The following is a 57,671-nucleotide window of genomic DNA, read 5'->3' as shown; positions in this document are numbered from 1 at the left end:
GGTAGAAAGAAACAATAAAACTGCCAACGAGATTTATCGGGTCACGGTAAATTTTGACAATGGCCGCACGCAACAGTTTGATTATCAGAATATTGGCGACTTACGTCTGGGCGACAGAGTGCGAGTTGCCGGTTCGCAAATCTATCAGCTGTAACTTTAGTTAACCTGAACTCGGGATAATGAGTGTCGAACACTCTATATTTAACCAAATAAATCAAATAGATAAGCCAATTTATTGAAGTCGCTTAAGTCTTTGTTAACTGAATGCGCAGATTTTTGCGCATATCAAGGCGCTTTGTCTAACCATAGCGAGCTATGGTTAGACAAAGCAACGCAGAGAGGCCCGAAAAGATGTTCGTTCAGTGGCGCTGCTTATCCCGAGTTCAGGTTACTTACTTGTTGCATTGAGGCAGCATCTGTACAATCCGGCTTTTTTAGCAGGTTGGGATCAGATGTTTAGCCTTGAAACTTTAGCTCAGACCAAAACACCATTAAGCCGGATTAATCTGGCCGCTGGGCTGCAAGAATTTCCTGCCGACTTATATCGTTTTGCCGACACTGTGGAAATTCTGGACCTTTCCGGTAATCAGTTGTCTGATTTACCTGCGGATTTCCACCGTTTTACTAAACTAAAGCGTCTGTTTTTAACCAATAATAACTTCGACCATATTCCTGCTGTATTAAGCCTATGCCCAGCTTTGGTTATGGTCAGTTTTAAAGGTAATCAGTTAACAGACTTTGCTGAAGGTTCTCTGCCAGAGCAGCTTGAATGGTTAATTCTGACAGACAATCAGCTTACACAACTGCCGAGTGACTTCGGTCGTTATACTAAACTACGTAAAGTAGCTATGGCTGGCAATCAACTATCTTCGTTACCGGATTCCATGCAGCAGTGCCGTGATTTGGGTTTATTAAGGCTATCGCTGAATAAGTTTGAATCTTTTCCTGACTGGTTATTTGAGTTACCCAAACTGGCCTGGCTGGCGCTGGGTGCAAACCCTGCTTGTCCTGTGCCTGAAGCCCAAGCCATTACTGCCCATAGCTTGTCAGACTATCAATTGTTAGAAAAACTAGGCGAAGGCGCATCCGGTGTGATTTATCAGGCGCGTTTTGCACAAGATAAAGAGCTGGTGGCGTTAAAGCAGTTTAAAGGCTGGATCACCAGCGATGGTTGCCCCAAAGATGAGATGAATAATTACCTGAATGCAGCTGATCATCCAAATCTGATAGCCGTCAAAGCAAAGCTAAAAGACTGCGATTTACCTGGTTTAGTGATGGAGCTGGTACCAGCATCTTTTTCTGTAATGGGACAACCGCCTTCTTTTGAAACCTGCACCCGCGATACTTTTACCCAAGGCCAGAGCTTAACTCTGGCAGAACTGAAACTTCTGGCGCAGCAGGTTGTGGATGTGATGGCGCATTTGCATCAACAGCAGATAGTGCACGGCGATTTGTATGCCCACAATATGCTGATAAATGCGACTCAGCAGCTTTATTTGGGGGATTTTGGCGCTGCTACAGCGCTGAATGCGTTACCACCAAAGCAGCAACAACATTTCTGCGCACTGGAAGTCCGCGCTTTTGGCTATTGGTTGCTGGATATGCAGACGTTGTTGCCTTTAGCAGACGCAGCTGAGTTTGAGAATAAATGGGCTGCTGTGTTGAACCTTTGTTTACAGCAGGAAGTGAAGAGTCGTCCGGGGTTCAGACAGCTAAAAGCTTTGCTTCAAGCTCTGTAATTGTCTTCATCGGTGACATCATCTTGTTACCGAACTGGAGAATTTAACCAGTTGTAACTAAAGTAAAAGGCATGGAGTATTTCCGGTTTAAGTAACAAGGAAGAGGTTGAAATAGATTTATGCCTTTTAAGTTATTGATAGTAGATGATAGTCAGGTGTGTTTGATGCTGACCAGAGGTTATGTACAGGCAATACAACCAGACTGGTTATGTTCCATCGCAGGAAGTGCTGAAGAAGCCATGACGCTCATTGAGTTACAGCACTTTGATGCCTATTCGCTCGACTATAACCTGCTGGGCCGCAATGGTTTAGAGCTGGCCCGTTGGATCCGAGGCCGTGATCCGCACTGTTTTATTGGTTTGTTAACCTCCAATATGATGAATTACATTGAAGAGCAGGCTGTGACGGATAAAATTAATTATTATCGAAAACCCGCTACACCCGATGTAATACAGCAGTTTGTGCATGATATCGGGCGTTATAAAACTGCTTATTTTAATAACGTGGTGAAATAAGCTTTGACACTGCTCTGAAAACCTATACACTGGCCTTGCTTTGTTAGTCTGTTCATTATTTATGCACCACAACGAATGTTACTGTTGTTTTAGTACGTCCTGTATTCATAAGTTAAAACATCTCTTACAGCACCACCGCCTGAAACCAGGCATATTAATTTCATTAAATACAGGTATATACCATGTCTAATACAACTACCGGCACAGTAAAATGGTTCAACGAAACTAAAGGTTTCGGTTTCATCGAACAGGCTTCAGGTCCAGACGTTTTCGCTCACTTCAGCGAAATTTCTAGCACGGGTTTCAAAACTCTGCAAGAAGGCCAACGTGTACAGTTCACTGTAACACAAGGTCAAAAAGGCCCACAGGCTGAGAAAATCGTTGTTCTGTAATTTTTAATTACAGTTACCCAAGACCGCAGAGTTAATCTGAGTTAAGGGTCACAACACAAAAAAAGGCAACTGCATCGCAGCTGCCTTTTTTTATGTCCATGGAAGGACGGTATGCCGCAACTGCAGGAGCACTGTTACGGCGATGTCCATGGAAGGACGGTATGCCGTAACTGCAGGAGCACTGTTACGGCGATGTCCATGGAAGGACGGTATGCCGTAACTGCAGGAGCACTGTTACGGCGATGTCCATGGAAGGACGGTATGCCGCAACTGCAGGAGCACTGTTACGGCGATGTCCATGGAAGGACGGTATGCCGCAACTGCAGGAGCACTGTTACGGCGATGTCCATGGAAGGACGGTATGCCGTAACTGCAGGAGCACTGTTACGGCGATGACTGAAGAAAACTCTGCTCCCGGTCGGTTTTAAGCGCTACTCCTGCAGCGCATACACCTTAGGTAAATAGATTTCTTCCCCGGCTTTATATTTCATTTCTGCAAAATCGAAAAAATTCTGGATAGTCACGCCAAATACCTTTTGGGTATCAAACTGCGGTACCAAACGTTCAACAAACTCTTCCGCTATATTGTGTGCACAACGAATGAGCTGCAAGTCTGCTTCATCCCCATGTTCAAAATACATTTTGATAAAACTATGCAAACCGGCAATACGAAAGACGGTTTTCATCGAATTGGGGCGCCAGAACTTAAAATCCATCTGTGGATGATTCGCCAGCTCAAAATCAAATTCCCGTGCAGCTTTCCACGGCAAACAATGAATTTCAAAGCCATGTTGAGTAAAAACTTTGTACACAGACAAGCGGGGTTTGTTAGGGCAAATGATTTGTCCGGCCGCATCTTCTGAACCACACAAGTAGTTCAGGTTCCAGTTGCGCTGGTTGGTCAGGATATCTAATGAATTATCAAAACCGTATTTGAGCATGCCTTCGGCCATGCCTAAAGAGGTGGCAACGGCGTGATAAAAAGCCGGCACATTCCCAAAAGTCAGTTTTAATTTCAGGCGGTTAATTTCTCTGAGTCGGTGCTCAATCTTTTCTATTTCTGGTTTGCTATCCATATCTTTGCTTTCTTCCTGATACTGACTTTGCAAAATACAGCCGCTCACTGCGGCCCTGCGGAAGTATGCCGAAAATAGCGCGTACTGCCAATCGGGATAACCAAAGTAATTGAAGTTGCTGGGCTAATTGGTATTTGTGCTCGTATAGAATACATCTGTGCTGCCACTTTGGAATCTTATGAGCGATAAATCAGCTAAATTGCCACGACAGCCACTGGCCCGTTTAGGAGGTCTGGCATCTTTGGCTGGACGTGTTGCTGGCTCTGTACTGTTAAATGGTGCTAAACAGCTGGCGCAAGGGCAAAGTCCAAAAGCCAGAGATTTACTGCTGACCCCAGCCAATCTGAAGCGGGTTAGCGATAAGCTGGCGCAGTTACGTGGGGCGGCGATGAAAGTAGGTCAATTGTTGTCTATGGATGCCGGAGATCTACTACCCGCTGAATTAACTGAAATATTGGCAAGACTTCGTTCTAACGCTAACCCCATGTTGCCCAAAGAGCTTGCTCTGGTGTTACGCACTGAGTTAGGTGAGCAGTGGCAGCAACATTTTTCACAATTTACCTTTGCCCCTTTGGCTGCGGCTTCTATTGGGCAAGTTCACCTTGCGCATCATGACAATGGCAGCAAACTGGCGGTCAAAGTACAGTATCCAGGCATAGGGCAGAGCATTGACAGTGATGTGGACAATGTAGCTATGCTTTTGAAACTCAGTGGTTTGTTGCCTGATGCTATGGATTATCAGTCTGTGCTAAGCGAGGCAAAACTACAGTTGCATCAAGAGGCTGACTATCTGCAAGAAGCTGCCTACTTACAGCGCTACCGTGATTTACTTGCCGACGACAACCAATTTGTATTGCCAGAACTCTACCCACAGCTTTGCACCTCTAAGCTGATGACCATGAGTTTTGTCGAAGGCGTGCCTATTGAGTCCTTAATGCAGCATTCACAGCAAGTACGGGATAAGGCTATGACACAGCTTTTCACTTTGTTGTTCAGGGAGATTTTTGAGTTTCGATTGGTGCAAACCGATCCAAACTTTGCCAATTATCTGTATCAGCCAGAGCATGCACAGCTGGTGCTGCTAGACTTTGGTGCATGCCGGGACTATTCAGAAGCGATAAGCCAAGGTTATCGTCAGTTATTATCTGCAGCTATTACTCATAATTTGGCTGGTATTGAAGCAGCCATGCGCCAAATCGGCTTTTTCAGTCAGGATATTTTACCCGAACAAAAACAAGCCATACTGACCCTGGTGCAGCTGATTTCTGAACCTGTTCAGTCAGATACCGCTTATACTTTTGGACAAACTGATTTGGCCCAACGAGTTCGCAAGGCTGCTACAGCCCTCAGCTTGCAACAAAATTACTGGCATACACCGCCTATAGCTGCAGTGTTTTTGCATCGTAAAATGGCTGGTTTGTATCTGTTAGCTGCCCGGCTTCAAGCGAATGTGAATGTTCGGCAGCTACTGAACCCTTATCTGAGCGAATAGAATGTCGTGCTGATTTTTTTAGCAGAGGTGTGATTTTTAGTGGGTCCTGTGCTTTACCAAACCAGTAACCCTGACCAAACTGACAGCCCGCAGCCAGCAAAAACTCTTGCTGCGCTGCAGTTTCAATCCCTTCAGCAATCACATCTAGTCCCAGAGCATTCGCCATCGCAATAATGGCTGTAGTGATTTGTTTATCGCTGGTATTGTCTGGTAAAGCCTTGATAAAACTGCGATCAATTTTCAGGCTGTTGATAGGCAAATGGCGTAAATAGGATAAAGAGGAATAGCCTGTACCAAAGTCGTCAATAGCCAGTCGTATACCTAACTGCCGCAGTTGCTGCAGTACATGGCGGGTTTGAGTTTCCCGTTCTGGCAGCAGGCAGCTTTCGGTAATTTCCAGTTCCAGTAGTTTTGGGTCTACTGCAGTTTCAGCTAGGATCTGGGTTAAGTGGGTGATAAAAAGTGGGTCATCTAACTCTTTTGCAGAGATATTGACGGCGATAGGAACTGCGAATTCAGCCCATGCTTGCAACTGATAGCAGACCTGCCTGAGCACTTGCTGGCCTAACTGCTGAATAAGGCCAAGGGTTTCTGCAATGCCGATAAAGCGCTCTGGCGGTACCTGACCCAGCTCTTTATCATGCCAGCGTACTAAGGCTTCCAGGCTATGCAACTGTCCTGTACGTAAAGCTATTTTGGGCTGGTAATGCACTTCTAATTGCTGTTGAGCCAGAGCTTTACGTAATGCCTGTTCCAGCTGCAAAGCCTCGTCATTACGCTGACCTACACAGCTAGTGTAAAGGCTGTATTTGTTGCGGCCTGACTCTTTCGCCTGATACATGGCGGCATCGGCAAACTTCAGCAGTTCACTGGCCGTGCTGCCATGCTGAGGATAAATGCTGATCCCTACACTGGTGGTTAAAACCAGCTCGTTGTGCTGAATTTGGAAAGGCAATTCAAACTGCGCCACTATACGTTGGGCCAGCTTTTCGATTTCTTCAATGCCGTTGCATTCAGGCACCAGCACAGTAAATTCGTCTCCACCTAGCCGGGCCACAGATTCACCTGCTCTGCTGGCTTTTTGTAGTCGTCTGGCCACCTGACGTAAGGCTTCATCACCCGCCTGATGGCCCAGTGTGTCGTTAATACGTTTAAACAAATCCAGGTCAAGAAAGAGTACTGCTAACTGGTGATTGTGGCGCTTCGCATTGGCTAAAGCCTGTTCTAGTCTGTCTTGGTATAAACGACGGTTAGCAAGGCCCGTCAGCTCGTCAAAATATGCCAGTTCGTGAATTTTTTTCTCGCGCTTTTTACGCTCTGTAATATCAGAAAAAATGGCGGCATATTGATTGATCTCAGCATTTTCTCCCCGCACTGCGCTGATCGACAGCCATTCAGGGTAAATTTCACCATTTTTACGTTTGTTCCAAATCTCGCCCTGCCAGTAGCCTTGCTGTTGCAGTCGCTGCCACATTTGCTGATAAAAGTTCTGGTCATGCTCTCCAGAGCTGAGCAGATTAGGGGTTTGACCTATGGCCTCTTCGGCGCTGTAGCCTGTCAGCTTACAAAAGCTGGGGTTAACTGACTGAATGATGCCGCGCTCATCGGTAATCATCACCGCATCGTGCGAGGCTTCTATTACTTTGTAGGCTAATCGCAAACTGCTTTCTGAGGATCGCAGTGCCTTGTCTCGGGCGTGCAACGCCGCTTTTAGCTCGTTGATGTATAAATGTTCCATATTCAGCAATATATGATTGTGAGATAACAAACCAGCGGGTTTGCCATAGGAGTCGGTGACACCCAGATGGCGGAAACCATGTTCACGCAGCAAACGTACGGCCTGTAGTAAGCTGCTGTGCAGAGGTAAGGTTAATAAAGGCCTGGTTGCGACTTCAGCTAAAAGGCAAAGAGTGCGTTCTGTAGCGATAAAGTTCACGAGATCACGTTCTGTCACTATGCCGTACTCAGTGCCAGTAAAGGGGGCAGCTTCAAACTGTACTATGGCCGCATCACGTTGAGTTTGCCTCATCAGCAAGGCAGCTTGAGCTACAGTCAGTTCGGCTTGCAACATCAAGGGCAACTCCACCAGAATGGAGCTGATATCCCGCAGCATTAAATAATGCTCCAGCGGCTGCTGATGAATAAGATCGGTTTGTGTCACTATGCCAATAGCCTGGTGTGCTGAGTTTGTCACCAGCAAACGTCTGATGCCCTTTTGTTTCATCAGCGCGGCAGCCTCACTGGTTGTGCACTGCTCTTGCACTGAAAACACAGGACTGGTCATCACCACAGAAACAGCGTGCTGCAATACAGTGTTATCCGACAGATCCAGTTTTTTGCAGTCAGACTCTGTCCAAATCCCGATGATCCCCTGTTCATCTTTAATCAGTATGCAACTGATATTGTGTTGCTGCATCAGCTGCGCAGCTTGTTGCACGCTGTGTTGTGGGGGGCAACAAATCAGTTTTTTTTGCAGCACCATAGCAACGGTCTGGCCTGATGACACAGGTGTTAAAGCAGAGCTCAGCGTAGAATCCATCTTCAAAGCAGTTCCAGGTTCAGCAATACAAACCGCTATGCTAAAGGCTGCGTCTGCTTTCGATCTTGATCTGGAACAACAGCATTAAAGCTTTGTTGTTTTTTTTGCCGGAATGGGCACAACTGTTTTCCTATTTTTAAGAAATCGATTACCTGACTATATTTTTATTAAAATCAATATCTTGATGTTTTGTTTGGTAGCTTGATGTAAAAATGTTTGGTAAACGTTTACCTTGAGTGTTATAACTGCACCGTGCACTGCTGAACCCGTATATAAAATCAGCTTAGCGCATAAAAAAATAACAATTGATACCGACAGGGGTAGGAAATGACAGGCAAATTCAACTTGACCGTTGTAGCTTTAGCTATGACGCAAATTTTTGCTATGCAGCATGCACAGGCGCAAAGCGAAGAAAATACCACTCAACAACAGGCTGCAGAAGCTGAACAGCAGATCGAAACCATAGTCGTTAAAGGTTTTGGTGCCACGCTGAGCAAGTCTTTAATGCAGAAAAAGTTTTCAGAATCAACGGTAGAAATTATCTCTACCGATGACTTAGGCCAATTACCTGACGTAACTATCGCTGACTCTTTAGGCCGCTTACCTGGTGTAACGGCAGAGCGTGACCGTGGTAATGCCAGCAGTATTTCTATCCGTGGTTTAGGTGCACGTTTAAACGCTGCCACCATGAATGGCCGTGAAATTGTCAGTGCTGAACCAAGCCGTGACGTACGTTACGAGCAATTCCCTGCCGAACTGATTAACTCAGTTGAAGTATACAAAAGCCCTATGGCAAACAATATCGAAGGTGGTATTGCCGGTCTGGTCAATATGAACTTCATCAGCCCTCTGGCCCGAGACAAACGCATGATTAATATCAGCGGCCATCTGATGGATTATCAATTAGCAGACGATATTCCGGATGCGGATGGTACAGGTCAAAAAGCCAGCGTCTCTTATGTTGATCAGTGGGCTGATAATTTTGGTGTGGTGTTTGGTTTAACCTATCAGGACCAACCTTCAGTTCAGCGTGAAACCGCATTTTATTCCTACAATAAAAACCCGGATGAACAAGGCGATGTGAATGGCGATGGCATCAAAGAAGCTGCTCCTTGGGGTGGTAAAGCCGGAACTAAATCAGGTAACAACGAGCGTGTAGGCGGCCTGATGATCCTTGAATGGGAACCTGCTGATACGGTAAATCTGAAATACGATCTGTTCTACTCCAAGTTTGATATTGAAGAACGTGAAGACCAGTTTATGTTTGATGGCTGGGGTAACTATCAGGACGCAAGTACCTGGGGTTATAACAACTCTGCTACTACGCCGACCATTGTGACTCGTCCTGATGGCTCGCAGCAATTGACTGGCGGTGGTGTGTTATGGGGCGCTCATACGGCCAACAACGCTACCTGGTTCCAGCAAAATCATCTGTTAAGCACTGGTTTAAAAACTACTGTCACTGGTGATGTCTGGACTTCAACTTATGATGTTGGTTATTCCGAAGCTGGTATTGAATCCCGTTGGGTGAATATTGTATCCACCTACGTTGGACCTACACCTCTTGATATCAGTTGGGCTAATGCGGGCGGCCGTTTAGCTATTAATGCTGGCCCAAATCTGGGCAATCCAGAGTTTTATCGTATTCAGGATGCAACGCAGAACCCTGATAGCCCTTCAAGAATGAATGTGGACGGCGATCGTGATTTAACAGATGAAATGGTTACCTTTAAAGCCGATTTTGAACGTAGCATCGACTGGGGCACCTTTGAGACTTTAGTGCTGGGCGGCCGATATAGCGACCGTGATAAAAACAACGATGTTCTGAGCTGGCAGCAAGATCCTGTCGACACCTCAGTGACAGGTTATGGCTACAACTACGCTCTTGGCGGCGATTTTATTGCTCCTGCCATTTATGGTATGAACAACTGGGGTGCTGTGGTCAATCAGGCTTTTGGTGGTATTGATAACCGTAATGATCGTACAAAAGCTCCCATAGATTTCGTCAATAGCTGGAGAGTGGAAGAAACTAACTCAGCCCTGTATGCCATGTTAAAAATGTCTGGCGAAATTGGTGATTTACCTTACACAGGTAACGTTGGTGTGCGTGTAGTGCAAACTGATTCTACCTCGTCCGGCCATCAGCTGATGCAGGGGGTGCTATCGCCTATTACTATGGAACATGATTACACCGAAGTATTACCTTCACTGAATATGGTGTTCAGCCTGACTGAAGAAGCTCAGGTGCGTTTTGGCCTGTCGCGTGCTATTTCTCGTCCGCCGCTGATTGAGATGCGTACTGGTTACCAGTTTAATACCTCAACTACCGTCAATACAGCGTCAAGCGGTAACCCGGCTTTGGATCCTTTTCTTGCGGATCAAATCGACTTAGGTTTTGAGTACTACTGGGCCAGCGATCGTGCAATGACGATTTCTACCTTTTTTAAAGACTTAAAAACCCATATAGGCACAGCGACAGATGTGATGGTTGTAGACGGTATTTCTTATAACTACAGTCGTCCAATCAATGGTGATGGCGGTCAGATCAAAGGCTTAGAGCTGATGTATCAGCAGGCTCTGACCATGCTGCCAGAACCATTTGATGGTTTAGGTTTCTACGCCAACTACTCGCTAACCGACAGTAATGTCACTGAGTTTGTGCCTGAAGATAACCCAATGCCTTTAGGTGGTTTATCTAAGCATGTGGGTAATCTGACCTTGTGGTACTACAAAGCTGGTTTTGATGCCAAGGTGTCCTACAACTACCGCAGTGCGAACACTCGTGTGGGTAGCTGGGAACCTACAGAAATCACCAGAGCTCAAGCTGAGCGAACTGTAGATGCCAGTTTATCTTATGAAGTAACCGAAGCTTTTAAAGTGATGTTGCAGGCACAAAACCTGACCAATGAAGCTGCTGTGACTTACTTTGATAACGACCCAAGCCGTCCGGCTAACTTCACTGAATGGGGTCGTCGTTTCCTGGTCGGTTTCTCTTACTCCATGTAAGTGGCTTGTTATTCAGCACATAAAACCCGGCCTTAGGGCCGGGCTTTTTACGGAAGCCATACTGATGTCCTTATCTCCTTGCCATATTTTGCTGACCGGTGCTTCATCGGGCATAGGCCGTGCTTTGGCTGTCGCTTTAGCGGCCCAAGGCCACAGCTTGAGCTTATGTGGTCGAGATCCGGCCAAACTGGCTCAGACCTTAGCTTTATTGCCACAAGGCACAACAGTGTTCAGTCAGGCTTTTTCAGTGACAGAACCAGCAGCCATTTATCAGTTTTGCCAACAGGCAAAGCAGCAGTTTGGTGAAGTCGAGGTGTTGATTAATTGCGCCGGAGGCAATAGCAGCAGGAATGCAGCTACAGAGCCGGATTGGTCTGCGCTGGAACAGATGATGCAGCTGAACTTTTATGCGCCGCTGTATTTTATCCAGCAACTGGTGCCTGCAATGCAGCAGCAGGGCAAAGGCATAGTGCTGAATGTACTTTCGACCGTTTGTTTGTTTTCCAACCCAGGTATTTCCGCTTACAGCGCCAGTAAAGCTGCGCTGGATAGCTACAGCAAAGTGCTGCGTAAAGAGCTAAATGGCACAGGTGTAAAAGTACTGTCTGTGTATCCGGGTGGGGTAGATACCGAATTTCGTGTTGCCAGCAGACCTGATTATTTGTCTGCTGAAGAAGTGGCGGATGCCATTCTGCTGATGCTGGCAAGCTCTACCAAAGCTCATATTCACGAGCTGGTCGTCAGGCCTGCCATTGAAACTAATTTTTGCTAAGTCCTGTGTTGTAAAACAGGCGTATTAAAAGGAATTCTCCAGTGTTGAAGTACTTAATACAATCTCTGGCTGTGTTGGCCTTGCTGTTGCAGTTTGGGTGCAGCCCTGTTGCACAATCGCCGACAGACGAACAGTCACCGAAAGTTGCAGTAGCAACAGAGCAGAATTTAAATGCCGACTGGTTGTTTTACAAAAGTCAGTCTGCTGATTTAAAGGCTCAAGCAGAAGACTGGCAGCAGGTGAGTTTACCCCATACGCCACAAATTGAACCTTTGCTGGTGAATAACCAATGGCAGGGCTTCGCCTGGTACCAAAAGTCTCTGACCATAGCGCCAGAGTGGCAAAACAAACAGCTGCTGATCCGTTTTGAAGCAGCGATGAACCATGCCCAAGTGTGGTTAGGCGATAAACAAATTGGTGAGCATTTAGGCGGTTATTTGCCTTTTACTATTGATTTAACGCCTTATGTGAGGGCCGGTGAAACTTATCAGCTCAAAGTAAAACTGGATAACAGAGATAACGAAGTCACAGGGCCTAAACCTTTGGCTCAACTGGATTTTAATACCTACGGTGGTTTATACCGCGATGTACGTTTACTGATTAAAAACCCTGTGCATATCACAGATGAAATGCTGGCCAATGAAGTAGCTGGTGGCGGTATTTTTGTGACTTATCCAAAAGTGGATAAAGCAGAGTCTGTGATTGCAGTAAAAACTCAGCTGGCAAATAAATCAGCGCTCAGCGCTGAGCTGGAACTGGTGCAGCAGTTGTTTGCCGGTGAGCAATTGGTCACTGAAGTCAGCTCAGGCCCAATCCAACTGGCCGCTGGATCTAAACTGGACCAGCAACAACAGCTGACAGTGAGCAAACCCAACTTATGGAGCCCGGCCAGTCCGTTTTTATACAGTTTGCAAACCGTACTGAAACAAAATGGCGAAGTGATAGAGCGTCAGTTGCAGCAGATTGGTATCCGCAGTTTTGCTTTTAACGACAAGCATCAGTTGCTGATCAATGGTGAACTGACCTTTTTACGGGGTGTAAACCGTCATCAGGAATATCCGCATGTAGGTTATGCCATATCGCCTCAGGCAGATTATCGTGACGCGGTAAAAATTAAATCCGCTGGTTTTGACTATGTGCGTTTATCGCATTACCCACATTCGAAAGCCTTTATGCAGGCGGCGGACGAGCTGGGTTTAGTGCTGATCAATGCTATTTTAGGCTGGCAGTATTATCAGCCTACCGAAGCCTTTAGAGCACAAAACATTCAAAGCTGCCGCGATTTAATTCGTCGCGACCGTAACCATGCCAGCGTTTTGGCCTGGGAATGTTCGCTGAACGAATCGGACATGCCGGATGAATTTGTCGCTACTTTGCATAACACCGTCAAACAAGAGTTTCCGGGCGCTTATTCTGCGGGCTGGCAGCATGGTTACGATATGTATCTGCAAGCGCGTCAGCACCGTCAGATGCACTATGAAACGCCAACTGTACCTTACAATGTGTCTGAATACGGCGACTGGGAGTACTATGCACAAAATGCGGGGTTGAATCAGGACAGCTGGGCCGATCTAAAAGAAGAAGCCCGCACCAGTCGTCAGTTGTTAAGCCATGGCGAAGCGCGTTTATTACAACAAGCCCGCAATGTGCAGGAAGCTCATAACGACAACCTGACCACTCCCGCCTACGCTGACGGCTACTGGGTGATGTTTGATTACAACAGAGGTTATGCAAATGATCTGGAAGCTTCTGGTGTGATGAGTATTTACCGTTTACCGAAGTACAGTTACTACTTTTACCAGAGTCAGCGCCCGGCTTCAGAACAATCTGACAAGTACCAATCTGGTCCTATGGTATTTATTGCCAGCGAGTGGCAAATGGGTTCGAGTTCACAAGTGCGGGTATTCAGTAACGCAGAAGAAGTGGAGCTGTATTTAAACGGCGCTTTAGTCAGCCGTAATAAGCCATCTACGGATAAGTTTTCTACCCATTTGCCTCATCCGCCTTTTGAGTTTGATGTCAAAGCTTTCAAAGCCGGTCAGTTAGTGGCAAAAGCTTATATAGCGGGTAAAGAAGTGGGGACTCATCAGGTGACGACTCCTGACGTCGCTGCCAGTTTAAAATTGACAGTCGATACCAGTGGTGTGGCGCCTGTGGCTGGTGATTTGGTCTTTGTTTATGCAGAGGTGCTGGATAAAAACGGCCAGCTTGTGCCTTTAAACAATCAAATCATTGAATTTAAAACCAGCGGTGATATTGAAGTGATCAACCCTGAACCTGCTTTTACTGAGCAAGGCAAAGCTGCAGTTTTAGTGAAATTAGGTGCTGAATTTAGCAAAGCTCAGCTGGAAGCCAGTTCAAAAGTATTGGCTATTCAAAGTGAAGCTTTAGTTTTTAACCTCAAGGAATAACAGTATGCGTATTTTAGTCACGGGCGGCGCTGGTTATATAGGCTCTCATACTTGTCTGGAGTTACTCAATTGTGGCCATCAGGTGGTGGTGGTCGACAACCTGAGTAACAGTAGTGTTGAGGCGTTAAAGCGGGTGGAGCAACTGACTGGCCAGAACATCCAGTTCTATCAGGCCGATGTCCGTGATGAAAAGGCGCTTTCTACTATTTTTGCCGCTGAACAAGTGGATGCAGTGATCCACTTTGCCGGGTCTAAAGCTGTTGGTGAATCTGTCGCTAAACCTTTGTTTTATTATGAAAACAATGTCAGTGCCTCAGGCTTGCTGATGCAAGTGATGCTAAAGCATCAGGTGAAAACTCTGGTGTTCAGCTCCTCCGCCACAGTCTATGGCGAGCCGGTATCTTCACCTATACGGGAAGATTTTGCTGTCCATCCTGAAAGTCCTTATGGCCGTTCCAAGCTGATGGTGGAGCAGATGATGTCTGACCTGGTCGTGGCTCAAAGTGATTTCAGTGCCATAGTGCTGCGTTACTTTAACCCTGTAGGCGCGCATGAGTCGGGCCTGATTGGTGAAGACCCAAACGGTATTCCAAATAACCTGATGCCTTTTATTAATCAGGTGGCTATAGGCCGCAGGCCTTATTTATCTGTCTTTGGTGATGATTACGATACACCGGACGGCACGGGTGTGCGGGATTATATCCATGTTTGTGATTTAGCTTCTGGTCATGTCAAAGCCTTAGAAACGCTGCATCAGAATGCGGGTTTTCATGTATTTAACTTAGGCACTGGTCAGGGCGTTTCTGTGCTGGAAATGGTCGACGCTTACCGTCGTATTTCTGGTCAGCTGATTGCCTATCAGGTGGCTCCTCGTCGTCCGGGTGATATTGGCTGTTATTACGGTGACCCGTCTTTAGCCGCAGAAAAACTCAACTGGAAAGCCGAGCGTGGTTTGGATCAAATGGTGGCGGATAGCTGGAAGTGGCAGAAGTTGAACCCGCAGGGTTATCCGAAGAATTAAGAACAAGGTTGGAGTAGTAGATGTCTGAATTTAATGCAAAAGATCATCCGCATCGCAGATACAATCCCTTAACGGGGGATTGGGTGCTGGTGTCACCACACAGAGCTAAAAGACCATGGCAGGGGCAGATTGAAACTGCAGCCACAGAGCAGAATCCGTCTTATGATCACAGCTGTTTTTTATGTCCAACCAACACCCGTATTTCCGGTGATTTGAATCCTGACTATAAAAAGCCTTATGTCTTTACCAATGACTTTGCCGCTTTAACCGCAGATACGCCTTTTTATCAGCGCTCAGATGATGATTTATTTGTATTAAAAGCCGAGCGCGGTACCAGCAGAGTCATTTGTTATTCACCGGATCACAGCCTGACCATGCCAGAGTTGTGCGTGGCTGAGATTCAGAACATAGTGGAAGAATGGATCCGTCAGTACCAGGACTTATCAAAAACCTACAACTGGGTGCAGGTGTTTGAAAACAAAGGTGCTATTAATGGCTGCTCCAATCCGCATCCTCATGGTCAGATTTGGGCCAACAGCACAGTGCCTACCTTACCAGCCAAAGCTGATGAAGCGCAGCGTGAGTATTTAGCTAAACATGGCAAAAACCTGTTATTAAATTATGCCGCGCTGGAACAACAAAGTGGCGAGCGCACTGTGGTTGAAAACGAGCACTGGTTAGTGGTCGTGCCATTCTGGGCCAGCTGGCCATTTGAAACCCTGGTGTTGCCAAAAGCCCATGTACGCCGGATGGAAGACTTAACCCCAGAGCAGCAAGCTGCTTTGGCCGATATTCTTCAGCAAATTACCATTCGCTACGACAACCTGTTCCAGTGTTCTTTCCCTTATTCAATGGGCTGGCACAGTGCGCCATATCAGAATGAAAGCGGGGATGCTGATACTGCTGAAAACATCGAACACTGGCAATTGCATGGCCATTTTTACCCGCCGTTATTACGCTCAGCCACCATTAAGAAATTTATGGTGGGCTACGAAATGCTGGCTGAAACCCAACGTGATATGACTCCTGAACAGGCCGCTGAACGCTTAAAAGAGCAAAGCCCTGTGCATTACAAACAGCAGAGCAAGGTTTAAACCAGATGGAATTAGTGCAACAAGTACAACAGGCATTTGCCGAACATTACCAGCAGCAGGGCGAATTTGCGTTCAGAGCGCCGGGCCGGGTTAATCTGATTGGCGAACACACCGACTACAACGATGGATTTGTATTGCCATGCGCTATTAACTACGACACCGTGGTTGTGGCCAGTCGTCGCAATGACAACAAAGTTCGGGTACTGGCGCTGGATTATCAGCAGCAAGTGGATGAGTTTGAACTGACATTTCCGCTGGATAAACATCCACAATACCAATGGGCAAACTATGTGCGTGGTGTGGCCAACAGCCTGATGCAAAAAGGTTTTAATCTGGTCGGTTGCGATTTAGCCATCAGCGGTAATGTGCCACAAGGTGTAGGTTTAAGCTCATCAGCTTCGTTAGAAGTCGCTTTGGGCCTGACGTACAGCACTTTGGCGGGCGTTGAATTATCCAGCCGTGATAATGCACTCAATGGTCAGCATGCAGAAAACAACTTTGTTGGTTGTAACTGCGGCATTATGGATCAGCTGATTTCTGCGCAGGGCAAAGTTGCTCATGCCTTGCTGATCGACTGCCGTAGTTTGGACAGCACGCCTGTCTCTGTGCCCACAGATATGGCTGTGATGATTATCAACTCCAATGTAAAACGGGGTCTGGTGGACAGCGAATACAACACCCGCCGTCGTCAGTGTGAAGAAGCCGCAGCTATTTTTGGTGTCAAAGCCTTACGGGATGTCAGTTGGACTACTTTTGCCGCTAAGCAGAGCGAATTGGATCCATTAGTCGCCAAACGTGCCCGTCATGTCATCACTGAAAACGATCGCACTGAATTGGCAGCTAAAGCTTTAGCCGATCACGATATCAAACTGTTAAGCCGCTTAATGGCTGAATCTCATTTGTCGATGAAACATGATTTTGAAATCACTGTGCCTGCTATAGATGCACTGGTGGAGATGATTGGCAACACCCTGGGTGATACAGGTGGTGTCCGTATGACTGGTGGTGGTTTTGGTGGTTGTGTGGTGGCTTTAGTACCTCAAGGCCGGGTAGATGAAATCCGTGTTTTGGTAGAACGTGAATACCCGGCACAAACAGGTTTAACTGCTGGTATTTTTGTCTGTACAGCCAGTCAGGGCGCAGAGCAGATTTTGGCATGAGTGCTGCTTTAATTGATGACATTGATGACTCAGTGATCCGGCTGGGTGGCAATAAGGGTTTAGAAGTGGAGTTGTTGCCTTTAGGGGCAACAATCCGCTCTATCCGACTGTTTGGTCAGGAGCTGACGCTGAATTATCCACAAGCAGCAGATTACCAAACAGACGAGTTTTACCTGGGCGCTACCGCAGGCCGGGTTGCTAACCGTATTGCCAAAGGCCGTTTTGAGCTCAATGGTGTGGCTTATCAACTGGACTGTAATAATGGCCCAAATCATTTGCATGGTGGTGTGACTGGTTTTAACCGTCAGCAATGGCAAGTGCTGAAACAGCAGTCTGATTCGGTGCAATTGTATATGCGCTCAGCCGATGGCGATCAGGGTTATCCGGGCGCTGTGCAAATCTGGCAGCAATTCCGTATTGTGGATAAACAGCTCGAGTTGTCCTTTTTGGCTTTATCCAGCAAAGATACGCTGCTGAATTTAACCAACCACTGTTATTTCAACTTGAACAGCGATGGCAGTTCTGTTGAAAACCATCAGTTGCAGCTTACAGCGACACATTACTTGCCAACAGATGAGCATGCTATCCCCACCGGAGAGCGTCGTGCCGTGGCCGGTACTGCCTTTGACTTTACTAAAGCTAAATTGGTGGGCCCAGCGCTTAAACAGCAGGATCAGCAGCTTGCTCTTGCCAATGGTTTTGACCACTGCTTTATCTGGCAAGACTCTGATGCTGCAGAGTTAAAATTGATGGCGGTGTTAAGTTCCAGCCACAGTGGCCGTCAGCTTGAAGTACTAAGCACTCAGCCTGGCTTGCAGCTTTATACAGGTAATTTTCTGGCCGCACCTTTTGCCCCACGGCAGGGGATTTGTCTGGAAGCTCAAGGCTGGCCTGATGCTGTTAATCAACTTGGCTTCCCTGACACTCAGCTCAAAGCAGGTGAGTTGTATCAGCAACAAATAGTGTATAAGTTCAGTTAATTAAAAACTGGTAACAATAACAACAAGACATGCCCGGCTGTTCTGGTGTTGCAGCGCAGTACCAAAAATGACGGGTAAAACAGGGTAAGGATTAGTATGACCTTAAGTAATCTAGATTTGACGATCCTCGTCATATATGTGCTTGGGCTGGTAGGACTGGCTTATTTTATTTCCCGGGAAAAAAAGGGACATGATAAAGACACCAACGACTATTTTCTGGCTGGTAATACCTTACCCTGGTGGGCTATTGGTGCATCCTTAATTGCAGCTAATATTTCGGCTGAACAAATTATTGGTATGTCAGGTTCTGGTTATGCCATAGGCATGGCGATAGCAGCCTACGAGTGGATGGCAGCAATTACCTTATTAATAGTCGGCAAGTTTTTCCTGCCAATTTTCCTTAAACGTAAAATTTATACCATGCCGCAGTTCCTGCAGCAGCGTTTTGACAACAGAGTACGCACCACCATGGCGCTATTCTGGATGGCGGTTTATGTCTTTGTTAACTTAACCGCAGTCTTGTGGTTAGGTGCTCTGGCTATTAATACAGTCACTGGTGTGGATATGACCACCAGCATGCTGATATTAGCCACTTTATCTGTGGCCTATTCCTTATATGGCGGTTTAAAAGCTGTGGCCTACACCGACATTATTCAGGTGGTGTTACTGGTCGGCGGTGGTTTGTTCCTGTCCTTTATGTCGCTGGAACTGTTGGGTGCAGGTAACGGTTTATGGGCTGGTTTTGACCGCTTACTCACTGAAGTACCAGACAAATTCGATATGATTTTAACGCCGGACAGCCCACATTATGTCAGCCTGCCTGGTTTATCTGTGCTGTTGGGTGGTATGTGGATTATGAACCTGAGTTACTGGGGTTTTAACCAATATATTATTCAGCGTACTTTAGCGGCCAAAGACTTAGCTGAAGCGCAAAAAGGTATTATTTTTGCGGCCTTCCTGAAAATTTTAATGCCGGTGATAGTGGTTCTGCCTGGTATTGCTGCTGTGTTAATACTGCCGGATTTAAGCAAGCCGGATCAGGCCTATCCTCAACTGCTGAGCATGATGCCATCTGGTATCAAAGGCTTAATTTTTGCCGCTTTAGTGGCGGCTATTTTGTCGAGTTTAGCTTCGATGACCAACAGCGTCGCGACCATTTTCACTATGGATATTTACTCTCAGTTTAAGAAGGATCGGAGCCAGCAACACTATGTGAAAGTAGGTCGTATTGTCAGTCTGGTGGCTTTGGTGATTGCAGTATTTACTGCTAAGCCATTACTGGGCGAATTTGATCAGGCCTTCCAGTATATTCAGGAATTCACTGGCTTCTTCACACCAGGTATTGTGGTGCTGTTCTTATTAGGTATGTTCTGGGCCCGCACTACAGCAACAGCCGCTTTAGTCGCAGCTATCAGCTCAGCTGTATTGAGCTGGATTTTCAAAATGACGCTGCCAGAGATGCCATTTATGGACCGCGTAGGTTTAGTCTTCCTGTGCTGTTTAGCTTTAGCTGTGCTGGTGACTTTATTCCAGCGTCAGGGCAAGCATCCACATGCGGTGGAGTTACGTGATATCAGCTTTGACACCCGCCCAAGCTTTAACTTCCATGCTGTGCTGATCACTCTGATCGTGGCCGCCTTTTATACGGCATGGTGGTAAGGATGAAACAGAAACTCCTTTCTGTAGCTTTGGTCGCGACGCTGTTTAGCGCCGCTGCCACTGCTAACCCTGTGTCGGTAAAAGATGGCGTCATGCTGTGGCAAGACGGTTCTGAAGTTGCGCTTTTTGGTGTGAATTACAGTGTGCCTTTTGCTTATGGTTATCGCTCTGTTGAACGTGTTGGCGTGGATCATCGCGCTGCCATCGACATGGATGTGGATCATATTGCCCGTTTAGGGCTGGACGCTTACCGCGTGCATTTATGGGACAGATTACTGGCCGATAAAGAGGGCAATTTGCAGGACAATATTCACCTGCAATTATTTGATTACCTGCTGCTGCGCTTAAAAGAAAAAGGCATCAAGGTAGTGATTACGCCTATCGGCTGGTGGGGCAGTGGTTACCCTGAGCCGGATCCGGTGGAATATGGTTTTTCTACTTTTTTCAGCAAAAGTCAGATGAATCAGTCGCCAGATGCTATTGCAGCGCAGAAAAACTATCTGACTCAGCTGTTTAAGCACGTCAATCCGCTGACAGGGAAAAGCTATCAGCAGGACGACAATATCATCGCCTTTGAGATTTTTAACGAACCTAAACACGAAATAGCACCTGCGCAAAGTGCGGCTTATATTGAAGACTTAATCAGTACCATTCGTGCCGCTGGTGTCACTAAACCTTTGTTTTACAACACCAGTGAGCAGGGGGATGATCAGCCTTTTGCCCAAGCTTTATGCAATACCAGCATAGATGGCGTGTCTTATCAGTGGTATCCAACGGGTTTGGTTAAAGGCAGTACTATTCTGGCCAATATGTTGCCAGCTGTTGCGCATTACACCAATCCTTTTGCCGGCATCAGCCAGTGCGCTACTAAAGCCAAAATGGTGTACGAGTTTGATGCGGCCGATGTGGCAAGCTCTGTGATGTTCCCGGCTATGGCGCGCAGTTTCCGTGAAGCTGGGTTTCAGTGGGCCACTCAGTTTGCTTATGATGCTGCGGCTGTGGCTCATACCAACTCTGAATACAACACTCACCATCTGAATTTGTTGTATACACCGGAAAAAGCCATCAGCTTAAAAATTGCTGCTGAAGTCTTTCGTACTCAGAAGCGTGCTGAAAAGGTAGCGGACTATCCGGCCAGCAATAGCTTTGCTGCTGTGACTTTGGATTATCAGCAGAATCTGTCTGTGCTTAATACTCCACAGCAGTTTTTCTACAGCAACAGTACCAAAGTTGTGCCAAAAGCTGCAGCTAAGCTGACTGCTATTGCCGGTGTTGGTTCGTCTTCTGTAGCTAAATACAGTGGCTCTGGTGCTTATTTCCTCGATAAAGTAGCGGATGGTGTCTGGCGTTTAGAAGTCTACCCAGACTTACTGACCTTGCAGGATCCTTATCAGAATTCCAGTTTAAGCCGCGAAGTAGGGCGTTTGTATCCGACTGCTCAGCAATTGAAGCTGACGCTGGCGGATTTGGGTAACAGCTATCAACTGAAAGGCGTAAATAGCGGCAATACAGCAACTGCATCTGCCGTTGATGGCGAGGTGACAGTGCGCCCCGGTGTGTACTTACTGACCGCCAAAGCCGCGTTGGCACAGCAGTATGCGAAGAAAGTAGAGACAGATTTTTATCTGCCAAAACCGCAATCGACTGAACTGGCTTTAGTGCATCAGAATCAGCGTCAAAGCCATCTGGGCGACTCGTTTAGCTTTAAGGTGGATATAGGCGCTTTGGTGAAGCCTGAAAAAGTGCAGCTGATGTTACGTTATCTTGGGCACCACAAGTTTACCGCTTTTGATATGCAGCAAAGCCTTGCTGTCAGTGGTCACTATCAGCTTGCTATGCCAAAAGACTGGACTCAGACAGGTTTACTGGAATATGCCTTTGTGGTGACAGCTGATGGCAAAAAACATACTTTCCCTGGTGCCGCTGCTGGCTCACCAGAAGATTGGGATTTTGTCAGTAAAACACAGTACTGGACAATGGCGGTAAAACCACAAGGCCAGCCTGTGGCGTTATTCGATGCCACTTCGGACAGACAAAACAGCCTCTATCCAAAAGATGCGACTGTGACGCAACGTGTTGTTGCCGACAGTTCAGGTGCAGGTTTAGCTTTGCAACTAGGGGTGGATTCTTTAGAAACACCTCAAGCTGCGGCACTGCTTAAAACCACTTTGTCTGCTGATAACAGCCTGCTACAACGTAATTTGAAAGGCTACGACACTGTGGCGCTGAAAATCCGTGCCGTCAAACAGCCGGAACAGTTGAAGTTCGCTTTATTGGATAAAGACGGTATTGCTTATGGCACAGAGCTGAAAGTGGGCACTGACTGGCAGTATCTGTTAGTTCCTCTGCATAAACTAAAGCAAACCGATACGCTGATGACTCAGGCCTACCCTATGTTTATGCCAGTCTTTGCGCCCAAAGTGGAGCAGGGTTTACGGCTGAACCTCAATGAGCTTCAGCAGTTGCAGGGTATACAGTTGATGTTTAATCAGAGCGCCTATAGCCCAGCCGAAGCCAAGGGCTGGCATGGTGTGGAGCTGGCGGAAGTGAGTTTGATCCAAAAGCCATAGTTTAAGGGCCTGTGTTGCGTCAGTTTTCAGCACAGGCCTATAATCGGCTTTGTTTTTGATTTAATCCCTCAGCACAGGAGTGCTATGGCAAAGCCACTGCACCAAAGCACAACACCGTCTGCATCGACATCAGGGTCGATACGGGTTTCGGGCACTCAAAAGCTGGCGCTTGGCGCTGGCTTTTTTGCGATGTTTTTTGCCCAGCAAAGTGTCAGTGTACTGGCTATTCCTTTTTATCAGATGACCCTGGGGGTAGACCCATTTTTACTCGGGCTTGCTCTTACTTTACCGCTGTTGCTTGGTACTTTATTAGGCCCTTGGGTCGGGCATTTATCTGATCATCATCAAAGCCGTTTTGGCCGCAGACGGCCTTTTATTTTGCTCGCCAGTTGGGCCTGTTGTTTGTTTTTTGGTTTGATTTGGATGGTGCCCTCAGGCTGGGGCGAACTGGCTCATCTATTGTATTTTGTAGTTTTTTCCCTGCTGTTTTATGTAGCCGCCACTTTTATGTCTGTGCCTATGACCTGCTTATCCTATGAAATGAGCCCGGATTACCATCAGCGCACAGAAATTATGGGCTTTACCACCTATTTTCTGAAGCTAGGTTCTTTGTTGTATCAGTGGTTATTTCCGCTGGCACAACTGGCGATATTCAGTTCGGTTTTTGTCGGTATTCGTTATGTCGGCTGGGGTGTTGCCTTGTTTATTTTTGGCCTGCTGGGCACTTTAGCCGCTTGTTACAGCAAAGAAATAGTCCAACGTTCTTCTGTCGCTTTTCCGCCTGTGACTTTAGGGCAAAGCTTAAAAACGCTGAAATCAAACAAAGGTTTGCGGGTGTTATTGTTGCTGACTGTGTTACAGATGGCCGGCGGCGCTTTTACTGCCAGTATGGATTATTACCTGCTGGTGTATTTTATTGCCGATGGCGATATAGCTCAGGGCGCAATTTTTAAAGGCTGGTTGTCGATGGCCTATGCCGCTTTTGGTTTTCTGACAGTGCCGCTGATCTATGCTTTATCATCCCGTGTCGGCAAAATTAAAGCGATGCAGCTGATTTATGCCGTGACTTTAGTAGGCGGTGCCTGCAAGTGGTTTATTTTTACGCCAGAGGGCTACGGTTGGATTTGGTTAGATGCACTCTTGTGTACCGCAGCCTGGACTGCCATGACCATGTTAATCCCCTCTATGATGGCGGATTTATGTGATGAAGATGAGCTAAAACATGGCCAGCGCCGCGAAGGTGTGTTTGTCGCTATTCATAGCTGGGTTACCAGTTTAAGTGCAGCGCTGGCGCTATTAGTCGCAGGTTTGTCACTCAACCTGATTGGTTTTGATGCGCAGCAAGCCGCAGCACAAAACCCGGACAGTATTTTCGCTATGCGGGTTATTTTGGCGTTGGGCACTATGCTGTTCGCCTTGTGTTCTTTATTTATAGTCCGGGGTTATCATCTGGATGCCCAAGGTAGTCAGCAAATCAGTCTGGCTTTAGCTAAAACAAAAGATCAAAATCAGGGTTCAGAATCAATTTAATTTTCATATACCCAGGGTCAGTTGGCATTGCGGCCAATAAAGCTGCAACTTCAGATACGCGGGGTATAAACAACAATAAAAAAGAAAAGCAGAAATTATGGTCACAATCAAAGATGTAGCAAAAGTAGCTGGGGTGTCGATAGCTACGGTGTCCCGGGTGATCCACGACGGTCATCAGGTAGGCGAAGCCTGTCGTGCACGGGTGAAAAAGGTTATTGCTGAGTTAGGTTACAGACCGAACAGCAATGCCCGTGCTCTGGTCAGCAAAACCACCAATACGCTGGGCGTGGTTACACCTAAACTGTCGATGCCATTTTTTGGCAGCCTGGCCAGTGGTGTCGAAAAAGGCGCGCGTGAAAACAACTACAAACTGCTGATGAGTAACTCGTTATACGAGACTAAGTCGGAGCAGGAGGCTATTGATTCGCTTAGGGATCACAACTGTCAGGCCATTATTCTGCACAGCGAATATTCAGATGAAAAAACCTTACTGAAGCTGGCAAAAGAAATCCCAGGGTTGGTGCTGATCAACCGCTATATGCCCGCTATCGCCAACCGCTGTGTCTGGTTGGATAATGTGGCTGGCGCGCGCCAGGCCACAGATTATTTGATTAATAGAGGCCATAAAAATTTTGCGGTGATCACCAGTATTTACCAAAACGGCGACCCGGGTTTTCGGCTGCAGGGCATTCGTGAATCACTCAAACTGGCGGGTTTACACTTAGCCGAAGCTGCTATTGAAGAGTCCACCGCCAATATGGAAGGTGGAGAGCAAGCAGTGCAGGCCTTACTGACTAAAGGCATTAAATTTACCGCACTTTTGGCCTACAACGACTTAATGGCGATAGGCGCTATTCACGCCTTATTTGCCGCAGGCCTGCGCGTACCGGAAGATGTGTCCGTGATAGGGTTTGACGATTTAATAGTAAGCCGCGCTTGCCGCCCCCGTTTAACTACTATGCATTACCCAGTCGAAGAAATGGCCAGTTACGCCACCAAACTGGCGATACAACTCAGCGACACCAGCATAGAACCAGAAAGCAGAACGCATTTATTTATACCGCAGTTGGTGGAAAGGGACTCGGTGGCCGATGCGCCACAAAGGTAGGGGGAGTTGGGAGGGGCTGGTAGTTTTTTATTGGCTGCGCGGATTTGTCGGCTGTTCCGAAAAATTTGTTGAAATAGAGGTACGTCGGCGTTAGTTTGGCACGAATGGAAATCAAGAACGATGGTGGACAAACTCGACTTGCGGGCGGACTATCTTCGACAACCACATTTTTATAATTTTTGGGGAAATAATGGAGTCTCTATTTAGCCAAGAGCATATAGTGTCGACACTTTCAACTCTTGTTTCTATTGGCTCAGCGTTAATCGCATTAATAGGTTTATTCTTTACATATCGTAAAAATAAATTTGATAACCGATTAGTTCTAGATAAGGAGCTATTCGACGCAGCTAAACGAAAGCTTGAATCGGCTTTCGAGATACTGATACAAGGTATGCAGAAAAACGGGCTCGTTGTTAGTAATCGTTCAAACTGGATTATGAGTGCGCGAGAAATTGAAAAATTCAAAGTTTTCAAATCCAAACTGGAAACAGAACATTACAAAATTGTACTTGAATCAATCGAGGAGTATTGGAGCCATAAGTTCAATGAAGTTGTAGGCAAAAGTGACCTGATTCAAGAAGGCTACTATCAAGGGCTTCATGCAGGTTCAGTTTTAATCGTGTATGCGTTTGCCAGTTGGAAAAGTGACCAGAAGTGTCCCATCGATAATGTAGATTATGAGCAACTGCTAAAAACATCTGCTGTTTTCCAAGGACGATATGGACTTCAAGCATACGTTGAAGGTGACAGGGAGTTCTCTTATTTAACGCAATCAAACAGCTTGTAGGGTAGTGTCTTGCATTGTGCGCCATATCTAACTTTGCTCTTTTCAACCAACTATCGAAACCATTCCGACTACTGGCACCAAATCCCCATTGGGGCGCGAGCCGGACAAAATTGGGTGGCCAAGGTTTTAAGGCTGGGAGTGTCTGAGCGAGGAGCGGTAGCGACGAACGAGTTGCCGAGTCGCCTTGGACGCACGATTTTGAGCCGGGCTTTCGCTGCGACCTGGGGTCGCCTTTTCTTTGGATAGCTTTCTTTTGGCGAAGCAAAAGAAAGTATCTCGCCAGCGGCGAAACGCTTTGAATTAAAAGTCTTACTTGAACCAAAAAACATTCCAACTATCACTATAAGAAACCCTCAGGGTCAAGTCTTGCCCATCAGGCAGAGCTGTTAAATTGGTGATGAGTTTTAACACAATTTATTGTTTTTTTATTCGATAAGGGAAGTGGCAGTAGCAAAGCTCAAATCCAAATCCCTGCAAATCAAAAACTAGCGTCAAACAATATTCTGGTCTAAAATTGGCTCATAATTTATGCCTTAAATGAGGTTTTATATGAAACGGGTTTTGGCAGAATGCTCAGCCAGTATTTCAGAGTTAAAGAAGAATCCAACAGCCTTACTGAACGAAGCGAATGGTGCAGCTGTTGCTATTCTGAACCACAATAAACCTACCGCTTATCTTGTTCCGGCTGAAACCTATGAATGGTTAATGGATATGCTGGACGACTACGAGTTATTGCGATTAGTTGAAAGTCGGCGGGCAGAACTGTCTGATGCGGTAGAAGTAAGCATTGATGACCTCTAAGTTAAAGTTTCTGCCGATTGCATTAAAAGAGTGGGAAAAATTAGCGCCACCCATTAAGTCACAATTCAAAAAGAAACTGGCTGAGCGGTTAGAAAACCCCCATGTGCCTTCGGCTAAACTGAGCGGTTATGCTTCTGTCTACAAGATCAAATTACGCACAGCGGGTTATCGTTTGGCTTATGAAGTGATTGATGACGAAGTAGTTGTTTATGTATTAGCTATTGGTAAGCGGGATAAAGACGCAGTGTATAAAGCACTCGCAGCACGCAAAAGTTAAATCGTAGTCAGATATTACTGCCAAATCCATTCAGCCGGCATCCAGCTTTGGCGACTATGCTAAAGAACAACTGGACTTTAAGGCTAATCAACATGAATGCACGAACTACATTGTGGGTTGCTTTAATAGCGCCCTTATTAACACAGCAGGTGATGGCGTCTGACGATAAACAAGACCATAAACATAAAGCCAAAACGGTTGAAAAACAGCTAAAACATCAAGGTAAAGATAAGGTTACAGAACTTGATCCGGCAGACTTCAGCGTCAGTGCTGGGATCAGTGTGGCGGATGCGCGAGTTTTGGCAACGCGATATCAGCTGACAGGCCAAAGTGCGTTACCACCAGGCATTCGTAAGAACCTGGCGAAAGGCAAACCACTGCCACCAGGTATTGCTAAGAAGTCTCTACCTACGGCTATGATCGCTGAACTGCCACAACATCCAGGTTATGAATGGCAAGTGGTTGGCACTGATATGCTGTTAGTGTCTATTGCCACAGCTGTGATCACAGACATACTGATTGATGTGTTGAACTAAGCCGAACTCAACAAAAGTCCGGTATCGTATGTCCAGGCTTTGCTCTTTTAAACCAACTATAGAGACAATTCCAACTACTGGCACCAAATCCCCATTGGGGCGGGCTTTCGCTGCGACCTGGGGTCGCCTTTTATGAATTACATCCATGTAATTCACCCTACGGGCCAGCCTTCGGCTGTTAGAAAGTGCTTCCTGCACTTTCTTGCTTTGGATACTTGTCTTTTGGCGAAGCAAAAGAAAGTATCTCGCCAAAGGCGAAACGCTTTGAAGTGTTGCTAAATTAGAACTACTTTACCCATGCAGCCAAACTGGAACGAACCACTCAGCCCACTATCTACTCAACTCAAGTCGCCCAAACAGATGTATTTCAACTCCGTAAAATCATCCAAACCATAACTGGAACCTTCACGGCCTAAACCTGACTCTTTTACGCCACCAAAAGGCGCTGCTGCATTGGAAATTAAACCTTCATTGACACCTATCATGCCGTAGTCCAGGGCTTTGGCGACACGGAAAATCCGGCCTATATCGCGGCTGTAAAAGTAGCTGGCCAGGCCTGTCGGCGTATTGTTGGAGAGCTCTATCGCTTCTTGCTCAGTATCAAAAACGCTGATACAAAGCACAGGGCCAAAAATTTCGGTTTTACTGATCTGCATATCCGCAGTGACTTCTGTGACTATAGTGGGCTGGAAAAACAACGGCCCTAAGTCGGCATCAATAGCGCCGCCTAACAACAGTTCTGCGCCCTGATCCAGTGCCTGATCCAACAGCCGGGTAATTTTATCGACGGCGGCCTGGTTAATCAGTGGCCCTATCTGACAACCTGCTTCCAAACCAGAGGCCAGCTTTAGCGGCGCTGTGGCTTTAATCAACAAAGCCAAAAAGGCATCGTACACAGGGCGTTGTACAAAAACTCTATTTACACAAACACAGGTTTGACCGGCATTGCGAAATTTTGCCGCCAATAAACCCTGTACAGCTGCGGCTAAATCGGCATCGTCAAATACAATAAAAGGCGCATTGCCCCCCAGTTCCATCGAGACTTTTTTTACGGTAGAAGCGCACTGCGCCAGTAAGGTTTTGCCGACAGGGGTTGAGCCGGTAAAACTGAATTTGGCCACACGGCTGTCTTTGGTCAGTACCTGGCCTATGGCTTTAGCATCTGTGCCTGTGACTACATTAAAAACACCAGCCGGAATACCGGCACGGCTGGCGAGTTCAGCTAAAGCCAAAGCAGATAAAGGGGTTAGCTCTGCAGGTTTTACGACAAAAGTACAACCTGCGGCCAAAGCAGCTGCGGCTTTACGTAAAATCATCGCGTTCGGGAAATTCCATGGCGTAATAGCAGCCACTACGCCTATGGCTTGTTTTAGCACCAGAATTTGCTGGCTGGTTTTAGCGGCAGGAATAATATCGCCATTCATGCGTTTGGCTTCTTCAGCAAACCAACTGACAAAAGAGGCGCCATAGCTGATTTCGCCCGCAGCTTCATCTAAGGGTTTGCCTTGCTCCAACGTTAAAATGCGGGCTAAGTCCTGCTGATGCTCCAGCATCAACTGATTCCAGCGCATAAGCTTGGCAGAACGTTCAGCTGCCGTAAGACCAGACCAGGCCGGAAAAGCCGCAGCGGCTGCCGTGACAGCTTGTTCTGCTTCAGTGGCTCCGGCTTCAGCCACTAATGCCAGCAAACTGCCATCAGCCGGGTTATGCACAGCAAAATGACCACTGCGGCTACTTTGGAATTGTCCGGCTATATAACTGCTGTGATGCACCAAAGCGCTGTCGTTAAGTGATGCAAAAACGCTATTTGTTTGGTTTGTCATGGGCTTAGCTATGGAGTTTGTCTGGTTTTGCCAGTGTAGCCTGAAAACAGGTTGCTGACATCAGGTAGCTATAGTCTTCTACCTGGAACTATCTGTTGTTTTTCATGTACTGATAACGTACAGGGTTTTGCAGCTGGATCAGTTGCTTGTCATCCACTGCACGCTTTAACCAGTCATGAAGCTGAGACGGATGCAACAACGTTCGGGTAGAAAGTTCTTCTGCCGTAACAGGATGCGCAGCCAGCTTTGATAACGAAATCACAAAAAATTTATAAAAATCAGTGACAGCAAGTTGTTCCGCTGTGCCGACCACTTGTGGTTCTGTTGTATCAGCGGGCGAAAATAATTGCTGCTGTTCTTCCTGTACTCTGTGTTCCATAGCTGCGGGAACTGGTGAAGAGAGCAGCATATCAGTGCTAAAAGACTGACTATCAGGCAAGCACCAGTGGCCACCTTTTGTCACTAACAGAGTGTTTGTTGCCTCTGAGTCTGTCGTTGGTTTTACCCAGAGTGGCACCCACTGGTGTTTCAGGTTTTCTTCGGCACCATTTAAGGTGCCACCTTTAGGGCCTGAATGGACAACTAAGGCACTATCGGCCAGGCAATAAATATATTTATTCCTTGCCATCGCATTGCCGGCATGAAAACCAGCTTCGGGATAAAAAGGTGATACCAGTGCCAGCTTGCCATCCATCAGAGCCTGACGCCATTTGGCACTGGTTGCGGCTTGAAGCAAGCTATCTGCCATCACACCTATCACTGTCCCACCCTGACTGAGCGCCCCAAGCATAGCTGCTTCATCTACCCCACGTGCGCCACCTGATACCACTGTGACAGCTTCTGCTGCCGCTTTGGCTGCAACCTGTTGGGTAAACAACAGATCGCTTTGCACCGCATTACGTGAACCCACCACAGCTAACCCGCCACTATGAAGTAACTCTTTGTTACCACAGCCAAAGAGCACAGGAGGGCTGTCATTTTTCAGCCTGGTTTTGAGTCGTTTTGGATAATCAGAGTCTGAACGAGTCACTACCCATAAACCTGCTCTGTGCCATTTCTCCATCGCCAAAGCCAGACTATGACCTCTGCCTAATAACTGCAGAATACGTTCGGTAGTAATGCGGTTATCATTCCAGCTTGCTAACAAGGGCTGTGGGTTTGCTACCAACAAGTCGGCTGGGGATAGCATGTTGTCTTTCAGCCATAAGGCAAAACGTCCCCATTCCCCATTGCTTAATGGTTTTACACTCTCATTACTGGCTTTGCCAAAGTAGCAAGTGAGCAACAAAATGGCCTGGGCTGCACTGGTTAAATTCATTAATCATGTACCGAAGTCGAAGCTAAAGCTGCGGGGTAAACAAGCCCACAGCCGTGTTGTCTGAGTAATGCTGCGATCACTGTCAGTGTCCAGCCTGAGTCCACTATATCCATCACACATTATTTTATTGTATTGAATTGTCGTCGATGTGCATGCTAATTTAATCTTGTACCTAGCATATGTGGTTTTGCCGCATCGGGACGTGAGTCATGTTCTGCCTAGAATTTTTAGTTTTCTCTCGAAACATCCGATCACGTATACGCTCGTCAGCGTATCCGCGAGCGGATGTTTCGGCCGCTCCAAGTAGGTACAATCAAGGGCGAATGGATATGCTTATAGACAAAAATAATAAGAACATAGTAAATGCTCTGGGGCAAATATCTAAATGCCTAAGGCATTCTAAGATCCAACTTCCTGATTCCAGTTCACGGTATAAATTCGTATTTCTATGTGGGGCTAATAAAGCAACTTCTGAGGTCTCTGAGCGAAGAACTGCTGTTATTGACTTCGCTAGAAAACAGCTTCCCAACACAAAAGTCTTGCTAGCTGAGGAAATGTTTAAAACCCTAAAGATAGAGGGCCACAAAGGGAACATACTTGATGTTGAGGATCTAATATCTAAGTTTTCTGACTTCATAATTATCATTTTGGAAAGTCCCAGTGCTTTCGCGGAGTTAGGGGCATTTGCTAATCCGCAGTTAAGAGACAAGCTAATAATCATCAATGACGAACAATACAGAACATCTGAAAGTTTTATCAATCTTGGCCCTATTGCTGCGGTTGAAGAGAATTCAGGAACAGAACGTGTTATCCATTATCGTATGAATTCGAACGGAATAAATGTTAGAGATTCAATCGGGGATATCTATCCTGAGTTGTACGATCTTTTATCGAAACCTGTAGCTGTCAAAGATAGTGCGATAACCATCGACACCTTGGATCCTTCGTCTGTTTTTGACAAGAAATCAGTGCTATTCATCCATGATTTAATTTACATTCTGGGGCCAGTTACTCATAAAGAGCTTATAGAAGCAGTTAAGTTAATTTTTGGTGTAAGAAACCATAAATACGTGGTTCATATTATCGCGGTGCTCAAAGCATTTGGATCTGTTTCCAAAGACGATAACGATAGATATAAAAGCGCCGTCAACTCGTTGTATTTCTCCTATAAATTTGATCTTGATAAAGTTATTGCGACTTTCAGAAATCATACTATGAAGTACCATTCAAGGCGGCTTTATGGATCTTAAGAGTCGAATATGCAAAGACTTACAAATTCCTGAAACGCTCTTTGATAGCTCTGTATCTAATGCTAGAAGAGCTGTGTATCAGTTTAAAATTCCCAAAAAAAATGGTGATGAGCGGACTATTTATCAGGCGGCAGCTAAAACTAAAACTATACAGTATTGGTTACTCAAAAATATTTTCGAAAAGGTGAAAAGCCATCCTTCGTCAATGGCGTTCTCACAAGGTTGTTCCATTCTAAAAAATGCAGAATGTCATCGGAACAACAGATTTTTTTTAAAAATTGATCTATTGAATTTTTTTCCATCCGTCACTTTTGAAGATGTAAAAGGTGCATTGATAAAGAACTGGGAGCAAATTGATTCTTTGCCACCTGACAAGGATCTGTTTGAACTAATCAGGACTGTCTGCTTTTTCAAAGGAGATATTTTACCTATTGGTTACCCAACATCTCCGATTTTGAGCAATATCGCGATGCTTAACTTTGATGAGATGGTTATGTCTACTTTGGAGTCATCTTTCGGTGGAGACGTTACATATACCAGATATGCTGACGACATGGTTTTTTCGACAAATGTACCGGGTAGAACACATGAAGTCTTTAAGCTAATTAGACAGTTAATTACTACGAATACGTCACCAAAAATATCAATAAATCCAGATAAAACAACTTCAGGTAGTAGTTCCGGTGGTAGTGCGATAGTTACTGGTATCAAGATATGTCCAAATCACCTCACTATAACGAAAAAGCAGAAAGACGAAATTCGGCTTCTATTGTCTCTTTACTCGAAAGGGCGTTTACGTAGTTCAGATTACGAGCGAACCATCGGACTTATCTCATTCGCAAGGAATGTCGACCCTAGTTTTTTTACCAGAGTCTCTGAGAGGTTTTTTAGAGAGATTCGAGCAATTAAAAAAGAGTTGTCAGACACTTGATTCTAAAGAGATTTCTTTCGTTTGGGAGTTCAAAGGAGGCTCTGATTCAATATCAAGGCTAACTGAGAGTCTCCAGCTTCTTTTGCAAAAACCGCTGCTCTGCCTGTTGGCTGGTTTTGTTGAGCGCTTGCTGGTAGTAGAAACGGGCTTGTTGGGGCAGCCCCAGTTTTTGGTGTATATCGGCTAAAGCAGCATCGAGCAGGTGATACTGTGATAGTTCGCCACCTTGTTCCAGCGCCTGTAAGAGTGGCAATGCCACAGCCGGGCCTTGCGCCATACTGATGGCTACAGCACGGTTTAACAGCACCACTGGCGAGGCTTCAAAGCGATACAACAGATCATACAAAGCAACAATTTGGGGCCAGTCGGTGCTTGTAGCATCTGGGCTTTCGGCGTGAAGCGCGGCAATAGCTGCCTGCAGGCCATAAGGGCCAATACGACGGCCTGTTAAAGAGCGTTCGACCAGTTGAACCCCTTGTTGGATCAAGGCTTGATCCCACAAGCTTCTGTTCTGATCGGCCAATAAAATCAGATCACCTTGTTGGTCGATGCGGGCAGTACGCCTCGATTCCTGCAATAACAACAAGGCCAATAAGCCCATGGTTTCAGTGTCGGGTTGTAACTCCAGCAATAAATAACCAAGTCGTATCGCCTGAGCTGAAAGCTCTGCACACAACAGCTGGTCGCCCGAACTCTGGCTATAGCCTTCGTTAAACAGCAAATATATGACTTTCAGTACAACATCCAGCCTTTGTGGTAATTGCTCTGCAGCGGGAATTTCATAAGGGATAGCGGCATCACGGATTTTGTTTTTCGCCCTGACTATCCGCTGGGCTATGGTGACAGGGCTGGTTAAAAAAGCTTTGGCAATTTGCTCTGTGGTTAAGCCGCAAATTTCCCGCAGGGTTAAGGCAATTTGAGCTTCGGTGGATAAAGCCGGATGACAGCAGGTAAATATCAGTCGAAGCTCATCGTCTTGCCAGTTTTGGCTGTTTGGCTCATCGGCCTGAAAAGCTTCGATGTCTTCATCTTGTTCAAACAGCCATTGTTGTTGATATTTACGCTGGCTTTGCTGCTGGCGAATTTTATCTATGGCTTTGAAGCGTCCTGTGGAGACCAGCCAGGCTCTGGGTTGTTCTGGTAAGCCGTCGACAGGCCATTGTTGTAATGCGCAAGCAAAGGCCTCCTGCAAAGCTTCTTCAGCCAGTTCAAAATCACCCAAGAGCCGGATCAGGGTGGCCAGCACCCTGCGGCTTTCTTGTTGATATAAAGCCGAGATAGTTTCGGCTGTAACCCGGCTATTCAACAGCTTACGAACTTTGCATGCTGGCGAAGTCAGCGGCAATCTGCTGTATGTCTTCAGGAAAATCTTCCATATCCTGAATTTGCCGCACTTCAATTACTTCGTTATCACCAGCTGGACATAAACTGGCCCACTGAATAGCTTCGGCTTTGGAGTTCACCTTGATCATCCAAAAACCACCCAGCACTTCTTTGGTTTCAGTAAAAGGACCGTCAGTGACCAGCGGCTTGCCTGCGCTGAAGCTGACGCGGGCTCCCATAGAAGGCGGATGTAAACCTTCACAGCTCATCAAAATACCAGCGTCCTGCAGTTTTCTGTTGTACTCCATCATGGCTTCCACTGCAGCAGCTTCAGGCATAGCGCCTGGTGCTGCGCTTTCATAGCCTTTAGGGATCATCAGTAACATAAAGCGCATGTTAAACCTCCGACTGACGTGCTGGTACCGAACTTCGGCTGGTTATCGCTTTTGGCATCAGTAGCATAAACTCCATATTTTATACCTCCAGTTGCCGCACAGGACGAACTTCAACAGAGCCAACACGGGCTGCCGGAATACCAGCGGCCAGTTGAATGGCTTCGTTTAAATCTTTGGCTTCCACCAGATAAAACCCAGCCAGTTGTTCTTTAGTTTCGGCAAAAGGGCCATCGGTTAATAAGGTTTTACCGGCACGAACCCGCACTGTGGTGGCGGTGTCTATAGGCTGAAGCGCTTCGGCGGCAAGCATACGGCCACTGTTTTGCACTGATGCTGCGTAAGCAAAACATTCTTCGTCTTTGGGGCTGTCGGGCAAGGAGTGCAGCAGCTTTTCATCGCTGTAGACTAAACATAAATATTTCATAGCTGCTCCTTAAGCATCTGGTGTCAGTTCAAATAATACGGCGCCAGATACCATATCAAAAGGCACAGAAAAATGGTCATGAATAATGCGCCACTGGCCTTGTTGCATCTGCCAGCCTTGGGTCAGGCGCATCCAGCAGCCCTGAGTTTCGCCTTTTTCATTGCTGCCTTCGCAGTACACCAGCGCATGACTGAATGCCAGTTGGTCGTTTTGCTGAATGTTTAAATCGCGCAGTTCAAATTTAGAATGGCCACCAGGGCAAAATTCCATACAGTGTTGCCAATGGCTTTTGTAGGCAGTTTTACCAACAAACTGCAATTGAGCGACAGCGTCATAGGCAATCAGCTCGTCGGCGTAAAAAGCCATGATCTGTTCCATCGACTGGCTAGCTATTGCGCTGGCCCATTGTTGGGATAACTGTTGAATGGATTGAGTCATGTTGAGTTCTCCTTAGGTTGATTCACTGAGTAGTCGGCTTGACCTGAATGAATTCGACAGCCTGAAAAAAATAATTTTTATTTGCTCCAGCAGAGCTAAAACGACGTAGTAATTACACATCAGGGAGAAAACAGTGCTACAAGGGATGTTACATCCTGCAGCCCATCAGAGTAGTTATGCCGCAACGTCAACTTTATACCAGTGTAGCTCTTGAACAAGCAGCCCGGCCTTTGTTGCAATTGGTGCAGCATTTAACAGGGCTGAATACCACCTTTATAACCCGCATTGACTGGAAAGCTCTGACCCAGCAAGTGGTGCTCGTGGAAGGGCAACCCAGTGTTCCAGTACAGGAAGGTGCTGTGGTTGAATGGTCCGATTCGATGTGCCGTCTGTTGTTTGATGCAAAACTGGAGCAGTCAGATGCAGTGCCAGAGCTATTTCCCGGATCAGCAGGTGTGGCTTTGGGGATGCAAAGTTTTTTTGCTTTGCCAGTGTTATCTGAAGGTAAAACCATAGGTACTTTGTGTGGTGCCAGTACCAACCTTGTGGTTATTAAAGACCATACGTTAATCAGTCTGAAGCTGATTGCAGATGCCATCGCTTACCAGATGGCATTGGATCAACAGATGCAACTGCAACAAAAAAAGGTCAAAGTGGCAGAAAAAACCATAGGTAAGCTGTATCAACAGGCACAGCAAATGGAAAATCTGGCTCATACCGACGAGTTAACTGGCCTGGATAACCGCCGGGCTTTTCAAACCAAATTTGAACAATACCAGCTTCAGTCAGAAACTCAGGGCACTGCTTTAGCCTTGATGATGATTGATATTGACGAGTTTAAGCAGTTGAATGATCAACATGGCCATGAAACCGGCGATCAGGCATTGCAGCATTTAGCCAATGTGTTGGCGGCGGTGGCCAGACAAAGTGATATTGCCTGTCGTTTAGGCGGCGATGAATTTGTATTGGCTGCTGCGGATACAGATGCACAAGGTTTACTGCATTTGGCAGAGAGGGTACAGCATGAATTTAAGCAGCAGATGCAGCAATCAGGTTTAGAAAGCAGTTTAAGTATAGGTATTGCAAGTTCAGTGGAAAGCCCGTTGGATCAGTTGTTACAACGCGCAGATCAAGCCTTATATAAAGCCAAAGAGTCAGGACGAAACAGAGTCGAGATTGTTAGTTAAGGAGCTGTGGCTGCTTTTTGCTCAGTCTGCTGGTGCTGGCGAAACCACTGCAACATAGCCTCACGTTCTTGCTCTTTGTAGTCCGTTAATAAGTGGTCCGCATCGGTAAATTCAATTAATTTTACCGGGCGTTGCAGCTCTGTCAGCTTAGCTGCAAGACGTTTTGAATTGTCCGGATGCACTCTCTGGTCCTCACCTCCATACATCAGCAGAATGGGTAAAGTTGCAGGTAATTCTTCTGCCCAATACAGCACTGAACGTTGTTGTAGTTCCTGTTGTTTGTTTTGATCGTAGTTCGGGATCAGGCTACGGAAAATAAGTTCCATTTCTGGCAGACGTGGCAGTTCTGTGACTAAATCGGCGGGCGCGCCGGTAATGGCCATAGCGCGAATATCATCACGTTGTCTGGCGGTCAGATAACTCATAATGCCGCCTCTGCTGATGCCATATAAAAAAATATTGTTAGCGTCAGCCTCTGGCAGTTTTTTTGCCAGCTCAATCAGTTGATGAATGTCATTCACGTCAGCGCCACCAAACTGATCCTTGCCATAGGTCTGCTGATCTTTAGGGACTGAACCTCTGTACTGGCTGGCCAGCACAATAAAACCTTGCTGAGCTAAAGGGCTTAACTGGCGTAACACAGAGACAAAATCCAACCTGCCTAAAGCTGCATTGCCGCCTCTGTTGTAAATGATCACTGGCCTTTTTTTTGTGCTTTTGCTGTGAGGCTGTAAACCCCATGCCTGAACTAACAGAGTGTCAGACTGGTATTCCAGTTGAGCACAATCCAGCTGTTGTTGGGTGGCTTCAAATTGCTGTTTGGGCAACAGCCAGGGCAGTAACCAGTGGTCCATACTGTACCAGGGGGTGTAAGCACGGACCTCATCAACCAGTTGCTGATAGGTGGGGTAAAGTTCGAGGCAGGATTGTTGTTTGGCAAAACCCGGCCAGCTCTGAGCAGTGCTTTGAGCGTGATAACCAAGCAGCAAAACGAACCAAAACAGTTTCATGGCCGACCTCGTGAACAGAACTGTTTAAGTGTACCGCTTTAACCGGTTAATTTGTGCTTGGTTTTGTAACAAATTTTAAGACTGAGGCCAGTCCCATGAACCTACATGCACCTGACCTTGCCAGTCTTCAATCAGTAACCAGACTTTATCACCAGCTTTAGGCATAGCTGTGGCTTTGGCATGCACATGCTGGGCAAAAGAGCTGCCGTGCAGAATGCTCAGATCAGTTTCGGCAAAGTCTTCAATAGCAGGCTGTTCCGCTGCTATTGCCATATAAGCCTGACGGATATTGGCCACGCAACCTTCACAGAATTGCAGGCTGAAATCTTTGACCCAATCACCATGATGCTGGTATGGCGCATCGTTGGTCAACGGGGTAGGGGTCACTTCAAAAGCCCCCACTTTCTGAGTGGACCATGACGGCGGAAATACCGGACTTAAAGAATCGTATAAAAACCAGAATGGCAAAATCAGCACTAAAGCATTGAGCTTAAATTTATTACGTTGCCACCAATTGTCTGAACGTTGAGCCATCAGGAATTTACCTCTGTAGTACTGTAACTGACTGCGGGTTCTGCCCGTGCTGCTTTAACGGTGCGACTGCCCCAGATCATAAAACCTGTAATCGACATACCGGACAATAATAAGCCAAACAGGAACCAGATGATTTTGGTCCAAATGCCACCTAAAGTGCCGTAATGCAGCGGGTCGGCAATATGGCTCAGCACTTCAAGCCCTCCCATCTGATCCGGGGTATGCACATCAGTCACCTGACCTGTCCAGGGGTTCACTGCCACAGAATACGAATACTGATCAAAAAATATCGAATCACCAGAACCTGAAATACGATATAAATCCCGGTTGTGCTCCGGCATCATAATGTAAGCAGGTTGTAGCTCTGGCAGGGTTTGTTTGGCAATCACCAAAGCATCTTCCAATGAATAAGGTGGCGTCTGTTTTTGACCTGCGACTGGCACTTCAGCCGCAGTCAGAATTTTAGTTTCGTGGTAAAACTCAACATCGTTGTGCCATAAAATAGCCTGCACCAGATACCATAAACCCGTCAGACTCATCACCACTAAAAACCAAATTGACCAGACACCAGCTAAACGGTGTAAGTCAGTTAGCAGGGTTTTACGGCCCTGATTTAACCGTACTTTGGGTTGGGTAAAAGATTTCCAGAAGTTTTTATAAATCACTAAACCTGTGATTAAAGACGCCAGCATCAAAAGCGCCATACCACTAACCAGATAATAGCCAACGCTGTAGCTACTTTGCCAGGGAAACAATAACCAGCCATGTAACGAACGCATAAAAGTAATGAAGTTCAGGCCGTAGTTCAGCTCTTGTACTTTGCCTGTGTACTGGTTGACATAAGCAATACCAAAGGGCGCTTTGGCAGTCGAAAATACAATGGCGTTGACCAGATAAGGTTCCATCACCATCACAGTACCAATTTCAGCATCAGGCACTTCAGCTTTTACCGCTGCAATCAGTTCAGTGGCAGGTTTCACAGGCAGGTTTTGTGGATTTTCCGCTCTGGCATTGGGGTTGGTCAGCCAGGTGAGTTCATGACTAAAAACAGCAATGGTGCCCGTTAAACACACAGCGCAAAAAATGAGCCAGACAGGTAAACCTACCCAGCCGTGCACTAAAAACCAGAAGCGTTGTTTGAGTTTAAACACCGGACGTTCAGCCTTATTCAGCAAGCTAATAAAATTGGCCTAATAGTAATGCGGATAAGAATAGTTATCAATGGTCTTGCGGTGACTAGTGCTGATTGTGAGGGAAAAAAGGGGCGTCCGTTGGGAATGGGACTAACCGGACGCCCAAAAAGTTACTCTTTAACAAAGGCTGGCGAGGGGCCAGCCTTCAAACTGCTTACTCTTTCACTAAGGCTATTTGCTGAGTGCCTTGCTCCAGTTCTAAACCACCCGAAAAGGCGCGGTAGACAGAGACTAAACGCTGGAAGCTTTGAGTCGACAGGGCAGCCTGCTGATCGCGGGCTGCTAACCAGTCGCGTTCGGCGTCCAGCAAGTCCAGAAACTCAGTGGTGCCTGCTTCGTATTGAGCTCGTGTCAATTGCACTGCTTGTTCAGTGGCTGCTACTTGTTGCTGCGCGCTTAACTGTTGCTCACGGCTGGTTCTGTAACCGTGCAGTGAAGTTTGCATTTGCGCCAAGGCATCAAACACCGTCTGCTGAAAGCGGGCAAAAGCCATTTGCTGTTCTGCTTCTGCGCCGCGAATACGGGCTTGAATAGAGCTCAGCTCTGTGGCTTGCCAACGTAAACTAGGGGCTATGCTCCAGGCTTCGTTTTGCGAACCCAGGCTCAGGCCTGGGCTGGCAATAAAACCTAAGAACCCAGTTACAGACACTTCAGGGTACAGCTCTGCTGTGGCTACTCCTATATCGGCAGTGCTGGCTGCCAGTTCACGTTCGGCAACTGCTACATCAGTTCTGAACTTTAAGTAGTTGTGCTGATTGGCAAAAGACAAAGGTGTGGTTAATTCCGGCAGACTTTGTTTTTCACCTTTCACTAAAGAACCATCAAGCACAAACTGCTCTGCAGGTTGCGCCACTAAAGCAGCTATGGTGGCGTTAGCTTGTGCTTTGGCAAACTGAAACTGTGGCAGAGTGCTTTGCAACTGGTACATCTGCGCGTCGATACGGCTGATTTCCAGATCCGAAGCAAAACCTGCATCACGGCGTGCCAGAATAATTTGCTTGGTACGGCGCAAATTTCCAAGGTTTTGCTCTGCTACTGTGAGGCGCAGCTGCGCGCCGCGGTAGTCGCCATAACTGGCAGCTACCTGAGCTAACAATTGCACTTTGGCTTCCTGCCAGGCCAGTTCGGCACCTTGTGCTCTGGCATTGGCCGCTTCAGATGCGCGGCGCAGTTTGCCAAATAAATCTAAATCCCAGCTTAAAGCGCCACCTAAATTGGCCTGACGCTGAATTTGCCCTGCATTTTGTGCAGCGCTGTCTGGGTTCTGATTGTTTTGCTGACTGGCCGTGATATCCATACGAGGCCAGCTGTCATTGTCACTGTCTTCAAAGGCGGCATAAGCACGTTTTACGTTGGCTTCTGCCGCAGCTAAAGTCTGGTTATTCAGCAAGGCTTTTTCTATCAGTTGATCAAGCACAGGGTCATTAAACTGCTGCCACCAGTGTTGGGCTTTATCTGCTGCTTTATATTCCGCAGGCAGTTGCACCTGATTGGCTGCTACAGGCGCCGCATAACTTGGGCCTACTGAAGCACAACCAAACAGCAGTGAGGCTAATGCCATACTGATAGCGGTTAAACGAATGGTTTTACGCATGATGAGTGTCCTCAGTTACAGTAGCGCTCACAGTGGCAGAGCCTTGCGCCAGTTGGCGATCACGGCGTTTGGCCAGAGCGTAATAAAACAGCGGCGTTAAAATCAGACCGAAGATAGTGACGCCAATCATACCGGCGAATACGGCTACACCCATGGCCTGACGCATTTCTGCACCCGCACCTGTTGAAAGCACCATAGGCACTACACCCATAATAAAGGCGATGGAGGTCATTAAGATCGGACGCAGACGTAAGCGGGCCGCTTCCAGAATGGCATCCATAGTGTTCATGCCGTGGTCCTGCAACTCTTTGGCAAATTCGACTATTAAGATGGCGTTTTTCGTCGCGAGCCCCACCAGCACTATCAGCCCTATCTGAGTGAAGATGTTGTTATCACCACCATAGATCCAGACCCCTGTCATGGCTGACAATAAGGTCATAGGCACAATCAGGATAATAGCCAGCGGTAAAGTTAAGCTTTCGTACTGAGCTGCCAGCACCATAAACACCAGCAGTATCACCAGCGGGAACACCAGCAGTTCAGCGTTACCTGCCAGAATTTGCTGATAGGTCAGTTCTGTCCACTCGTAGGTCATGCCAACAGGTAAGGTTTCGGCCAGAATTTTTTCAATAGCTGCCTGAGCTTCGCCTGTACTGTAACCAGCGGCCGGGCCACCGTTAATTTCTGCTGTGGTGTAACCGTTGTAGTGCATCACACGGTCAGGGCCAGCTGAATGTTTCACGTTAATGAAAGAGCCCAGCGGGATCATTTCACCTGCGTTATTACGCACTTTCAGCTGACGAATTTGTTCAGGGTCCTTACGGAATTGCTCGTCCGCCTGCACATTGACCTGATAAGTCCGGCCAAACTGGTTGAAGTCGTTGACATAAGCCGAGCCCATATAGACTTGCAGCGTCTGGAATATCTCGTCCAGATCAACGCCTTGTTGTTTGGCTTTGGTACGGTCTATGTCTAAATCAAGCTGGGGTACGTTCACCTGATAACTGGAGAACACACCGGCCAGTTCAGGCGTCGCCCAGGCTTTTTGCATCACTTGCATGGTGACAGCAGCCAGTTCTTCATACCCCAGGTTGGCTCTGTCCTGAATTTGCAGACGGAAACCTCCTATGGTGCCTAAACCTTGTACTGGTGGTGGTGGGAATATGGCGATAAAGGCGTCCTGAATACCGGCAAATTTCTGGTTCAGTGCAGCAGCTATGGCATTACCTGATAATTCAGCTGAACCACGTTCGCTAAAATCATCCAGACCGACAAAGACTATGCCTGCGCTTGGGCTGTTGGTAAAACCGTTGATGGACAAGCCCGGGAAGGAGATAGAGTTCGCCACACCTGGATGTTCAGCCGCAATACGTGACATTTCTTTAATCACAGCTTCGGTGCGATCTAAAGAAGAAGCGTCCGGTAACTGAGCAAAAGCCACTAAGTACTGTTTATCCTGACCTGGCACATAACCTGTAGGGGTTTGCTGGAACTGCACTGCAGTTAAGCCGACTAAGCCAATGTACAGAATACCGATAATGCCACCAAACCGAATCACTTTACGTACCATCAGGCCATAACCTTTGGACGCTTTGTTAAACAGACGGTTAAAAGGATCAAATAACCAGCTGCCAAAAGCTTTGTTCAGTACACGGGTTAAGGCATCAGGTTTAGAGCCATGAGGTTTTAACAGCAGTGCCGATAAAGCCGGGCTTAACGTCAAAGAGTTCAGCGCAGAGATAAAGGTGGAGATAGTGATAGTTAACGCAAACTGTTTATAAAACTGGCCTGTTAAACCTGACATAAAAGCGGTAGGAATAAATACGGCAGCCAGCACTAAGGTAGTTGCAACTATAGGGCCTGTCACTTCTTTCATGGCTTTTTGCGTGGCTGCCATAGGAGATAAACCATCAGCAATATTACGCTCAACGTTTTCTACTACGACTATGGCGTCATCGACCACTATACCTATGGCCAATACCAGACCAAATAAAGATAAAGCGTTCAGTGAAAAACCCAGCATATGCATAAAGGCAAAGGTACCGACCAGGGACACAGGCACGGCCACTAAAGGAATAATAGAAGCACGCCAGGTTTGCAGGAATAACACCACCACTAAAACCACCAGCAACACTGCTTCCAGCAAGGTTTTTACTACAGCTTCAATAGAGCCACGCACGAATACGGTAGGGTCGTAGACGATATCGTAGGTTAAACCTTCAGGGAAACCTTTGGACAGTTCAGCCATAGTGGCACGCACATCATCGGAAATCTGAATAGCGTTGGAACCAGAGGCCTGGAAAATAGGCATAGCCACAGCATCTTTGTTGTTCAGCAAAGAGCGTAGTGCATAAGACTGAGCGCCTAACTCAACACGGCCAATATCACGGATACGGGTTACTTCGCCGTCTTCACCTACTTTGACGATAATGTCCGCAAATTCCTGCTCTGTGGTTAAACGGCCTTTGACGTTGATCAGAATTTGAAAATCACTGTCACCTGCAGGTTGTGCACCTAAAGAACCAGCAGCTGCCTGTTGGTTTTGCTCACGAATTGACGCAATAATCTGAGCAGGCGATAAACCGACTGCTGAGACTTTGTTTGGATCCAGCCATATACGTAAGCTGTATTCGCTGGCACCAAATAAACGCACAGCTCCTACACCCTCAATACGGGCTAATTCGTCTTTGACGTTCAGCGCCGCATAGTTCGATAAATACAACATATCGTATCTGTCGTCTGGTGAGGTTAAATGCACCACCATGGTTAAGTCGGGTGATGATTTCTCAGTGACTACACCTAAACGTTGCACTTCCTGCGGCAAGCGAGGGCTGGCTCTGTCAACCCGGCTTTGCACTTGCGTCTGAGCACGGTCTACATCTGTGCCTATAGCGAAGGTGATAGTTAAGGTCATACGGCCATCAGAAGTCGCCTGAGAAGACATATACAGCATGTCTTCGACACCGTTAATTTCCTGCTCTAAAGGCGAGGCGACAGTTTCAGCTATGACTTTAGGGTTAGCACCAGGATAGTTAGCTGTCACGACCACTGTAGGTGGCACAACTTCAGGGTATTCAGTGATGGGGAGTTGCCATACTGCCAGGGCGCCGCCGATAAAAATCAGCAGCGACAGCACAGCGGCAAAGATAGGTCTTTTGATAAAAAATTGCGATAACATAGCCGTTCCTTAACCCTGGTTAGCTGCTTGTTGCACAGAAGCAGCTTGTTCAGCAGCAGCGGTAAGTTCCAGCTTGCTGTCTACTTCTAACTGCTGTTGCTCTGCTTTTAAAGCGGAAAGTTGTTGCACAGTGGCCATTTCTACCTGCTTAGGCTGAATAGTCATGGCCGGGCGTACACGTTGCAGACCATTGACCACAATACGATCCTGGGCTTGCAAACCTTTGCTGATAATGCGCAGGCCGTTGACCTTTTCACCTAAAGTGACAGCACGGTATTCCAGTTGGTTTTCGTTATTGACGACCAGTACAAATTTGTTGCTTAAGTCTGTGCCTATGGCTTTGTCGTCGATCAAAATTCCCTGATACGCATTGCTGCCCACTAGTTTTAAACGGGCGAATAAACCTGGGATCAATTTGTTATCGACGTTTTCAAAGGTAGCGCGGGCACGGATGGTTCCGGTTTGGGCGTTGATGCTGTTGTCGATAAAGTCGATGCTGCCGACATAACCAAAGTCGCTGTCACCCGCCAGCGCCATATAGACAGTGTTGTGGGCTGTACGCTGTTCGGCTCTGTTGCCTTCAGCTGCCAGTTGCACATATTTCAGATAGGTTTGTTCGTCTGCATCAAAGTACGCATACATTTTGCTGGTGCTGACTAAAGTGGTCAGTTGGCTGCTACCAGCCTGAACAAAGTTACCCGCCGTAATTTGTGCATAAGAGACACGGCCCGAAATAGGGGCTTTGACTTGGGTAAAAGATAAGTCCAGTTCAGCGCGCTGCAATGCGGCTTTGACAGAAGCCACAGTGGCTGCGGATTGCAATTTACGGCTTAAGCGGGTATCCAATACTTCTTCAGAGATCGCCCGTTGTTTTTTCAAGGCTTCAGCACGACGGTAATCATTGTCGGCCAGTTTTTGCGCTGTTTCAGCATTGGACAATTCAGCTTTTAAGCGCGCTACTTCAGTGGCAAAAGGACGAGCATCAATCTGGAACAGCAAGTCGCCTTGTTTTACTAAAGCGCCTTCAGTGAAAAACACCTGTTCGATATAACCTGATACCCTTGGTACTAAAGTGACGGTTTCAGGCGCCTGCAAGCGACCGGTAAACTCATCCCATTCAGTAATTTTTTCATGTACTACTGTAGCTACATTGACTTCTGGTGCTGCCATAGCGCCTGGTGCTGCAGCTTCCGGCGTGCCACAAGCGGATAACACTAAGGCGGCTATGCTTCCCAGTACAAAGGTTCGGATAGTGTTGTTGCTCATGACGTTTTCCTCGTTCAATTTGGTCAATAAAGAGATTTGGTTTCAACTTATGTTGTACAAACTAGTTTCATCTGTTAGTTTTGTACTGGTCGGTAAATATATAGAAGTTCAACCAAGAGTCAATTAATATTTTGTACTGATTGGTAAAAAACTATAGAGTCTTTTGAACTTAGCCAAATAACTTTGGTTATAAGCCGAAGTTTGATGGTTAGCAGGACTACTGCCGGAAGGTCTGTTAACGGGATACAGCATAAAATTTGCTGTGTTTTTACTGAATATCTAAAAACCGCTTTGGATTGCCTAAAACTATTTCACAATGACAGAGTCCAAAGCAGAGCAAGTAACTGGTCTGTCAAGATAAGTTGCTATTTTATACCATAATGTACCGATTGGTAAATATTCCTTTCTGGACATGTGCTGCCAAGCAGTTTAAGCTAGTGCATCGTTTTTAATCCGGAGTCTGAAATGTCAGCATCAGCGGTTACACCAGCGCCAACAGTGGGACGCCCGCGCGCTTTTGACATGGAAAAAGCCTTACAAAAGGCATTAGAAGTCTTCTGGCGTAAAGGTTATGAAGGCGCATCCTTGCCTGATTTATGTGAAGCTATGGGCATCAACAAACCCAGTTTGTATGCCGCTTTTGGTAATAAAGAACAGTTGTTTTTAAAAACTATTGAGCTGTATGAGAACCGCCCTTGTGCGTTTTTCTACCCAGCTTTAGAGCATGCTACTTCTTACGAAGTAGTGAAACATATGCTCTGTGGTGCAGCAAGCACCAATGCTGATCCGGACAATCCGCCGGGTTGTGTCATAGTGCAGGGCGCTTTAGCCTGCAGTGAATCTGCCACTTTTGTTAAAGAAGCACTGATTGCCAAACGTCGGGCCGGCGAAGTGGCTTTATGCACTCGTCTGGAACAAGCCAAAGCTGAAGGTGATTTACCTGATCATTCAGACCCAGCTGCCTTAGCGCGCTATATACTCGCCGTACTGCAGGGTATGGCAGTGCAAGCCACCAGCGGTGCAAACTGTGCTGAATTAAAGCAGGTTGCAGAAACCGTACTTGCTGCCTGGCCTGGTAAGCGTGGTTAGATCCTCGGCTCAGGCCTAACTATCTAATATGCAGGGCAGAGTCTAAGCTCGGCCCTTTAATTTACTTGCCGCACTCTGTGGCGCTCTTCCTTACCTCTGCTAGTGTTTAACAATCAAAGCCTGCGCTTGAGGTTGTTATGCCATTCTCTTCGCCGCTGTTTCAGCAAAAGCTACTGGAATTTATTGAAGTCTGTAATGACGGTTATGCCATTTTAACGGCAGACGACAAGATGCTGGGTTGTAATCAGGCTTTCTGTGATATTTTTTATCAGGATCAGCGCAAGATGCTGGGCATTTCGTTTGATGATCTGATGCGGCTTGCTTTTGAAGAACGTAAAGGCATCCGGATTGAAGCGGACAATATTGAAGAATGGCTGGCGCAGGCACAGCAAAAAAGACGACAAAACCCCTTTCGATTGTTTGAAGTAGACTTGACGGATGGCCGCTGGTTTTTATTTTCTGAGCAAATTCTTCCTTCCGGTGAAATGCTGATCCAAGCCAAAGAAATGACCAAGCAGAAGGTGCTGGAGCATCAGCTGTACAGCAAAGTCGCCAGCTTAAGTGAGTTAGCTCTGACAGACGAGCTGACCAAAGTAGCGAATCGCCGTTGTTTTGTTGACTCAGTCGAAGCAGAACTGGCGCGCTGTCAACGTAATGATCAGCCTGCTGCGTTATTGTTGCTGGACTTAGACTTTTTTAAATCTGTGAATGACACTTACGGTCATCAAGCCGGGGATGAAGTGCTTAAAGCCACAGCCAACCGCGTTAAAAAAGCCTTGCGTGAATACGACATTTTTGGCCGGATAGGCGGGGAAGAGTTTGCCGTGTTTTTATCGGAAACTGATCCGGCAACAGCGCTGCATGTGGCTGAACGAGTAAGGGGAATTCTGGCGGATTATCCAATCAAAGCCGGTGGTGCTGAGTTATGCGTGACCACATCTATTGGCATAGCTTTGACTCATGGCGAAAGCAATTTTGAGGAGTTGTATCTGCAGGCCGATTCAGCGCTTTATATGGCTAAACGTAATGGCCGCAACAGAGCAGAGTTGTTTGCTCTTTTAAATGAATAATGCATGCTGATATTTTTTGTCTTTTTGATAAAAGGGCCCGCAGGCCCTTTGTAGTGTCAGCGCTTAGAACTTGTAATTTACTTTACCGTAAATGTACTGACCACGAGGGTTGTACATGCTGGTCACATAGCCATACAGATCACCATCGCCATCACCTATTGCAAAGGGTGGTTCCTTATCAAACAGGTTGTTGATACCTATAGTTAGTTTGGTTTGTTCATTCAGGTTGTAATAACCCTGAACGTCTACCAGAACCTGAGCTTTGATCATACGTGACTTGTTCTCTTCAAAGTCTAGCGTGCCATCAAAGTCTATATCTGGTGTATCTTCAAACTCACCAATGTAGCTCAGCACTGTCGATACGCCCCAATCGTTTAAGGTCCAATCTGCAGTTCCAGTCCAGCGGTGTTGCGGGTAACGGTATTCACCTGTGTAATCCTGACCATCTTTTTCGAAGTTGCTCAGGTAAGTGTATTCCAGGTTAAATTTCAGTTTACCCATACCGTCTAAATCCATTTTATAGCGGCTGGATAAATCGATACCGTCTGCTTCCTGAGAACTGACGTTAAAGAAGGTGTTGTTGATCCTGTCCAGTTCACCTAAAGTCTGACCTGGTAACGGAGCCCGGCGTACACAGATAGTGCTATTTTGGTTACCGCATTCTGCCGCATAAACATCACCGAAAGGAACTTCATCGATTTTGTTGTCCTGAGTAATGCTCCAGACATCCAGGCTGAAATCTAAGTCTTCAGTGACCTGCCAGATTGCGCCGACGTTCCAGCTTTCTGATTCCTCAGCTTCTAAATTCGGGTTACCGGCAAAGACGATGGTGTAGTCGGTAGAGGCGCAAGCCGGGTTGCTGGCGTCAGGTGTTGGACAGCGGAAAGTATCAACGAAGAATTGTGATTCCTGAGATGGACCTAAGCCAACTTGTGCCAGTGAAGGCGCTCGGAAGCCCTGACTCCATGAAGCACGAAGTGACCACTCATCGGTAGGGGTAAAGTGGAAGGCGACTTTAGGATTAGCTGTGCCACCAAAATCACTGTAGTGGTCATAACGCTCAGCTAATTGCATTTCCAGATTTTCCAGCAACGGCACTGAAATCTCAACATAAGCAGCTTTTTGCGAACGGCTGGCTGCAGCAGATACAGATTCAGTACCAAAAATCAAACCACGCTGGAACTGATCATCTGGCGTATCGGTTGCGTCTTCTTTACGGTATTCAACACCCGCAGCTAAAGACACTGCACCATGACTGACATCAAACAGCTCACCACTGATACGCGCATCCGCCGAGGTCATATGGGATTTACCGCGACGCACTAAACTAGTGGTAATAGCATCAATCACAGATTGTGGATTTTGCACACCGCCAAAAGGATTGTAACGGCCTGCATTAATTTCTTGCTGCAGGAAGTCGGTACGAACCCAACCTTGTGACTTATCACCGGTTTGAGAGGATGCGCTGCGGCCTTTTTGCACAGCAGTTTCCCAGTCCCAGTTATTGATATTGCCGCGTAACCCTGCCAGTACCCGCAAGGTATCTGAGGTAATATCCCAACGTCTGTTACCTGCATCTACAGTACGATAACGACTGATTTCAACATCCTGGCCAAAAGGGTTATTTGGATGAGTCCCAGGTACGGTTAAACCTGCGCCTTCATCCAATGGTGTTGCAGCACCACCTGCTGCCGAGGTGTTGTGTTGCGCTGCAATTTCTGCAAATAACTCTACGGAGTCATTCACGTCGCGGTTCATGCTCAAAATTGCGCCCATACGTTCGGCTTCCGGAACTGCAATGGAAGATGGACCGTAATCGTAGACACAAGTTGCGCCTGCACGCTGATCCACAGGACAGCCCGGATCAATAGTGACCACGCCATCCACAACAAAACGACCTGGATAACCGCGTGAAGAACGAAGATCCTGACCACCATAGGGCGCCTGATTGGATGTACCAAAACGGCCTAATTCATAGTTGTCGATTTGTGAGTTGCTGAAGTAATCCAGGATCAGAGTCGCATTGCTTTTATCATCTCCAGTGCCCCAGACCGTGGAGAAGGTTTTTTCGTCATAGTTCGGGCCTGTTGTGCCACCAAAACCTGCGGTAACATCCGTGCCAGTGAAATCTTTACGCAAGATAATATTCACTACACCTGCCACTGCATCAGAACCATAAATGGCAGAGGCTCCATCTTTTAAAATATCGATACGTTCAATCGCAGCCATAGGGATGCTGTTGATATCAACAAAGCTGTTGACTATGCCCTCAGCAAAAGGGCTGCTGGCCACTCGGCGACCATTGATTAACACCAGCGTTGCATCTGCACCAAAACCTCTTAAGCTGACTGCTGCTGCACCGTTGGCTGTCGAGTCCTGGCTGTTACCCCGGGTGGAGAATGTGCCTGAACCTGCTGCAGGTAAACGTTCCAGTAATTGTTGCAGGTTATCAAAACCTGATTTGTCGATATCGTCGCGGCTAATAATAGTGACAGGTGAAGGGCCTTCGAGGTCTGTTCTTTTAATATGAGAGCCTGTGATTGCAATACGCTCGACATCGTCACCGTCTTGAGCTTGCTGAGCAAAACTTTGCCCGCTCAACAACACGGCACCGACGGCTATAGCGCAGCGGCTTAATTGTATAATTTTGTTATTATTCATATTTTCTTGCTTCCTAGCTGGATTTTTGTAGTTGCATTCTTTATAAGTATTAGTAGTACCCATTAAAACAGGCGTCTTAGATATAGTATAAATTCAGACCTTTTGTAAATGAGTTTTTGAGGCAAAAACCGCATAAAATGCATTGATTTGTAACAAAAATCTTTGAACGTGACGCTATTTTTTATTTGGCTGTTGCGAAGGGTCTTACATCTCTTTTTCGATCAGCGCCGTGCAGCGTTTGGGCTGAAGAACAGCGCTGGTAAAATCTGCAAAATGCGCTCAGAATTCCACTTTTTCAAACCTGTTGTTTATTGATGTTGAGCCTGGAGGCTTTTTAGTGAACCAGTCGTTAGTGCATTCGTTGTTGCGTGCTGTTGGGTTAGTCGTGTTTGGCTTGCTGTTGTTATCTCCTGTGCTGGTGCAATGGCCTGCGCAGGATCTGGTGCCCTATCTGCAGTGGAAGCTGATCGCGGCAGTCTGGTTTTACATGTTGGTGTTGTCTTTATTCCGCTCTTTCTGGCCGGGTCTACTGTTGTTATTGCCTGCCGCATTACTGGTGCCGCAGGAGGTGTTTTATCTACTGACCTATCAAAAAAGCACCGATGCTCATGCCTTGGCGATAGTGGCCGAAACCGATCTGAATGAAGCTTTGGGTTATCTAACGGGGATAGGCCTGTTTTTAGCTTTGGCTGTAGTGGCTATTGTACTTTTGTGGTGGTATCTGCTGTGCAGTGCCTGGCAAGGTCGCTGGCAGTGGGAGAAGGGATTAAGGCCGGTGATTTGGCTGATTTGTATTGGGGTAGTGGCCAGCCTGAGCTGGAATGAATGGCAATATCAGCAAATCAATAAAGCAAAACAGCGCAGCAATCCGGAAGAAAATGTCTTTGTGCAGCGTCCCTTGCCCTACAGTTACGAGAAGTTTCATGCCACTTATCCGTTAAATATGCTGATCGCTGTCAATGAATTTGTGAAACAAAAACAAGCCGTAGCTGATATTGCTGAATCTACAGCCTTGTTTAAATTTTCTGCCCTCCAGACCGATGCTCCGGCCCAACGACAAATTTACGTGTTAGTGATAGGGGAAACCCTGCGCCCCGACAGATTGCAGCTCAATGGTTACAACAGAGCCACAACTCCGCGGTTATCCGGCACTAAAAATCTGATCAGTTACACCAATATGGTCAGCCCTTGGGCCTGGACCCGGATGTCTGTGCCTGTGATCCTGTCGCGCAAAAGTGCCACGGATCAGCGTTATTTTCCCACCGAGACCTCGGTGGTGGCCGCCTTTAAAGAAGCTGGTTTTAGCACCGCCTGGTTGTCGACTCAAAGTCCGTTGGGAGTGCATGATTCTTCTATTGCTCTGCATGCCAGTGAGGCCGATCAGGTGCAGTATTTAAATCCTGTGGGTTATAAAAAAGAAGGATTTTACGACGATATTCTGTTACCTGCTTTTGAACGGGTGTTACAGCAAAACCAGCAAAAACAATTGATCGTATTGCACACGCTGGGCAGTCACTTTAGTTATGCCGACCGGTACCCACAAGCTTTTGACTTATTCACGCCATCGGGCAAAGGCCAGTCGATCAGTATGCATGACCAAAGCTCTAGCCTGTTGCTGAATAATGCCTATGACAATAGTGTTGCCTACACCGATTTTATTCTGTTTAACCTGATCAAGCAGCTAGAACAGACCGACAGTATCAGCAGCTTATTTTATGTCTCAGACCATGGCGAAAATATTTTTGATGGCCAGTGTAATAAAAGTGGTCATGGTCATAACACAGAGCGGGATTACAGAGTGGCGGCTCTTCTGTGGACCTCTGAGCTCTACAACCTGCAGTATCCCCAGAAAAAATCTTATGCGGAACAACGCCGTGAGCAACCTTTGATGACAAGTAATGTGTTTCACTCCTTGCTGGACCTGGCCGGTATTGAGTATCCGGATCAAAAGTTGACTAAAAGTTGGTTAAGCCCGCAGTGGCGGCCTTCTTCCCGTATCCTGCAACAGGGACTGGATTTTGATCTTGCGAAACGGGATCCTGTATGCGCTGAACTAACGCCATGAAATTGTCATATTTTTGTCATGAATTTTTCGTACTATGGCGCCCTATCTGAACCGAGCCATTGTTATAGGCCTCTTTGGGGCATAACAACACTCTCATAGATGAATGGGTGGTGCAGTACTGGGTCAATTTCCATTCTTAAGTCAAATTGACTATGCTCAAAACTAGAAGTACCGATTAATCAAAGACAAAGGTAGCAGCATGAAAAAACGTATCGTGATGACCGCACTGGGTGCAGCCCTGTGTTCTGCAGCAGTTTCAGCAGCAGATATTGAAATTAAACCCAGAGGTCGATTCCAGTTAGATGGTGGAGTTCACAATGAAGACCAAACTGAATTTGGTGATGGTTTTAATGTTCGTCGCGCTCGGATCGGTGTCGAAGGTAAATTGGATCAGGATTGGTCCTTTGTTATCGAGTATGATTTTGGAGACGATGGTGATGCAGAAGCTGCAGATGCGTTATTCAGACGTAATTTAGGTCCAGGTACTGTTACTATTGGACATCAGCGTGTCCCTTTTAGCTTGAATCTGTTAACTAGCGCTAACTCTATAACCTTTATGGAACGTGCCTCCCCAACGGCAGCCCTGACATTAGATCGTAAATTGGGCGTACGTTACGATGTCACTAATGGTGATCTGACCTCGCAATCTATGTTGTTTGGTCGCACTATGGGTGAAAGTGACGGAGATGAGAAAGATCAATCTGCCGGCGGTGCTCAGCGTTTAGTCTTTCACCCAACTGTAAATGACACTTTGTATCACATAGGTGGCGCTGTAGCCTTACAAACTATGGGTGACTACAACTCGCTTCGTATCAGTGAGCGTCCTGAGGTACGAATTGCTGATAGTATTCGGCTGATTGATACCGGTAGCTTAGACGATGTCGATTCAACAGCGCGTTACGGCTTAGAGCTTGCGATGCGTCAGGGCCCATTCTCTGCAGAAGCTGAATACATTAAATTGGATCTTAATTCCGATCTGACTGGAGATTTGAGCTTCGATGGTATGCATTTGCAAGCGAGTTACTTTTTAACTGGTGAGAGTCGTGCATACAAAAATGCTATTTTAGGTGGAGTAAAACCGAACAGCACAGCGGGTGCCTGGGAGCTGGCTGTTCGCTACAGCGATACTAACCTGACGGACCGGATGGTGATTGGCGGTGAGCAACAAAATATCACGTTGGGCGTGAACTACTATCTGACGGAAAGGATACGTTTCATGGGTAACCTGATTTTTGTAGATGCCACCTTACCGGATCAAACCAAAGACAAGCCTGAAGTGTTAGCGTTTCGTGCTCAGTTCCATTTCTAAAGTAGGATTGGTGCGATAAAAAAGCCCTGCGCGAATACGCAGGGCAAAACAGGGAACTACCTCAAAGGGGGATGTTTAGTTTGAGCTGTAAGGCAGAGATGAATGGTGCAATACTATCCGTAGCTTGCCTTCATCGTCTTTCTTAAAACCCCAAGTTTTATCAACAGTAGTCACTTTGCCGTCTTTGCCTGTCATGTGAACTTTTCCTGTTGTTAATACCAAGTCTCCATTCATGTAAACAGCAGCGTTTTCAAACTTGTAATCTGTCCAGCCTTTGAGAGCGAAACCACTGTCATTTGGAAACTTGCTGTTGCCGCCAACGAAATAGGACAAGGCTCCGTCGTAGGTTGTTCTGAAGGTCTGCTCACCAGAGGCTAAAGTAGGCTTGAACAAAACAGCACCATGCTTGTAGCCATAAGCTTGATCCAGAACTTGTTTTGCTGTTTCAGTGGCTTGTTTCTGACCACCTTTGTCATTCGCTGAGCTAATTTGAATCAATGCTTTACCCCATGCATCCTGAGCAGCTTTAAGCTCCTCTGCACTTATTGATGTATTAACAACAGTCGATGCGATAGTCAGCGGGCTGACTACCAATGCTACAATCATCATGCTTGCAGTTGATAGCTTCATACAAATCTCCTTGGTTAGTTATCGAGACAGAGTATGGAACAGACAAATGAACCCGATCCAAGCGTGCTAATGAACACAATCCGACAGTTGGATTAAAATCAGATGAACAATTCAAGTTGCTGATATGATGTTGATTGGGTCATATAGGTGAGGGTCATATCATGTTTCGTAGCAAACTTTATCAGGCGTTTGCCTTGCTCCTGGTGATCACTCTGGTACAGGCCTCTTTGGCAATTAGGGCCTCGGGACTGGCGCGTTATCATGTTGAACGCAGCAGAGTTGCTAACGAAATGCTGGCAGAATTTATTGCTTTGGGAGCAGATAAACAACGTTTGAAAGTCTGGTTGGCGCAGTATCTGCTAGTAAAGGAAGCGCCTCTCGCTGAGCGTGATCGTTACCTGTTGCAAATGCAACAAAATCTGACAAATCTGAACGAGTTGCTGGTACGGGATCAACAACTGGCTGAGCAGGAGCAGGATTATGCCGAGATCAGTCAGCAACTGAAATCACTATCCATCCTTGAAACGAACGTGGCTGCGTTAGAGCGTAGTCTGAAAAATAAAGAGGTGTTGCCCAAAGAGGAGGGAGATGTTTGGCGTATTTTGATCCAAACCTTCGATAATCTGGAGGGTCTTGATCTTAAGCGTTTGATAGCGGCATCTATTGATTTGCAGCGAACCCGTTCTGCTTTGGCTGAATCTAAGGCTGAAGATGCATTGAATCGAGTACAGCTTCTGACAGCTTTGGTCGCAGGAGTTGGAGTTATTTGTGCTGTCCTCTTGGCATTGTTGTTATCCCGTGCTTTATACCGGCCTATTCAACAACTAGTGCATGGTACTTCCGCAATCGCCTATGGTCAGCTTGATCACAGGTTGCCTGAGGGAGGGCATTCTGAGTTTAGTACCCTGGCTCGAAGTTTTAATCAGATGGCGATGGAACTGCAACGTGGTAAACAGCAAGAGGAGGATCATACTCGAAGGGTTGAGCAAGAGGTGGCTGAGCGTACTAAGCAGTTACAACAAGCTGAGCAAATGCAGCAACGTTTCCTTGCTGATGTGAGTCATGAGCTGCGTACTCCAGCGACTGCAATTCGTGGGGAAGCAGAAATTGGCTTGAGGGGCTTAGATAAAAATGCTGAGTTTTATAAAGAGACCTTAGCACGTATCGTTGAAACCAGTGTATTTTTATCTAAGCGAATTGACGATTTGTTGATGCTGGTGCGGGGGCCTGCTCAGTTGCAACTACGTCAACGAGTCTTTGCGGTGTCTGAAATCTGGAGTCAGTTTGCTGAGGTTGCCAGACGGATAGCTGCCAGCCAGAACCGTGAATTACAGTTACATCCGCCGGTCTTAACGGACTGCGACGCTCAGTTATTTATTGACCAGGATAAGTTAACCCAGGTGCTGCAAATCGTACTCGATAATGCCTTTCGATACAGTGACACCAGCCAGTTGGTCAGCCTTGAGCTAGAACTTACTGAGCAATGCTGCATTCGGGTCCGTGATCATGGTATAGGCATTCCTGAGCAGGATCTTAGCAGGGTTGGACATCGTTATTTCCGTGCTGCTAATGCCCGCAAAGTCAGACCTGATGGCTTAGGGATTGGCTTGTCACTCTGCCATACCTTACTGCAGGCACAGCATGGAGAGTTCAATCTGAAAAGTCGTGAAGGGCAGGGTACTGTGGCAGAAATTCTATTACCTTTGGTGGAGCACGAATAAGGATGCGGATTTTAATAGTTGAAGATGAGCAACGGGTCGCTACCTTTTTGCAACGTGGGCTGAAAGCTGAAGGACATTTTGCTGAAGTTGTGGCGGATGGACATAGTGCTATGCAGTATATTACGACGCAGAATCCGGACCTTGTAATCCTCGACCGAATGCTACCGAATATGGATGGTCTGCAATTATGTCGCTTACTCAGAGCGCAGAAGATGAGTACCAGAATATTGATGCTATCTGCTATGGCTGAGGTGCAGGATAGAGTCGATGGATTAAAGGCTGGAGCTGATGATTATCTGGTCAAGCCTTTCGCCTTTGAGGAGCTACTGGCCCGGATTGAGGTCTTGAGTAAACGTGAGGGTGATTACAAAATCAGCAGAATTCTAAAAGTTGGTGAATTAGAGCTTGATTTGGAACAAATGCAGGCGCGACGCGACGGTCAGGCACTCCAGCTAACGGCAAAAGAATTAGCCTTGCTGGAGTTGATGATGAGTGCGCCACAAAAGGTATTTAGTCGTGAACGAATCCTGACCAATGTGTGGGGAATTAACGAAGACCCTCTTACCAATGTGGTTGATGTATATATTCGTCGTTTACGCAGAAAAGTAGATGATCCTTTTGCAACAAAATACATTCATACCTTGCGTGGAATAGGCTATTACCTTGCTATCCATGAGGCTTAGGGTAAGGTTGAACAGTGCTGAACTTGCCTTTGCGGTCAGCTCACTCTTCACGCCTCTTGTCTCTTCTTGTGAACTTTGAACCTGTAGCACTTCAGCAGAAGTGCTAGTTCTTTACGTCTCTCCTGAAAAGTCGGAATCGAAACTGCCGAGTGTTCTCTGTCATCTTGTTGTCATCTGTGTGCATGGTCTTTTTAATTTATCTGGGTGGGAGCTGTTCATCTGTTGGGCTCAGACTGCATGGCATGCTAAAGCTCAGGGCAAACGCAGGTCAGTCCGGCTTTACGCAAGGAGAAACAAAAGTCGATTGCGTTTTGCTGATCGTCAGAACTTGGCCAGCAGGCGTATCGTCACTTAAATCACAACTGAAGAGGTGAAAGATGAAAGCAATTTGCCTGAGTTTATCTCTGGCCGCTTTTAGTGCGTCCGCATCACAGGTAGGCAGCTGGTCAATTAATGCGGGTTTGCTAGGGGTGTCGCCTAAAGAATCAAGTAGTTACCTTAATGTTGTGGAGTCCGTTGCTGGTTTACCAGCTAACTCCGCTGGGGTTACAGTCAACAGTAACACCCAATTAGGATTAATTGTGGATTATCAGTACAGTAAGGACTGGAGCTTTAGTTTGGTAGCGGCCACACCTTTTAGCCATGATATAAAAGTTAGTGGTTCGGCGATTGATGGCCTGGCCATCGGTAATACAAAACATTTGCCGCCGACTTTATTTGCTAACTACTATTTGCCCGAACTGGCTGGTTTTATTCAGCCTTTTATTGGTGCAGGTCTGAACTATACAATCTTTTTTAGTGAGGACGTGGACTCTGAATTACGACAAGCCCTGACTGAGCTTGAGGTGATAACCAACTCAAATCAAGATCTGAGTCTGAAGCTGGATAATTCTTTTGGTCTGGCATGGCGCGCAGGCATGAATCTGAAGTTAACAGATTCTTGGGGCGCTCACCTTATGCTCAGTCAGATCGATATTGATACCACAGGACAGGTACAATTGGATGGATCGACTATTCAGTCAGTTGATGTGGCAATCGATCCTCTAGTCTGGATGGCTGGCGTGCGTTATAGCTTCTGAACCTATCTTTCTCATTTGAATAAAGCCAGCTCTTC

The 57,671-nt window shown here is 46.7% G+C and carries 46 protein-coding genes (1 of these 46 running past the window's edge); 30 read left to right on the top strand and 16 right to left on the bottom strand.

The genetic code is table 11. The features are described from left to right. From LSG37_RS14305 to LSG37_RS14290, 4 genes are all read left to right on the top strand, one after another. Positions 1 to 154 carry the final stretch of an outer membrane lipoprotein gene (locus LSG37_RS14305; RefSeq protein ID WP_233080527.1) on the top strand. It extends 293 nt beyond the left edge of the window, so 154 of the gene's 447 nt are visible here — the last part of the coding sequence; its start codon lies beyond the left edge, outside the window; it ends in the stop codon at positions 152 to 154. A gap of 298 nt (positions 155 to 452) precedes the next feature. Beyond that, on the top strand, positions 453 to 1,739 hold the full coding sequence (locus LSG37_RS14300; RefSeq protein ID WP_233080526.1) for a leucine-rich repeat-containing protein kinase family protein: 1,287 nt from the start codon (positions 453 to 455) through the stop codon (positions 1,737 to 1,739). 119 nt (positions 1,740 to 1,858) lie between these two features. Beyond that, positions 1,859 to 2,254: a response regulator gene (locus LSG37_RS14295; protein WP_233080525.1), complete on the top strand. Its 396-nt coding sequence runs from the start codon at positions 1,859 to 1,861 to the stop codon at positions 2,252 to 2,254. Between the two features lie 182 nt (positions 2,255 to 2,436). Next, on the top strand, positions 2,437 to 2,646 hold the full coding sequence (locus LSG37_RS14290; RefSeq protein WP_008897616.1) for a cold-shock protein: 210 nt from the start codon (positions 2,437 to 2,439) through the stop codon (positions 2,644 to 2,646). Positions 2,647 to 3,077: 431 nt separating this feature from the next. On the opposite strand, the gene LSG37_RS14285 is transcribed toward LSG37_RS14290, so the two are convergent. Continuing rightward, on the bottom strand, positions 3,078 to 3,770 hold the full coding sequence (locus tag LSG37_RS14285) for a hypothetical protein (RefSeq protein ID WP_233080524.1): 693 nt from the start codon (positions 3,768 to 3,770) through the stop codon (positions 3,078 to 3,080). A 130-nt stretch (positions 3,771 to 3,900) separates the two neighbouring features. On the opposite strand from LSG37_RS14285, the gene LSG37_RS14280 reads away from it, so the two are divergent. Further along, positions 3,901 to 5,214, top strand: a complete 1,314-nt coding sequence (locus LSG37_RS14280) for an ABC1 kinase family protein (protein WP_233080523.1) — start codon at positions 3,901 to 3,903, stop codon at positions 5,212 to 5,214. Here LSG37_RS14280 and LSG37_RS14275 read toward each other — a convergent pair. Beyond that, positions 5,102 to 7,753, bottom strand: coding sequence for an EAL domain-containing protein (locus tag LSG37_RS14275; protein WP_233080522.1), 2,652 nt, complete (start codon positions 7,751 to 7,753; stop codon positions 5,102 to 5,104). The two genes, LSG37_RS14280 and LSG37_RS14275, sit on opposite strands and share 113 nt — an antisense overlap. A gap of 327 nt (positions 7,754 to 8,080) precedes the next feature. Between LSG37_RS14275 and LSG37_RS14270 the strand changes: the two genes are divergently transcribed. The 15 genes from LSG37_RS14270 to LSG37_RS14200 all read left to right on the top strand — a co-directional run bounded on the left by LSG37_RS14270 (position 8,081) and on the right by LSG37_RS14200 (position 27,465). Further along, positions 8,081 to 10,759 carry a TonB-dependent receptor gene (locus tag LSG37_RS14270; protein ID WP_233080521.1) on the top strand — a complete coding sequence of 893 codons (2,679 nt, stop codon included), beginning with the start codon at positions 8,081 to 8,083 and terminating at the stop codon, positions 10,757 to 10,759. 64 nt (positions 10,760 to 10,823) lie between these two features. Further along, positions 10,824 to 11,531: an SDR family NAD(P)-dependent oxidoreductase gene (locus LSG37_RS14265; protein ID WP_233080520.1), complete on the top strand. Its 708-nt coding sequence runs from the start codon at positions 10,824 to 10,826 to the stop codon at positions 11,529 to 11,531. 41 nt (positions 11,532 to 11,572) lie between these two features. Beyond that, positions 11,573 to 13,942: a glycoside hydrolase family 2 protein gene (locus LSG37_RS14260; RefSeq protein ID WP_233080519.1), complete on the top strand. Its 2,370-nt coding sequence runs from the start codon at positions 11,573 to 11,575 to the stop codon at positions 13,940 to 13,942. A gap of 4 nt (positions 13,943 to 13,946) precedes the next feature. Beyond that, the gene (gene galE / locus LSG37_RS14255) at positions 13,947 to 14,963 is read left to right on the top strand and encodes a UDP-glucose 4-epimerase GalE (protein WP_233080518.1); all 1,017 of its coding nucleotides are present in this window, start codon (positions 13,947 to 13,949) and stop codon (positions 14,961 to 14,963) included. A 20-nt stretch (positions 14,964 to 14,983) separates the two neighbouring features. After that, positions 14,984 to 16,057, top strand: coding sequence for a UDP-glucose--hexose-1-phosphate uridylyltransferase (locus tag LSG37_RS14250; RefSeq protein ID WP_233080517.1), 1,074 nt, complete (start codon positions 14,984 to 14,986; stop codon positions 16,055 to 16,057). A 5-nt stretch (positions 16,058 to 16,062) separates the two neighbouring features. Further along, positions 16,063 to 17,217: a galactokinase gene (gene galK, locus LSG37_RS14245; RefSeq protein WP_233080516.1), complete on the top strand. Its 1,155-nt coding sequence runs from the start codon at positions 16,063 to 16,065 to the stop codon at positions 17,215 to 17,217. Then, the gene (locus LSG37_RS14240) at positions 17,214 to 18,197 is read left to right on the top strand and encodes an aldose epimerase family protein (protein WP_233080515.1); all 984 of its coding nucleotides are present in this window, start codon (positions 17,214 to 17,216) and stop codon (positions 18,195 to 18,197) included. The genes galK and LSG37_RS14240 overlap by 4 nt, the downstream gene beginning before the upstream one ends. Before the next feature lie 96 nt (positions 18,198 to 18,293). Beyond that, positions 18,294 to 19,856: a sodium/sugar symporter gene (locus LSG37_RS14235; RefSeq protein ID WP_233080514.1), complete on the top strand. Its 1,563-nt coding sequence runs from the start codon at positions 18,294 to 18,296 to the stop codon at positions 19,854 to 19,856. A 2-nt stretch (positions 19,857 to 19,858) separates the two neighbouring features. Then, positions 19,859 to 22,426: a cellulase family glycosylhydrolase gene (locus LSG37_RS14230; RefSeq protein ID WP_233080513.1), complete on the top strand. Its 2,568-nt coding sequence runs from the start codon at positions 19,859 to 19,861 to the stop codon at positions 22,424 to 22,426. An 84-nt stretch (positions 22,427 to 22,510) separates the two neighbouring features. Beyond that, on the top strand, positions 22,511 to 23,956 hold the full coding sequence (locus tag LSG37_RS14225; protein ID WP_233080512.1) for an MFS transporter: 1,446 nt from the start codon (positions 22,511 to 22,513) through the stop codon (positions 23,954 to 23,956). Positions 23,957 to 24,053: 97 nt separating this feature from the next. After that, positions 24,054 to 25,064 carry a LacI family DNA-binding transcriptional regulator gene (locus tag LSG37_RS14220; RefSeq protein WP_233080511.1) on the top strand — a complete coding sequence of 337 codons (1,011 nt, stop codon included), beginning with the start codon at positions 24,054 to 24,056 and terminating at the stop codon, positions 25,062 to 25,064. Between the two features lie 220 nt (positions 25,065 to 25,284). Further along, entirely contained in the window at positions 25,285 to 25,851 is a 567-nt protein-coding gene (locus tag LSG37_RS14215; protein ID WP_233080510.1) for a hypothetical protein, read from the top strand. Between the two features lie 549 nt (positions 25,852 to 26,400). After that, positions 26,401 to 26,652, top strand: coding sequence for a type II toxin-antitoxin system Phd/YefM family antitoxin (locus LSG37_RS14210; RefSeq protein ID WP_233080509.1), 252 nt, complete (start codon positions 26,401 to 26,403; stop codon positions 26,650 to 26,652). Beyond that, complete coding sequence (locus tag LSG37_RS14205) at positions 26,642 to 26,929, top strand: type II toxin-antitoxin system RelE family toxin (protein WP_233080508.1); 288 nt, start codon at positions 26,642 to 26,644, stop codon at positions 26,927 to 26,929. The genes LSG37_RS14210 and LSG37_RS14205 overlap by 11 nt, the downstream gene beginning before the upstream one ends. Positions 26,930 to 27,021: 92 nt before the next feature. Beyond that, the gene (locus LSG37_RS14200; RefSeq protein ID WP_233080507.1) at positions 27,022 to 27,465 is read left to right on the top strand and encodes an anti-virulence regulator CigR family protein; all 444 of its coding nucleotides are present in this window, start codon (positions 27,022 to 27,024) and stop codon (positions 27,463 to 27,465) included. Between the two features lie 338 nt (positions 27,466 to 27,803). On the opposite strand, the gene LSG37_RS14195 is transcribed toward LSG37_RS14200, so the two are convergent. Beyond that, the gene (locus tag LSG37_RS14195; RefSeq protein WP_233080506.1) at positions 27,804 to 29,288 is read right to left on the bottom strand and encodes an NAD-dependent succinate-semialdehyde dehydrogenase; all 1,485 of its coding nucleotides are present in this window, start codon (positions 29,286 to 29,288) and stop codon (positions 27,804 to 27,806) included. An 88-nt stretch (positions 29,289 to 29,376) separates the two neighbouring features. Next, complete coding sequence (locus LSG37_RS14190) at positions 29,377 to 30,606, bottom strand: DNA-processing protein DprA (RefSeq protein ID WP_233080505.1); 1,230 nt, start codon at positions 30,604 to 30,606, stop codon at positions 29,377 to 29,379. Positions 30,607 to 30,929: 323 nt separating this feature from the next. On the opposite strand from LSG37_RS14190, the gene LSG37_RS14185 reads away from it, so the two are divergent. Together LSG37_RS14185 and LSG37_RS14180 are read left to right on the top strand one after the other, a co-directional pair. Continuing rightward, the gene (locus tag LSG37_RS14185; protein ID WP_233080504.1) at positions 30,930 to 31,856 is read left to right on the top strand and encodes a retron St85 family effector protein; all 927 of its coding nucleotides are present in this window, start codon (positions 30,930 to 30,932) and stop codon (positions 31,854 to 31,856) included. After that, complete coding sequence (locus LSG37_RS14180) at positions 31,846 to 32,787, top strand: retron St85 family RNA-directed DNA polymerase (protein WP_233080503.1); 942 nt, start codon at positions 31,846 to 31,848, stop codon at positions 32,785 to 32,787. Before LSG37_RS14185 ends, LSG37_RS14180 begins: the two co-directional genes overlap by 11 nt. 58 nt (positions 32,788 to 32,845) lie before the next feature. Here the strand turns inward: LSG37_RS14180 and LSG37_RS14175 are convergent, their stop codons facing one another. The 4 genes from LSG37_RS14175 to LSG37_RS14160 all read right to left on the bottom strand — a co-directional run bounded on the left by LSG37_RS14175 (position 32,846) and on the right by LSG37_RS14160 (position 35,367). After that, on the bottom strand, positions 32,846 to 34,093 hold the full coding sequence (locus tag LSG37_RS14175; protein WP_233080502.1) for an RNA polymerase sigma factor: 1,248 nt from the start codon (positions 34,091 to 34,093) through the stop codon (positions 32,846 to 32,848). Between the two features lie 4 nt (positions 34,094 to 34,097). Next, positions 34,098 to 34,505 (bottom strand): YciI family protein, encoded by a 408-nt coding sequence (locus LSG37_RS14170; protein ID WP_233080501.1) that lies wholly within the window; start codon positions 34,503 to 34,505, stop codon positions 34,098 to 34,100. Between the two features lie 79 nt (positions 34,506 to 34,584). After that, a complete protein-coding gene (locus tag LSG37_RS14165; protein ID WP_233080500.1) occupies positions 34,585 to 34,929 on the bottom strand; it encodes a YciI family protein in 345 nt (114 codons plus the stop codon). A gap of 9 nt (positions 34,930 to 34,938) precedes the next feature. After that, on the bottom strand, positions 34,939 to 35,367 hold the full coding sequence (locus LSG37_RS14160; protein WP_233080499.1) for a YybH family protein: 429 nt from the start codon (positions 35,365 to 35,367) through the stop codon (positions 34,939 to 34,941). 176 nt (positions 35,368 to 35,543) lie between these two features. Here LSG37_RS14160 and LSG37_RS14155 point away from each other — a divergent pair, with 176 nt between their 5' ends. Continuing rightward, a complete protein-coding gene (locus tag LSG37_RS14155) occupies positions 35,544 to 36,554 on the top strand; it encodes a GGDEF domain-containing protein (RefSeq protein ID WP_233080498.1) in 1,011 nt (336 codons plus the stop codon). Here LSG37_RS14155 and LSG37_RS14150 read toward each other — a convergent pair. The 6 genes from LSG37_RS14150 to LSG37_RS14125 form a co-directional block, all read right to left on the bottom strand. Next, positions 36,551 to 37,564 (bottom strand): alpha/beta hydrolase family protein, encoded by a 1,014-nt coding sequence (locus LSG37_RS14150; RefSeq protein ID WP_233080497.1) that lies wholly within the window; start codon positions 37,562 to 37,564, stop codon positions 36,551 to 36,553. The genes LSG37_RS14155 and LSG37_RS14150 overlap by 4 nt on opposite strands. 75 nt (positions 37,565 to 37,639) lie before the next feature. Then, positions 37,640 to 38,098 carry a PA2404 family protein gene (locus LSG37_RS14145; protein ID WP_233080496.1) on the bottom strand — a complete coding sequence of 153 codons (459 nt, stop codon included), beginning with the start codon at positions 38,096 to 38,098 and terminating at the stop codon, positions 37,640 to 37,642. Then, a complete protein-coding gene (locus LSG37_RS14140; protein ID WP_233080495.1) occupies positions 38,098 to 39,249 on the bottom strand; it encodes a PepSY-associated TM helix domain-containing protein in 1,152 nt (383 codons plus the stop codon). The genes LSG37_RS14145 and LSG37_RS14140 overlap by 1 nt, the downstream gene beginning before the upstream one ends. Positions 39,250 to 39,445: 196 nt before the next feature. Further along, the gene (locus LSG37_RS14135) at positions 39,446 to 40,885 is read right to left on the bottom strand and encodes an efflux transporter outer membrane subunit (RefSeq protein WP_233080494.1); all 1,440 of its coding nucleotides are present in this window, start codon (positions 40,883 to 40,885) and stop codon (positions 39,446 to 39,448) included. Continuing rightward, complete coding sequence (locus LSG37_RS14130) at positions 40,878 to 44,063, bottom strand: efflux RND transporter permease subunit (protein WP_233080493.1); 3,186 nt, start codon at positions 44,061 to 44,063, stop codon at positions 40,878 to 40,880. The genes LSG37_RS14135 and LSG37_RS14130 overlap by 8 nt, the downstream gene beginning before the upstream one ends. Positions 44,064 to 44,072: 9 nt before the next feature. Beyond that, entirely contained in the window at positions 44,073 to 45,329 is a 1,257-nt protein-coding gene (locus LSG37_RS14125) for an efflux RND transporter periplasmic adaptor subunit (RefSeq protein WP_233080492.1), read from the bottom strand. Positions 45,330 to 45,794: 465 nt separating this feature from the next. On the opposite strand from LSG37_RS14125, the gene LSG37_RS14120 reads away from it, so the two are divergent. Continuing rightward, complete coding sequence (locus LSG37_RS14120; RefSeq protein ID WP_233080491.1) at positions 45,795 to 46,418, top strand: TetR/AcrR family transcriptional regulator; 624 nt, start codon at positions 45,795 to 45,797, stop codon at positions 46,416 to 46,418. 137 nt (positions 46,419 to 46,555) lie between these two features. Further along, positions 46,556 to 47,488, top strand: a complete 933-nt coding sequence (locus LSG37_RS14115) for a sensor domain-containing diguanylate cyclase (RefSeq protein ID WP_233080490.1) — start codon at positions 46,556 to 46,558, stop codon at positions 47,486 to 47,488. Positions 47,489 to 47,551: 63 nt separating this feature from the next. Here the strand turns inward: LSG37_RS14115 and LSG37_RS14110 are convergent, their stop codons facing one another. Further along, entirely contained in the window at positions 47,552 to 50,149 is a 2,598-nt protein-coding gene (locus LSG37_RS14110; protein ID WP_233080489.1) for a TonB-dependent receptor, read from the bottom strand. Positions 50,150 to 50,486: 337 nt separating this feature from the next. On the opposite strand from LSG37_RS14110, the gene LSG37_RS14105 reads away from it, so the two are divergent. Together LSG37_RS14105 and LSG37_RS14100 are read left to right on the top strand one after the other, a co-directional pair. Then, positions 50,487 to 52,214 carry a phosphoethanolamine transferase gene (locus LSG37_RS14105; RefSeq protein WP_233080488.1) on the top strand — a complete coding sequence of 576 codons (1,728 nt, stop codon included), beginning with the start codon at positions 50,487 to 50,489 and terminating at the stop codon, positions 52,212 to 52,214. Between the two features lie 199 nt (positions 52,215 to 52,413). Then, positions 52,414 to 53,523, top strand: a complete 1,110-nt coding sequence (locus LSG37_RS14100) for an OprO/OprP family phosphate-selective porin (RefSeq protein ID WP_233080487.1) — start codon at positions 52,414 to 52,416, stop codon at positions 53,521 to 53,523. Between the two features lie 75 nt (positions 53,524 to 53,598). On the opposite strand, the gene LSG37_RS14095 is transcribed toward LSG37_RS14100, so the two are convergent. Next, a complete protein-coding gene (locus tag LSG37_RS14095; protein WP_233080486.1) occupies positions 53,599 to 54,153 on the bottom strand; it encodes a metal-independent carbonic anhydrase family protein in 555 nt (184 codons plus the stop codon). A gap of 161 nt (positions 54,154 to 54,314) precedes the next feature. Here LSG37_RS14095 and LSG37_RS14090 point away from each other — a divergent pair, with 161 nt between their 5' ends. The 3 genes from LSG37_RS14090 to LSG37_RS14080 all read left to right on the top strand — a co-directional run bounded on the left by LSG37_RS14090 (position 54,315) and on the right by LSG37_RS14080 (position 57,636). Continuing rightward, positions 54,315 to 55,874, top strand: coding sequence for a sensor histidine kinase (locus LSG37_RS14090; RefSeq protein WP_233080485.1), 1,560 nt, complete (start codon positions 54,315 to 54,317; stop codon positions 55,872 to 55,874). A 2-nt stretch (positions 55,875 to 55,876) separates the two neighbouring features. Beyond that, positions 55,877 to 56,557, top strand: coding sequence for a response regulator transcription factor (locus tag LSG37_RS14085; RefSeq protein WP_233080484.1), 681 nt, complete (start codon positions 55,877 to 55,879; stop codon positions 56,555 to 56,557). Positions 56,558 to 56,934: 377 nt separating this feature from the next. Beyond that, positions 56,935 to 57,636 carry an OmpW/AlkL family protein gene (locus LSG37_RS14080; protein ID WP_233080483.1) on the top strand — a complete coding sequence of 234 codons (702 nt, stop codon included), beginning with the start codon at positions 56,935 to 56,937 and terminating at the stop codon, positions 57,634 to 57,636. The last annotated feature ends 35 nt before the right edge of the window (positions 57,637 to 57,671 follow it).

This window comes from Rheinheimera soli (assembly GCF_021290985.1).
Classification (GTDB): Bacteria; Pseudomonadota; Gammaproteobacteria; order Enterobacterales; family Alteromonadaceae; genus Pararheinheimera; species Pararheinheimera soli.
Note: the sequence above shows the minus strand (reverse complement) of the source record. Positions and strands in the feature narration are given on the sequence as shown.

Excerpts from the sequence above, each read along its gene's own strand:
- LSG37_RS14300 (WP_233080526.1), top strand. The coding sequence starts at position 453 with ATGTTTAGCCTTGAAACTTTAGCTCAGACCAAAACACCATTAAGCCGG.
- LSG37_RS14295 (WP_233080525.1), top strand. The coding sequence starts at position 1,859 with ATGCCTTTTAAGTTATTGATAGTAGATGATAGTCAGGTGTGTTTGATG.
- LSG37_RS14290 (WP_008897616.1), top strand. The coding sequence starts at position 2,437 with ATGTCTAATACAACTACCGGCACAGTAAAATGGTTCAACGAAACTAAA.
- LSG37_RS14280 (WP_233080523.1), top strand. The coding sequence starts at position 3,901 with ATGAGCGATAAATCAGCTAAATTGCCACGACAGCCACTGGCCCGTTTA.
- LSG37_RS14275 (WP_233080522.1), bottom strand. The coding sequence starts at position 7,753 with ATGGATTCTACGCTGAGCTCTGCTTTAACACCTGTGTCATCAGGCCAG.
- LSG37_RS14270 (WP_233080521.1), top strand. The coding sequence starts at position 8,081 with ATGACAGGCAAATTCAACTTGACCGTTGTAGCTTTAGCTATGACGCAA.
- LSG37_RS14265 (WP_233080520.1), top strand. The coding sequence starts at position 10,824 with ATGTCCTTATCTCCTTGCCATATTTTGCTGACCGGTGCTTCATCGGGC.
- galE (WP_233080518.1), top strand. The coding sequence starts at position 13,947 with ATGCGTATTTTAGTCACGGGCGGCGCTGGTTATATAGGCTCTCATACT.
- LSG37_RS14250 (WP_233080517.1), top strand. The coding sequence starts at position 14,984 with ATGTCTGAATTTAATGCAAAAGATCATCCGCATCGCAGATACAATCCC.
- galK (WP_233080516.1), top strand. The coding sequence starts at position 16,063 with ATGGAATTAGTGCAACAAGTACAACAGGCATTTGCCGAACATTACCAG.
- LSG37_RS14240 (WP_233080515.1), top strand. The coding sequence starts at position 17,214 with ATGAGTGCTGCTTTAATTGATGACATTGATGACTCAGTGATCCGGCTG.
- LSG37_RS14235 (WP_233080514.1), top strand. The coding sequence starts at position 18,294 with ATGACCTTAAGTAATCTAGATTTGACGATCCTCGTCATATATGTGCTT.
- LSG37_RS14230 (WP_233080513.1), top strand. The coding sequence starts at position 19,859 with ATGAAACAGAAACTCCTTTCTGTAGCTTTGGTCGCGACGCTGTTTAGC.
- LSG37_RS14225 (WP_233080512.1), top strand. The coding sequence starts at position 22,511 with ATGGCAAAGCCACTGCACCAAAGCACAACACCGTCTGCATCGACATCA.
- LSG37_RS14220 (WP_233080511.1), top strand. The coding sequence starts at position 24,054 with ATGGTCACAATCAAAGATGTAGCAAAAGTAGCTGGGGTGTCGATAGCT.
- LSG37_RS14210 (WP_233080509.1), top strand. The coding sequence starts at position 26,401 with ATGAAACGGGTTTTGGCAGAATGCTCAGCCAGTATTTCAGAGTTAAAG.
- LSG37_RS14205 (WP_233080508.1), top strand. The coding sequence starts at position 26,642 with ATGACCTCTAAGTTAAAGTTTCTGCCGATTGCATTAAAAGAGTGGGAA.
- LSG37_RS14200 (WP_233080507.1), top strand. The coding sequence starts at position 27,022 with ATGAATGCACGAACTACATTGTGGGTTGCTTTAATAGCGCCCTTATTA.
- LSG37_RS14195 (WP_233080506.1), bottom strand. The coding sequence starts at position 29,288 with ATGACAAACCAAACAAATAGCGTTTTTGCATCACTTAACGACAGCGCT.
- LSG37_RS14190 (WP_233080505.1), bottom strand. The coding sequence starts at position 30,606 with ATGAATTTAACCAGTGCAGCCCAGGCCATTTTGTTGCTCACTTGCTAC.
- LSG37_RS14185 (WP_233080504.1), top strand. The coding sequence starts at position 30,930 with ATGGATATGCTTATAGACAAAAATAATAAGAACATAGTAAATGCTCTG.
- LSG37_RS14180 (WP_233080503.1), top strand. The coding sequence starts at position 31,846 with ATGGATCTTAAGAGTCGAATATGCAAAGACTTACAAATTCCTGAAACG.
- LSG37_RS14170 (WP_233080501.1), bottom strand. The coding sequence starts at position 34,505 with ATGCGCTTTATGTTACTGATGATCCCTAAAGGCTATGAAAGCGCAGCA.
- LSG37_RS14165 (WP_233080500.1), bottom strand. The coding sequence starts at position 34,929 with ATGAAATATTTATGTTTAGTCTACAGCGATGAAAAGCTGCTGCACTCC.
- LSG37_RS14160 (WP_233080499.1), bottom strand. The coding sequence starts at position 35,367 with ATGACTCAATCCATTCAACAGTTATCCCAACAATGGGCCAGCGCAATA.
- LSG37_RS14155 (WP_233080498.1), top strand. The coding sequence starts at position 35,544 with ATGCCGCAACGTCAACTTTATACCAGTGTAGCTCTTGAACAAGCAGCC.
- LSG37_RS14150 (WP_233080497.1), bottom strand. The coding sequence starts at position 37,564 with ATGAAACTGTTTTGGTTCGTTTTGCTGCTTGGTTATCACGCTCAAAGC.
- LSG37_RS14145 (WP_233080496.1), bottom strand. The coding sequence starts at position 38,098 with ATGGCTCAACGTTCAGACAATTGGTGGCAACGTAATAAATTTAAGCTC.
- LSG37_RS14135 (WP_233080494.1), bottom strand. The coding sequence starts at position 40,885 with ATGCGTAAAACCATTCGTTTAACCGCTATCAGTATGGCATTAGCCTCA.
- LSG37_RS14130 (WP_233080493.1), bottom strand. The coding sequence starts at position 44,063 with ATGTTATCGCAATTTTTTATCAAAAGACCTATCTTTGCCGCTGTGCTG.
- LSG37_RS14125 (WP_233080492.1), bottom strand. The coding sequence starts at position 45,329 with ATGAGCAACAACACTATCCGAACCTTTGTACTGGGAAGCATAGCCGCC.
- LSG37_RS14120 (WP_233080491.1), top strand. The coding sequence starts at position 45,795 with ATGTCAGCATCAGCGGTTACACCAGCGCCAACAGTGGGACGCCCGCGC.
- LSG37_RS14115 (WP_233080490.1), top strand. The coding sequence starts at position 46,556 with ATGCCATTCTCTTCGCCGCTGTTTCAGCAAAAGCTACTGGAATTTATT.
- LSG37_RS14110 (WP_233080489.1), bottom strand. The coding sequence starts at position 50,149 with ATGAATAATAACAAAATTATACAATTAAGCCGCTGCGCTATAGCCGTC.
- LSG37_RS14100 (WP_233080487.1), top strand. The coding sequence starts at position 52,414 with ATGAAAAAACGTATCGTGATGACCGCACTGGGTGCAGCCCTGTGTTCT.
- LSG37_RS14095 (WP_233080486.1), bottom strand. The coding sequence starts at position 54,153 with ATGAAGCTATCAACTGCAAGCATGATGATTGTAGCATTGGTAGTCAGC.
- LSG37_RS14090 (WP_233080485.1), top strand. The coding sequence starts at position 54,315 with ATGTTTCGTAGCAAACTTTATCAGGCGTTTGCCTTGCTCCTGGTGATC.
- LSG37_RS14085 (WP_233080484.1), top strand. The coding sequence starts at position 55,877 with ATGCGGATTTTAATAGTTGAAGATGAGCAACGGGTCGCTACCTTTTTG.
- LSG37_RS14080 (WP_233080483.1), top strand. The coding sequence starts at position 56,935 with ATGAAAGCAATTTGCCTGAGTTTATCTCTGGCCGCTTTTAGTGCGTCC.